Here is a 57671-nt window from a genome sequence, read left to right as displayed (position 1 = left end):
GCGGGCGTAGATTTACGGCTAATGCTGATTATAGGGCTTGGCGGCTTTGCACTGGGATGTCATTTAAATAGCTTTCTAACACCTGATTCTAAATTTGCCGAATTTGTATTACCACAATTTGTCAGAGGGCTTTCTTTAATGTTTTGCTTCATACCAACTAATAATATTGCTCTTGGTAATATGCCAAGGGAAAAAGTAGGAAATGCAAGCGGTCTTTATAACCTCACTCGTAACCTTGGAGGAGCGGTAGGATTAGCAGTCATTAGTACTATACTAACTAATGATACTAAAATTTTTATGCAATATCTATCAGAAAACATCCCCTCCACTTCTATAATGGCAATGGAGCAAATAGATTCATACACCGCATTATTAAGCGGGAAAGTCTTTAATCCAGAAAAAGCCTCATATTTATTATTGGCTAATAAAATAAATACGGATGCATTTGTAATTGCAATAAATAATATATTTAATATGATAGCGTTATTATTTATACTTATAATGCTGCTAATTCCTTTCACTTCAAATATCAAGATATCAGGAAACACCAATGCCCACTAAAATTTCAATTATATTATATTTTCCTTGGTTATTTTGGGAAATATGCAATTCAGCTTTTTCAGTTATTAAAATAATTTGGCAAAGGAATATAGTTATAGAACCAGTTTTTGAATGGGTCGATGCTGAAGGATTAAAAGATATCGGTGAAATAATATATGGTAACTCAATTACTTTAACCCCTGGTACAGTAACATTAGACATAAATAATAATATGTTATTAGTGCATGCACTCGATAAATCATCAATTGATGATTTACACAATGGTAAAATGATTAAAAAAATTAAAAGAATTGTGAGGATATGACATCAAATTTAAAATATAAACGGGTTTTGTTGAAAGTTTCAGGTGAAGCTTTAATGGGTGATAAGCAATTCGGTCATGACTATGACACAATAAAAAAGATTGCTGGGGATATTAAAGAGCCTATTGATTTAGGTGTAGAGGTTGCCATCGTAGTTGGTGGTGGAAATATTTATCGCGGGATTAATGCAGCATTAGTTGGTATGGATCGAGCATCAGCCGATTATATAGGTATGCTCGCAACAGTTATTAATGCTTTAACACTGCAAAATGTTATGGAAAGCCTCAACATCTATACAAGAGTTCTATCGGCTATTCCAATGATGAGCGTATGCGAGCCATATATTCGTCGCAGAGCTAAAAGACATATGGAAAAAGGTCGAGTAGTAATTTTTGCCGGTGGCACTGGTAATCCGTTTTGTACAACCGATAGTGCAGCAGTACTTCGTGCAATAGAAATGAATTGTGATGTTTTGCTAAAAGCAACGCAAGTTGATGGTGTATATGATTCTGATCCGAAAAAAAATCCGAATGCTAAAAAATATTTCACTATTAACTACAAAGATGTTATAACTAACAACCTGCAAGTTATGGATTTAGCAGCTATAGCCGTTGCAAGAGAAAATAAGTTACCTATAAGGGTATTTTCAATAAAAGAACAAGGTAATATTGCTAAAGTGGTTCAAGATCAAGGGGAATATACATTGATAGAGGGGGAGTAGTATATTGTTCCTATGTCATTCCTAGCAGTAACGGGTTGTTTGCATGGCTCGGAAAATGTCTTCTATGTCATTCCCGCCTATGCGGGAATGACAATGGTGGAGCAATACTGCCACTTTTATACACCAAAATAATAACACATGGATGAAAAATTATGGATAAAGCAACTCTTAAGAAAAATTTACAAGAAAAAATGGATAAGGCTTTAAAAGTTTTAGATCATGAACTTAAAGGGCTTCGTACCGGCAGAGCTTCAGTTAATTTACTTGATAGCGTAACTGTAGAAGCTTATGGTGATAGAATGCCACTCTCACAAGTTGCGTCTCTAACAACTCCAGATGCACGCACAATTAATGTGCAAGTCTGGGATAAATCTATGGTATCATCAGTAGAAAAAGTAATTACAGTAGCAAATCTTGGTTTAACTCCATCATCAGATGGGCAGTTAATTAGGCTACCTATACCAGCTTTAACGGAAGAAAGACGTAAAGAGCTTGCAAAACTTGCTCATAAATATGGCGAAGATACTAAAATTTCATTACGTAATATTAGAAGAGACGGAAATGAAGAACTCAAAAAAATGGAAAAAGATAATATTATAGCAAAAGATGAACATCATAGTTTAGCAGAACAGGTACAAAAACTAACTGATGAATATAGTAGCAAAGTTGATTCGGCGATAAAGCAGAAAGAGCAAGAAATAATGACGGTGTGATAATTCAATTGTCATTACGAGCGACTGCAAGGAGCGTGGCAATCTCGTAAAGCAAACTCCTGAGATTGCCGCGTCGATTCTGCGAATCTCCTCGCAATGACGATTTGGTATCCACGAAACAACGGAATAAAGAAAACAAAATAAATTATGATTACAAAAGAAGAAGTAGAAAAAATAGCAAAGCTTGCAAGGCTTAAATTTGAGGAAGATAAGGTAGAGGAATTCTCTAGCAGGCTTAGCTCTATAATGGATATGATCGATATTCTAAATGAAATAGATTGCACCGATGTTAAGCCTTTAACTTCTGTTTGTGACATGCAAGCAAGAATACGACCTGATGAAGTTACAAGCAAAGACCATTCAAATGAATTATTTGATAATGTTCAGGGGGCTAGCCAGCAGCTTGCTAAAGAAGTGAAATATTTTATTACTCCAAAGGTTGTTGAATAATATGACGGAATTAAATAAGTTAAGTGTAGCAGATAGCTTAAAAGGCTTAAAGAATAAGGAATTTACCAGTAAAGAATTAGTTAATGCACATATTAAGCAAATAGAAAAACATAAAAACCTAAATGCTTATGTTACTGAGACTTTTGATTTAGCTTTAAAACAAGCAGAAGCGGCTGATCAAAATTATGCCAAAAATCAGTCAAGAACTCTTGAGGGGATACCTTTTGCTGCTAAAGATCTTTTTTGTACACAAGGCATTAGAACAACTGCTTGTTCTAATATATTAAGAGAGTTTATTCCTAATTACGAGTCAGGTGTTACGCAGAATATTTTTAATAAAGGCGGCGTGATGCTTGGCAAAACTAATATGGACGAGTTTGCTATGGGATCGGCAACTATTACTAGCTGTTTCGGTAATGTAATTAGCCCATGGAAAGCTTTAGATGATGGTGCTGATCTAGTGCCTGGCGGTTCATCAGGTGGTTCAGCTGCGGCAGTAAGCGGCTTTATGGCTACCGCTGCCCTTGGTAGTGATACAGGCGGTTCGGTGCGTCAGCCGGCAAGCTTTACCGGTTTAGTTGGGTTCAAGCCTACATATGGACGCTGCTCAAGATATGGTATGGTATCGTTTGCAAGCTCTCTTGATCAAGCTGGTATATTTACTAGAAGCGTTTTAGACAGTAGCATTATGCTTGAGGCAATGATGGGTTTTGATGAAAGAGATTCTACTTCTATTAAAATGGAAGTACCGCAATTACAACCTGCTATCGGAAGTTCTATAAAAGGCATGAAAATAGGCGTACCTCTAAGTCTTGGAGAGGGCGGGATTATCGAGCCTGATATTATGAAGATGTGGCACTCTACCATAGAGCTACTTAAAGATGCCGGTGCTGAAATAATCGATATTTCTCTGCCGCATGCTAAATATGGCGTTGCTGTTTATTATGTTATAGCACCTGCTGAAGCCTCTTCAAACTTATCTAGATATGACGGCGTAAGATACGGGCTTAGAGTAGAGAAAGAAAATATGAGCCTAGATGAGATGTATGAAATAACAAGATCTTCCGGTTTTGGTGATGAAGTAAAACGCCGTATTATGATCGGGACATATGTACTTTCTTCTAGTTTTATGGATGCATATTATTTAAAAGCACAAAAAGTGCGTAGGCTTGTTGCTGATGATTTTAATAATGCTTTTATAAAAGTAGATGCTATTTTATTACCATCTGCTCCAACAGAAGCATTTAGAATCGGTGAAAAACAAAATGATCCAACTATTATGTATTTAAACGATTTATTTACCATTCCTGCAAGTTTAGCAGGGCTGCCTTGTGTTTCAGTGCCGGCAGGCTTGTCAAACAGAGGGCTACCGCTTGGTATGCAAGTTATAGGTAAGCAATTAGACGAATATAATGTTTTAAGAGTAGCATCTGCCATAGAGTCAGGTGTTAAACATATTAAATTTGAGCCGAAAGGATTTTAATTATGGCATATATTGAAGGTAGTAGAGGAAAATGGGAATATGTAATTGGGCTTGAAATCCACGCTCAAATTTCCTCAAAATCTAAGCTTTTTTCAGGCAGCGGTACAACATTTGCAGCAAGCCCAAATTCACAAGTATCCTATGTTGATGCAGCGATGCCAGGTATGCTACCAGTACTTAATGAGTATTGTGTTCATCAAGCAATTAAAACAGGTCTTGGGCTTAAGGCAAAGGTAAATAAATATTCGGTATTTGACCGTAAGAATTATTTTTACGCTGATCTACCACAAGGTTACCAAATCTCTCAGTTTTATTATCCGATAGTGCAGGATGGTACTATGGAAATACCAACAAATACTGGTGAGCTGAAAACTATCCGTATTAATCGCCTGCATTTAGAGCAGGATGCTGGCAAGTCTATGCATGATCAATCACCGCATTATAGTTTTATCGATTTAAACCGTGCAGGTATTGGACTTATGGAAATCGTAACCGAGCCTGATATATCCTCTCCGGACGAGGCAGCAGAATTTGTTAAGAAGCTCAGAAGCTTGCTTCGTTATGTTGGTAGTTGCGATGGATATATGGAAAAAGGTTCTATGCGTTGTGATGCTAATGTGTCAGTAAGGCGTGCAGGTGAACCACTTGGGACAAGATGCGAAATTAAGAATATTAACTCAATTCGTAATATTGTCAGAGCTATAGAGTTTGAAGCTAAAAGGCAAGTAGATTTGATTGAAAATGGTGAATCTGTAATTCAGGAAACACGTTTATTTAATGCTGATAGCGGTGAGACAAGAACTATGCGTTCGAAAGAAGAAGTGGCTGATTACCGCTATTTCCCTGACCCTGATTTATTGCCGATTATTCTTTCTGATGAATTAATAAATGAATTAAAAGAAAGTTTACCTGAGCTACCGGATGAGAAGATAGAGAAATATATAACCAAATTCGGTTTAAGCAAATATGATGCTGAAGTAATCGTAGCTGATGAGTCGGCTGCTAAATATTTTGAAGAAGCAGCAAATGAATGTGATCCTAAATTACTCGCTAATTGGTTAATTAATGAATTATTTGGACAGCTTAATAAAGCTTCGACCGAAATAAGCGGGTGTAAAATTACGCCTAACGATTTTGCAAAATTAATCAAATTGATAGAAGATAATACCATATCCGGTAAAATTGCTAAGACTGTTTTCGAAATTATGTTTGAAACCGGTAAAGCAGCTGATAAAATTGTAGAAGAGCAAGGCTTAGTACAAGTTTCAGACTCTAATGTGCTAAATACTGTAATTGATGAAGTAATCAGAGAAAACCCTGATTCAGTTGAAGGATATAGAGGCGGTAAGGATAAATTATTCGGCTTTTTTGTTGGTCAAGTGATGAAAAAAACAGGCGGTAAGGCAAACCCTGGGCTTGTGAATCAGCTTTTAAAGGATAAGCTTGGTTAGCGTCATTGCGAGCGACTAAAAGGAGCGCGGCAATCTCATGAGACTTTCTGAGATTGCTTCGTCGCTACGCTCCTCGCAATGACAGGATACACGATAAAAAACTATTCAAATTTAAAATATTACTTTTTATGAATTTCCTTAAAGTACTTTTATTATCTTTATTATTAATTTCTTGTGAAAAAAAAGAGCAAGAAGCAACTTTAATCGTTGGAACTTCAGCAGACAATCCACCCTATGAATTTATTCAAAATGGTGAAATTGTTGGGATTGATATAGATATTATCAACGCAATAGGCGAGCGTTTAAATAAAAGAGTCATCATAAAAAACTTTGACTTTAATGGCTTACTTGCAGCTTTGGTAAGCGAAAATATCGATATTGCAGTTGCAGAACTTTCAGTAACACCAGAACGTGCGGAATATATCAGCTTTTCCGATAATTATGCTGCAGCAAAATTTGCTGTATTATACAGGTTAGAGGACAATGTACAAAGTATTGGTGATTTAGATAACAAAATAATCGGTGTGCAATTAGGTAGTGTATTAGAAAAAAAAGCTGAAGAGCTTTCTAAAACAATGAATATTAAAGTTCATTCCTTAGCAAATAGTTTAATGTTAGTTGAAGAATTAAAAGCTAAAGTCGTAGATGTTATTATTTCTGAAGAGTTGCAAAATAAAAAGTTACAAGAAGCAAATCCAAATTTAGCAAGTTATACTTTAGAGGAATTTTCTTCGGAATTTGCTTTAGGCTTGTCTAAAAATTCAGGATTAATTAAAGAAATTAATGAAGCAATAGATTCATTGAAAAAAGATGGTACTATCAATAAAATTATGAAGAAATGGCTGGGACAGTAACAGAAAATCAATTTAAAGATGCTATGAGATGTTTTCCTGCAGGAGTGACAATCATAACTACTAATTTAAATAATAAGTTTTTTGGCTTTACTGCTAGTTCTTTTACTTCTGTATCTTTAAAACCTCCATTAATATTATTTTGTCTCAATAAAAATTCTTTTAGCATAAAAGGTTTTGCAAACAGTAGTAAATTTGCTATTAGTATTTTAGCAGACAATCAAGTTGATATTTCAGAACATTTTGCAAAATCACATACTGATAAATTTGCAGAAATTTCCTATGAGTTAGGTAGTAAAACTAGTTGTCCTTTAATAAATGGAGCTATTTGTCATATAGAATGCTTAAAACATGCCACCTATGATGGTGGTGATCATGTTATATTTATTGGTAAAGTAATAAATACTGCTATTAAAAACGACTCAAAACCTTTAATATATCATCATAAATCTTACATAAAATTAATATGATTATAAATATAGGTCTTAGCGGTGCTACCGGTAAAATGGGTAGAGCTATTTTAGAGAGAATAGATAACTTTAAAAATTGTAAAATTTCAGCAAAATTTAATAGCACCCATGATTTACATGAACTAAATGATTTATGTAAAAATTCTGACATAGTTATTGATTTCTCTACTCCTGAAATATTAGAAAAATTGGTTGATAGTGCTTTAAAATATGATACCAAATTAGTAATTGGAACTACCGGTCTTACTTCCTCACAATTTAAACTTTTAGAAAAAGCAGCAAAAACCTTACCTATTTTATATTCTGCCAATATGAGTATAGGTGCTAATTTACTCGGTTATTTAGCAAAAGAAGCAACAAAAATATTGGATGATTACGATATTGAGATTTTAGAAGCTCATCATCGGGCTAAAAAAGATGCTCCTTCAGGCACTGCTATTATGCTTGCTGAAATGATTACAGCTGAAAAAGAACTAGATATAACATTTAACCGAGGTAATAAAATAAGAAGAAATAATGAAATTGGTATTTCTTCGCTTCGTGGTGGTAATGTACACGGCACTCATGAAATATTTTTTCTAGGCGATGACGAAACCGTTACTTTAAAGCATGAAGCTCTTAATAAGAATTCTTTTGCCGATGGGGCAATAAGGGCGGCAATCTGGCTACAAGATAAACAAGCTGGTTTATATTCTATGCTCGATTTTTATAAAAATTTAATTAATTATCACTTGAAAAAGCCCATTTAAAGGACTATATTTATACTATATAAACATAATCTTAGGGTTTCTTATGATCGATTATACAAAAACTTTGACAGCTTCATCATCTAAAAACAAAACTTGTGATGAAGGTCTAAGAAAATATATGCTTAAAGTATATAATTATATGGCTTTAGCATTATTACTAACCGGCATAGCTGCGGTAACAACCATATCAGTTGAGCCTTTATATAATTTAATGTTTCAAACAGGTTTTGGAACGCTTATAATGTTTGCTCCTCTTGGCATCGCTTTATATTTCTTTATGGGATTTGGGCGTATGAACTTGCAAACAGCACAGATATTATTTTGGGTTTATGCCGCTTTAACAGGTATGTCTCTTGCATATTTAGCTCTTGTCTATACTGGTGAATCAATAGCTCGTACTTTCTTTATTTGTGCTTCTGTTTTTGGAGCAATGAGCCTATATGGTTATAGCACAAATAGAGATTTAACATCTATGGGTTCATTTTGTGCAATGGGTCTTATAGGTCTTATAATTGCTTCATTAGTTAATATGTTCCTAAAAAGTTCAGGTCTTTCTTTTGCTACTTCTCTCATAGGAATAGTTGTATTTATGGGTTTAATTGCTTGGGATACTCAAAAAATTAAATCTATGTATTACATGGCAGGAAATGATGAAACAGGACAAAAGCTTTCTATTATGGCAGCTTTTACATTATATCTAGACTTCATAAATCTTTTCTTATATCTAATGAGATTTTTAGGCAACAGAAGAGACTAATATTTCCAGTCATTGTGAGGATATGCGTGATCGAAAGGTGTCATCCCGTGGCTTGGGAACTAGATCCAGTAAAAAATACAAATACAAAAAACGCGATTGATCATCTCGCTTTATGCTGGATTCCCGTTTTTGCGAGAAGGCTTTGTTGCGTGGGAACTATAGCTTAATCCATTAAGATACTGACACTAAATTTGTGGGATGCCTTATTATATGACATAATGATGCTCCTCGCAGCAGAGCTACGAGGTATCTATCCAAAAAGCTTTAACTGTTTTTGTTGAAATGCTTTATACCTGAAGTTTTGACAAAAATTCTAATTTTTCTGACTAAAGTAAAAATTTATATTTAAAGTTAAATATTTAGTGCTTTTATCAGCTTAAAAGCGATATTTCTACAATTTAAAGTAAATTATTTGATATATAATACAAATTATAGATTAATACACTCGCCACTTTTTTTAATCTCTCAGGGTTTAATTCCCCGAAGCTCTGCTTCGTGATATCATAAGAAACAACTAAAACTTTTTTAGATACCTCGTAGCTCTGCTGCGAGGAGCATCATTTAATAAAAACCCTACAAGAAAGCCTGAAATAAGCTATTCTGAGCTGTTAACCATAGTGCTTTTATACCATCAATCACCTTGTAAAAACTTTAAATATTTTTATATGTCCTATCTACAATTATATAAATCAGACTTTGTAACTCTTCCATCATATACTCGTTTTATAGCTCTAAAACCAAGAGTTCTGAGTTATTTAGTTTTATTACTTGAATGGTATATGCAGGCAGCTCAATCTACGGGAGTTTCTTATATTGACGCCACATCTTTAGAGGTTTGTCATCGAAAAAGAATCTCTCGTAATAAAGTCTTTGCCGGTATTGCTGCTTTGGGTAAAACAACAAAAAGTTGGTTTTTTGGTCTAAAATTACATTTGGTTATTAACGAAAAAGGTGAGATTCAAGGTCTAAAACTAACGCCTGGTAATGTAGATGATAGAGCGCCGGTTTCGATAATCACCAAACATATCACGGGATTATTGTTTGGCGATAAGGGTTATATCAAACAGGAGCTCTTTGATGATCTATACAGCAAAGGAATCAAGTTAGTAACTGGCATAAAGAAGAAAATGAAGAATAAACTTATGCCATTATTTGAAAAAATATTATTACGCAAACGCTCAATTATCGAAACAGTATTTAGTGTGCTGAAGGGTGCTTTCGAGCTCGAACATACAAGACATAGATCAATTTGGAATGCCTTTGTACATATCTTATCCGCCCTAATTGCATACTGTATGAAACCTAACAAACCTGCTATATCTCAAAATTAGCTAATCCAGAATTCAGGTTTATAAGGTTTTTTAAAATATATATTTTTTAGCATAAAACTAATATGTTGTAAAAGTCATGAATATTATTGTTGCTAAAATGCAAAGAGAGAAATATATTAGACAAAGACTTTATTTAATTATTTATCTTTATGTTTAATTATCTTTATGTTTAAAACTTTAACGCAAAATTTAACGAAGATTTTTGATCGGCTAGTAAGCTCAGGGCTTTTAACTGAAGAGCAAATAGATGCTGCTTTAAGAGATATAAGAGTTGCTCTTTTAGAGTCGGATGTTGCTCTGCCTGTAATAAAAAATTTCGTAGCAGAAGTTAAACAAAAAGCCTTAGGACAGGAAGTTATCAAATCCATTTCACCCGGGCAGATGATAATTAAAATTATTCATGAAGAGATGATAAATATTTTATCCTCTAGTGAAGATGAGATAAAACTAAATTTAAATGCAAAACCGCCAGTAAATCTTTTAATGGTAGGGTTGCAAGGTAGCGGTAAAACTACAGCAAGTGGCAAACTGGCATTGCGTCTTAAAAACCAGAATAAAAAAGTCTTATTAGTTTCTCTTGATACTTATAGACCGGCAGCACAAGAGCAGCTAGAAATACTTGCAAATTCGGTAAAAATTAATTCACTGCCAATTGTTAAAGGTGAGAAACCTCTTGATATAGTTAAAAGAGCAATGGCTGAGGCTAAATTATCGGCATATGATTTGGTGATTTATGATACTGCTGGAAGAACGCAAATTGATCAAGAAATGATGAATGAGGCAATCGCAATAAAAAAGATAGTTGAGCCAACTGAAACGTTGTTAGTAATCGACAGTATGACAGGGCAAGATGCGGTAGTAACAGCTAGTAGTTTCAATGAGCAGCTAGAAATTTCAGGGTTAATTTTGTCAAGGATTGATGGTGACTCTAAGGGTGGTGCGGCATTAAGTGTAAAATATATTACACAAAGACCAATTAAGTTTCTAAGTAGTGGTGAGAAACTAACCGATTTAGAAGAGTTTGATGCTAAACGTATAGCGTCTAGAATACTTGATATGGGGGATATTATTTCCTTTGTTGAAAAAGCAGCAAGTATAGTAGATAGAGAACAAGCAAAAAAAACAGCAGCTAAATTAAAAAAAGGTAAGTTTGATTTAAATGATTATCTGCAACAAATGAAAAGTATAAAAAAGATGGGTGGTTTTGGTAGTATACTTAGTGTGCTTCCTGGTAGCGGTAAGATTATGGATCAGATAGATCAATCGAAGTTAAATAGTAAAATAATCGAGCATCAAGAAGCAATCATTTTATCTATGACTCCGAAAGAAAGAAGAAATCCTGATATTATTAATGCTTCTCGCAGAAAACGTATAGCTTTAGGAGCTGGAACTACAGTGCAGAAAGTAAATATTCTGTTAAAACAATTCAAGCAAATAAGTGACATGATGAAAAAAGCAAGCAACATGAATCCTAAAAACTTGCTTCGCAGTGGACTTGGAAAGTTGTTTTCCTAAAAGGAATCACCACTTTTAATCCCTGTTGGGTTAAATTCCCCATGGCTTGCCACGATTATTTGAATCAAAGCAGGACGGTCCGCAGGAAAATTTGCCGTAAATACCCCGTAGGCTTGCCTCGGGGATAGGCAAATTTAGTTCTGCGAATTTATTACGTAAATACTTACGTGCCGTTTTTACACTCATACCTGCTTTTGCAGCAGAAATTATCTGATTATATTTTTTGATCTTTTGCATTAAAATACCTACTTGGTTATTTGTACATGTCATCAGTAATTCTCGAATAATATTTAAATATTTAAAAATAAATTTTTATTCGATTTTACTGTCCATAGTTACTTCTTTTTTATAGGTAATTTTAATGTTCGTTGAGGGTAATTCTAATATTCGTTAGTCAGAAAACATACTACTCATTTTTTTGTCTTGATTTTTCATGTATGGACCTCCTGTAGAATGCAAGAAAAAAATAACATCAATAATAAAAACAAACAAATGCAGTCATGTATCCGGCTTATAGCTGATAAATCAACCTAATTTATTCTACAGCCCTGATGGAATTCGCTGGCTTACAAACTATATACTTATCAGTCCATCGGCTTCTAAAAGAGCCACTGAAAAACGCAGTTTTTTTGTAAGCTAAGGTTTGTCTTATTTACCATCAATATTAATTATCTCAAGCATATTTCGGGTTGGAATCTCTTACATATTGTTTTGCTTTTACCTATTCATTATATAAATCACCATTTATTTTACTTATAAGTGCTATGCTACACACTCTTTAGCTACAAACTTTACTCTCTACATAATCATCTCCTGATCTTAGTACAGCAAACACCACTCTTGCCAACTTATTAGCTATGGCAACTGTCGTTTTATTATGGCTACTTCGCTCAGATAAATTAAACATCCATTTCGTAAATTGGCTAAAATCTTTTTTAGATTTCTGTTCTTCCGATGTAAATCTTATCTTGGCATTTAGTACAGCTCTAGCCCCTTGAATTAATAAAGTGCGTAAGTATACATCACCTCGCTTGCTAATTCCCAGCAGCTTATCCTTCCCACCACTTGAATGTTGTCTTGGCACTAATCCTAGCCATGCCGATAATTGCCTGCCATTCTCAAAACTTGTAGCATTACCTATTGATGCTATTAAAGCAGTAGCAGTAATTAAACCAAGACCAGGTATAGCTCTTAATCGTTGATATTGAGTTAGGTTACTTGCTATCATTGTTAATCGTTTTTCTATCTCTTTTATTTTTCTGTTATTATCTAAGAATTCTTCTTTTAGTTCACTAAATGTTTGATAACTTAACTGGCTTAATTTCCCTGCATCTAAAATCTCAATTAATTTTGTGATAACCTTATTAATGCCTTGAGGAACAATAAAACCAAACTCATGTAGTAGCCCCCTAATTTCATTAGCAAGTGCTGTACGATTTTTTACCAATCTCTCTCTTACCCTATGTATTGATAAAATTTCTTGTTGCTCTATAGTTTTAATTGCAACAAATCTCATATTAGGTCTTGTCACGGCTTCACATATCGCTTCAGCATCTGCTTGATCATTTTTATTAGTTTTAACATATGGTTTGACAAATTGCGGTGCCATTAGTTTTACTTCATGCCCTAATTTAGTTATTTCTCTTGCCCAATAACTAGAACCACCACAAGCTTCCATCCCTACTAAACATTGTGGTAAATTAGCCATAAATGTCAAAACCTGATCTCTCATCAATTTTTTCTTTAATACTGTCTTGCCATTTTTATCTACACCATGAATTTGAAAAATTCTTTTTGCAATATCTATACCAATTGTACAGGAGTTTCGCACTTAGCAAATAATATGCTAATCTAGAGAAAAATAGTTTTAGATAAAAATGACAAGATCAAAATGTAGCAAAGATTTATATAAATCATTCTTACAAGCAAGTAGTGTAAGATATACTAGCAAAGCATTATCTGAAGTAAGTCCATTAGATCTATCGCACGATAGTGCAAGTCGATGGTTAAAGAGTAAGGATTTTCGCCCTAGCGAAATCTATAGCAAAGTGTCAAAATATATTGATCTGGAAGATCCTTGTTTATTAGTGGGAGATGACACCTTATTGTCAAAGCAATACAGTAAGAGGATCGAGCTTGTAAATTATCAATATTCTGGGGCTGTACATGATGTTATACCTGGTATAGGAATGGTAAACTTACTGCATTACAATACTCAAATTGATCAATCTACTCCTGTAGATTATAGAATATATGATAAAGAAACTGATGGTAAAACAAAGAACGAGCATTTTTGTGATATGCTTACTTTAGCTAAAGAAAGAGGTATCAAGCCTGATGCTATAGTTATGGATGCTTGGTATAGTGGTTTGGATAATTTAAAACATATACGTAATTTAGGTTGGATATGGGTTACCAACCTAAGAAAAAATAGAAAAGTTAATCGTAATGTTAGCTTGGAAACTTTAGAGATTCCCGATGAAGGGCTAAAAATTCACCTACGTGGATACGGTTGGGTTACGGTATTTAAGTTTGTGGCAAAAAATGGTCGCATTGATTACATAACAACTAATTTAGAGAATCCTACACGTGAGCAAATAGAGAAAATTGTTAAGGCGCGTTGGTCTATAGAAGTTTATCATCGAGAATTGAAACAAACTTGTGGTATTGAATGCTGTCAGGCACGCACGGGTCGAGCTCAAAGAAATCATATTTGCCTTGCTGTATTGGCCTGGCTTGATATGAACAAAAGGAGGATAAATGAAAACATTACTTTATATCAACAAACTTGGGAAGTTATAAAAACATCAATTCAGAACAACATTAAATGGCTTCTAACTAATACACAATTTTGCTAAGTGCGAAACTCCTGTTGTAGTAACCTCCATATGGACCTCCTTAATTGTTGTTTTAATATGTTAAATATTAACCCTAGAAGATTAGCAACTGCTTTTCATTCTCTATATCAGGAGGTCCATACCATTAGTCCACTATCCAGATCAGGAATAGCCTCAAATATGTATCATATAAAGATAGAAAGCAATTAGCAGCGGATTTGAAACTAATCTATACTTCTGCTACTGAAAAAGAAGCAGAATTAGCTCTTGAGTCATTTGATCAAAAATGGAGTAAGCAATATCCGCATATAGCTAAATCTTGGTATAATAATTGGGATAATTTGATAATTTTCTTGCAATATCCAAAGGAGATTCGTAAGATTATTTACACTACAAATGCGATAGAATCGCTGAATAGCCAATTGAGAAAAGTTACTAAGAATAAACGCATCTTTCCAAATGATGACGCAGTATTTAAGGTTTTATATCTGACAATTGATTATATTACCAAAAAATGGTCTGTGCCTATCCCCAATTGGAATGAAGCTATGGCTCATTTTATGATCAAATTTGATGGTAGGATTTAATGGCTCACGAAATTTACACAATTGATGAAACAGAGCCCTTGAATTATCAAAGGTATATATTACATAAACGTTTATTATCATCTAATAGTTCTAGATTTACTTCAACTAAGGGCGTAGGTAGGAGGTGCTTAATAATTTCAGACCATTCTATTAAAGTTAAGTTACCGCTTAATGCCTCTTCAAGCCCTAATTCATATATTTCTTCAGGTGATGTTAAGCGATAAAGATCATAATGATAGATAGTAAAATGAGGTGTTTTATATGTTTGTAATAAGTTAAAGGTTGGGCTTATAATTGAGGTATTATCACCACAGAAATATTTAATAATTTCACGACAAAAAAATGTTTTACCTACTCCAAGATCACCATTTAATAACACAATATTATTAGGTTTTAAGGTTGCAGCAAAAGCCTTAGCAAAGTTTTTTGTTTCTTCTTCACTATTTAATATGGGCTCTGTTTCATCAATTGTGTAAATTTCGTGAGCCATTAAATCCTACCATCAAATTTGATCATAAAATGAGCCATAGCTTCATTCCAATTGGGGATAGGCATAGACCATTTTTTGGTAATATAATCAATTGTCAGATATAAAACCTTAAATACTGCGTCATCATTTGGAAAGATGCGTTTATTCTTAGTAACTTTTCTCAATTGGCTATTCAGCGATTCTATCGCATTTGTAGTGTAAATAATCTTACGAATCTCCTTTGGATATTGCAAGAAAATTATCAAATTATCCCAATTATTATACCAAGATTTAGCTATATGCGGATATTGCTTACTCCATTTTTGATCAAATGACTCAAGAGCTAATTCTGCTTCTTTTTCAGTAGCAGAAGTATAGATTAGTTTCAAATCCGCTGCTAATTGCTTTCTATCTTTATATGATACATATTTGAGGCTATTCCTGATCTGATGGACAATACAAATTTGATGTTCAGTTTTCGGGTATACTGATGCAATAGCATCAGACATACCAGTTAGATTATCACTACAAGCAATGGTAAATTCCAGTATTAATTAAGCCAGATTTATATTTTCTTCCCATACCTCATTGGGTGTTTTATAACCGAGCACTTTTCTTGGTAAATTATTTAAAAAATCCTCAATTTCTTGTAATTGCTTTATTGTTAATTTTTTTATATCTAAAGATTTAGAGTATACTCTGTGCACCATTGAGTTAATCTTCTCTATCAAGTCTATCCGCCAAAAACACTTCAAATCCTGATCATTTGTAATGGGATAGAGTTTTGACAACAAATTGCTAAGATTTTCAATAAAAATTAATAAGTTATGTTAATTTTTACTGATACATTTCTGTGTTGGTCTAATTTTGATATGGAGCTATTGTTAACGATTTTTTATCGTTCATCTAGTTTTTGCATGATGATATTTTTGATTTATGTGGAGTTAGACACGATTTGTAAATGATTTGCAATGCATCGTAAATTCAAACCAATAGCAGAGATTATTGGATTGATAATATCTCCTATCATACCTTTCAAGAAGTTTCTACCCATCCGACCATATTGCTTTAAGTGACCTATTATTGGTTCTATGGCACTGCGTCTCTTGATCATAGACTTGTCCTCTTGTAACAACTTCTTCCGCGTTTTTGGGGTATATACCTTACTCTTCTCCTTTACATTGCTACCACTATACCCAAGATCAACAAATGATTTCTTTATCTTGATTCCAGTGACACTCTCTACTGCTTCAAAGCTCTGATGCAATGTATGACCATCATAAGGATTATTATGAAACGATTTTGCGGATAAAACAAAATTTCTACGACCACTTACTACTACCGCTACTTTATTGCCAAACTCATATGGCTTGTTGCGTTTTCCCTTTCCTATACACTCTACTTCAGGGGCATGAAAACTATATAATACTTTGTTATCTTCTTTATATTGCTTTTTAGCTTCTCTTTTTAAAACAGATTGGTTATGTATTTGTTTTATTTTTTGCAATACTTCTTGATTTTTGAGAGACAAGTTTAATTGCTTATTTTTGATCTCACGCTCACATACTCTAATCAAACGACCCAGTAATATTTTTAAATGCTTCATTATTTTCCAACGCTTCTTGGCTTTACTATGTTCTTTATATTTCCATAGCTTTACTATATCGCGTTTATAGGTTCTAGCGTATGTTTCATTCAAATGTATACCCAAACTGTTGCAAAGCTTTACTATGCTAAGCCTAGCTTTATCCATTAAATAAACATCGTGTGGGTGTTTGATATTCTTAATTTGTACAGTCGTATCAGCGATGATTAATTCCAAATCTTTTTTTTTAATTGTGTTATAGCTAACGCGAAAAGGTTTTTACCATAGTTTTTGTATTTACTCACATATTCACCAGATCTAAATCCTATTAAACATTGCTGGACTAACTTTAAAAACTGTTTACATAAAATTATTGATCAATGCCTAAGTTTTTCCTAATATGTGGTAGAAACATTTCCGTGTTAGCTATAGTTTTTATCCCAACCCTGATCAACTCCGATAATATCTCATTATATCCAGCTTCACCTAATACACTACGAAACCGTCGTATACTAGTTTCCGAGATAGCTATGTCTTTTTCTATATATTCCCACCCGCAGAAATACTGCCAATACATATTCTCTTTTAGCTCTTCCTCTGATAATGAATCTGAAAAATTATACATTGCTTGTAGCATCGTTATGCCAAGCATCACTCTATGACATTTTCTATTTCTACCAAATTTCTTAATACAAACATTTTTTGATAACCACTCTTCGAGCCTAGACCAATTTATTAATTCTCTTAATTTATATAGCTTATTATTTGGGTTTAATTCTTCCAGGAGTTTCGCACTTAGCAAAATTGTGTATTAGTTAGAAGCCATTTAATGTTGTTCTGAATTGATGTTTTTATAACTTCCCAAGTTTGTTGATATAAAGTAATGTTTTCATTTATCCTCCTTTTGTTCATATCAAGCCAGGCCAATACAGCAAGGCAAATATGATTTCTTTGAGCTCGACCCGTGCGTGCCTGACAGCATTCAATACCACAAGTTTGTTTCAATTCTCGATGATAAACTTCTATAGACCAACGCGCCTTAACAATTTTCTCTATTTGCTCACGTGTAGGATTCTCTAAATTAGTTGTTATGTAATCAATGCGACCATTTTTTGCCACAAACTTAAATACCGTAACCCAACCGTATCCACGTAGGTGAATTTTTAGCCCTTCATCGGGAATCTCTAAAGTTTCCAAGCTAACATTACGATTAACTTTTCTATTTTTTCTTAGGTTGGTAACCCATATCCAACCTAAATTACGTATATGTTTTAAATTATCCAAACCACTATACCAAGCATCCATAACTATAGCATCAGGCTTGATACCTCTTTCTTTAGCTAAAGTAAGCATATCACAAAAATGCTCGTTCTTTGTTTTACCATCAGTTTCTTTATCATATATTCTATAATCTACAGGAGTAGATTGATCAATTTGAGTATTGTAATGCAGTAAGTTTACCATTCCTATACCAGGTATAACATCATGTACAGCCCCAGAATATTGATAATTTACAAGCTCGATCCTCTTACTGTATTGCTTTGACAATAAGGTGTCATCTCCCACTAATAAACAAGGATCTTCCAGATCAATATATTTTGACACTTTGCTATAGATTTCGCTAGGGCGAAAATCCTTACTCTTTAACCATCGACTTGCACTATCGTGCGATAGATCTAATGGACTTACTTCAGATAATGCTTTGCTAGTATATCTTACACTACTTGCTTGTAAGAATGATTTATATAAATCTTTGCTACATTTTGATCTTGTCATTTTTATCTAAAACTATTTTTCTCTAGATTAGCATATTATTTGCTAAGTGCGAAACTCCTGTCTTCTTTTAATTTATAACCAAACAGTTTCCCTTGTTCTTGCGATTTGATAATGTTGTCTATTGGCATTGACTGAAATCCATAAGGTTTATGACCATATTTTATCATTTTCTTACGGATTGTTGTATTACTTCTTGTCTTAAAACCATATTATCTATAAGGCTTGTAGAGTTTTGGCGGACGGACTATCAATGGTTTTTGCCATGGAGAATAAGGATTGCAAAAATATACTTTTCGTTCAGATTTTGGCAATAGTTGTTCATGATTGGTAAATTCTTTGCCATTATCTAACGTTATGCTTTTGATTATATGCGACAATTGTTTAAGTTTTTTATTCATGTTACCAATCACATCTTGTGTTCTTTTTGAACGGTTTAAAGTGAGAAACACTTTTTGTGTTCTGATATCCACAAGAGCGCCTATATTACGACTTTGATTACCTTTGTTAAAAGTTAAATCACCTTCTAAATGACCTATTGCTGCTATCTTTCTATTTATCTCTGGTCTTTCAGTAATGGAAACTCGATTTGGTATTGTAATTCTTTTGTTTCTGATTCTTGTACCATGATGCAACCTATTTTTCCTTTTTCTTGCTAAAGATAAATATAATTTTTGCCTTTGTGCTATAGGAGATGTATAAATAAACTGGTATATACTCTCTGTAGAAATATTGACAGTATCTCGTGATAGTTTACGTCTACCTGAAATTATATCTGGTGAAATACCCTGTGTTAACTGCTTTATTATTTCTGCTCGTAAATTATTATCAATATCTAATTTTCTTTTTCTCTTACCTTGCCTTAAACTGCAAGCAAGTGTGTTAGCCCTATCTGGTCTATAATTATGCCTCATTCTCTTGAGTTCATAACATATAGTGCTTTTATCACGGCCAATCTTTGTCCCTATATATCGCGAGCTATAACCACTCTTATTCATTTCGTATATTTTAAATCTTTCATCTATCGTTAAATGAGCCATGATATATCTATATTTAAATGATGCTCCTCGCAGCAGAGCTACGAGGTATCTAAAAAAGTTTTAGTTGTTTCTTATGATATCACGAAGCAGAGCTTCGGGGAATTAAACCCTGAGAGATTAAAAATTGATTATATCTGGCTTAATTAATTATAGAACTTTCCGTATTCATATACTTCTTTACCACTGATTTTATCTTTTTGTTGACCAGAAACACATAACCATAAAGCTCTGTTATATTTCTTATTTCCTGATGCATCAACACCTTAACCTGAATAAAATTTAGCGGTTTATCAGACATGATATGCTGTTTCTTACCCTTGATTAGATAATTCTTAAATAGTGAAATACTAATTGATATGTTACCATTTTTTGTAGCTTTTACTACAGTTTCTTCTGTATCTGGAATCAGTAAATTATCAGAACTACTACAAGAAATCTTAGCTCCATAAAATCTTTTACGCCCTCTTGTTTTTTTGCTCCTCTGTATATATTTTGTAAATACTGCGATTAATTCTTTGGCGGGTTATTTCACCGTATTTGCTTCATTGTGCAGCGGGTGAATGAAAGATAGAGCGCTATAACCTGCATCACCTACTGTTATATTGAGAGCCTTTGTGGTATTTGCTTAACAATTTTTATTATTTGGTCCGTCCGCCAAAACTCTACAAGCCTTATAGATAATATGGTTTTAAGACAAGAAGTAATACAACAATCCGTAAGAAAATGATAAAATATGGTCATAAACCTTATGGATTTCAGTCAATGCCAATAGACAACATTATCAAATCGCAAGAACAAGGGAAACTGTTTGGTTATAAATTAAAAGAAGAATTAAACCCAAATAATAAGCTATATAAATTAAGAGAATTAATAAATTGGTCTAGGCTCGAAGAGTGGTTATCAAAAAATGTTTGTATTAAGAAATTTGGTAGAAATAGAAAATGTCATAGAGTGATGCTTGGCATAACGATGCTACAAGCAATGTATAATTTTTCAGATTCATTATCAGAGGAAGAGCTAAAAGAGAATATGTATTGGCAGTATTTCTGCGGGTGGGAATATATAGAAAAAGACATAGCTATCTCGGAAACTAGTATACGACGGTTTCGTAGTGTATTAGGTGAAGCTGGATATAATGAGATATTATCGGAGTTGATCAGGGTTGGGATAAAAACTAACACAATTAAAAAAAAAGATTTGGAATTAATCATCGCTGATACGACTGTACAAATTAAGAATATCAAACACCCACACGATGTTTATTTAATGGATAAAGCTAGGCTTAGCATAGTAAAGCTTTGCAACAGTTTGGGTATACATTTGAATGAAACATACGCTAGAACCTATAAACGCGATATAGTAAAGCTATGGAAATATAAAGAACATAGTAAAGCCAAGAAGCGTTGGAAAATAATGAAGCATTTAAAAATATTACTGGGTCGTTTGATTAGAGTATGTGAGCGTGAGATCAAAAATAAGCAATTAAACTTGTCTCTCAAAAATCAAGAAGTATTGCAAAAAATAAAACAAATACATAACCAATCTGTTTTAAAAAGAGAAGCTAAAAAGCAATATAAAGAAGATAACAAAGTATTATATAGTTTTCATGCCCCTGAAGTAGAGTGTATAGGAAAGGGAAAACGCAACAAGCCATATGAGTTTGGCAATAAAGTAGCGGTAGTAGTAAGTGGTCGTAGAAATTTTGTTTTATCCGCAAAATCGTTTCATAATAATCCTTATGATGGTCATACATTGCATCAGAGCTTTGAAGCAGTAGAGAGTGTCACTGGAATCAAGATAAAGAAATCATTTGTTGATCTTGGGTATAGTGGTAGCAATGTAAAGGAGAAGAGTAAGGTATATACCCCAAAAACGCGGAAGAAGTTGTTACAAGAGGACAAGTCTATGATCAAGAGACGCAGTGCCATAGAACCAATAATAGGTCACTTAAAGCAATATGGTCGGATGGGTAGAAACTTCTTGAAAGGTATGATAGGAGATATTATCAATCCAATAATCTCTGCTATTGGTTTGAATTTACGATGCATTGCAAATCATTTACAAATCGTGTCTAACTCCACATAAATCAAAAATATCATCATGCAAAAACTAGATGAACGATAAAAAATCGTTAACAATAGCTCCATATCAAAATTAGACCAACACAGAAATGTATCAGTAAAAATTAACATAACTTATTAATTTTTATTGAAAATCTTAGCAATTTGTTGTCAAAACTCTATCCCATTACAAATGATCAGGATTTGAAGTGTTTTTGGCGGATAGACTATTTGTTTGCTACCTTTGCTATACTTATTCTCATCTGATTTTACTCTATTTATAGATATTGGTACAGCCCATTTAGGCTGAGCACCGATGCAAACTACACTATATTCATAACCCGCAACTGGTCGGTTATTAGCATTCTGTCTAATATATGTACGATCAATTGCTTTTTTGGCATCTTTCTTGCTACTCACTGTAGTATCTATTTGTAGTAAGTTTTTACTCTCATTAATCTCTCAGGGTTTAATTCCCCGAAGCTCTGCTTCGTGATATCATAAGAAACAACTAAAACTTTTTTAGATACCTCGCAGCAGAGCTACGAGGTATCTATCCAAAAAGCTTTAACTGTTTTTGTTGAAATGCTTTATAAGAAGGTTTGCCTGAACCTTGATTCTGTACATAATTACGTAATTTCTGCTCATCACCATGTTTACCTACTGTGCTCATAAAATATCCTTTACTCCAAAACTCACTTCCCCATAATTTGTCTTTAAGATTTGGATATTTCTCAAACATTTTCTTAGAAGTAATACTTTTTATGATTTGAGTTATTTTTGTTGGGCTATACATTGGTATTGACTGTAATAAAAAATGTACGTGATCTTTATCTACTCCTATTTCTAAAAATCTCATTTCATAACGATCTTCTATGTGCTCACAAATTTTACACAAATAATCATCTAGTTCTTGATTGAATATTACTCTTCTATATTTTGCCGGCGTTACTAAATGATATATTAGTACTGTGACATTATGACTCTTATGTATATAACTGCTTTCTTCCATTCAAGTAGTATATCACGAAGCAGAGCTTCGGGGCATTAAACCCTGAGAGATTAAACTATAAGGCTTTTGTAGAAGAAGACAATATTTAAATTGAAATGCCGCCGCTTTTTTTAAAACCGGCACGAGCTTTTTCAAGCTTTTTAATAAGTTTAGGGGAATATGATTTGATATCTCTTGGCTTTCCACCCTCATATTTTTGGGCTAATTTCATTCCACCTCTAATAAAATTATAGGCAAAATTCATTAATTTTGTCTCACCGGCTATCCTTTTTGGATTCATAAACATATAAATCTGATAAACAGCAAAACTTTTGATCAAACGCTTTAGGTCTATCCTTGCCTGCTTGGTTAAGCCTTGTAATTTATCTTTCGGGTTTGCAAGGTTTTTATTAGCATCTCTAACAATTTTGGAATGTTGATGCATTAAATAGTTACTGACTTCGGAAATATTTTTACTGATAAGTTTTTCATCCATCTTCAGCATTTTAAGCTTTAGATTTTTAGTTTTACCTAAATATTTGCGGATCAATAAAATAATTTGTGATTGGAGTTGAGTTAAATCCATAGTTTGTTCATTTAAGATAGCAAGTATCTGCTCTATCTCATATTCAAAATCTTCATTTTTGCTCAACTCCTCAAAAAGCTCTTCTACTTCTGTGCTTTCAAGTACAAGCGAGTCGCTAATACCCATTAAAGCATCTTTTATTTGCTCAGCAATTTTTTTTGTATCATCAGCTGGATAATCTTGAGTCATATCTAACAAAACTTACGCTATGTGGTGTTCTAAATATCGTAAAGATGGAGAACGTAGCTGCTGTTGCATATAGTCATCTAAAAGCCCTGACTTTATTTGGTAAACCGTTTTACCTATTGTATTTGCAGTCCTTTTGAGAAAGGCCCAAACTAAAAATGCACAACTAATATGGTTACGCTGAATACGTTGTTTTCTACATTGGCAACGTTCGATACCGGTCAGTTGCTTAATTTCTCTATGCATGCTCTCAATTACCCATCGAAAGCCACACTCATCTTGTGCAGCTTTGGAAGATTTTTGAGTTTTGTGATTGGTAACAACATAATCAACTCTGTTGGTAGAAACAGTAAATTTAAACAAATTAACATGCTTGTTCTTAGCAAAACCTTTTATATGAATCTCTACTCCATGATTAATTTCTTCATCTGAAAACGTTAACTTGCTCACAGCTTTATAAGGCTCAGAATCGCACGTTTTACTAACATTTCTATTGGCTTTAACAGGGGCATAATAATATTTGCCTAGGGAATCAACATGTTGCATAATTTTGTGTGTAGAATACCATGTATCAAAAAGTACAGTTTGAAAAGGAATCTTTTTGCTATAAACAGCATTATTTAACATATTTAATAGGTGATCTAGTTTTGTCGCTCCATCATGATTAGGCGAAAAAATTCGATAATCTATTACCCAAAACTTATCAATATCAGGGTTATAATATACTAGACTCACTACTCCTATACCGGTAGTAACTCCACCTGTAGCTCCACTGTACTGAGTTCTTGCCACCTCTATTTTCTTCGTATTCCTTTTATTTAACACCGTATCATCAAATATTGTATATCCATTAGATGCAAAAACAACATCATTCTTAATGTGTTCCCATAATAAAGAAGGGGTATATTTTTCATCTTCTAAAAATCTATTAACCTCTCAGGGTTTAATTCCCCGAAGCTCTGCTTCGTGATATCATAAGAAACAACTAAAACTTTTTTAGATACCTCGTAGCTCTGCTGCGAGGAGCATCATTAACATCATGGCTACATTTCTGCGCATGTTCAGCGTAGTAGGTTAAACTATAATTCTTTTGGCTAACTGTTAAAAATTGACAATAATCTGTCCTATGAATTGGTATTGCTTGCAATCTTATCCTCTTTGACGTGTTTGATTATGTTTACAATAATTTATCACTTTTTTACTCATAGCGTAAGTTTTGCTAATTTGTAATTAAATATATTTATTTTATACTATCACCTCATTTTTACTTGTCTATAAAAATTATATTAAGATATTTTAATTACCTGAGTCTGAGTAATAATCAGAATCGTCACCACTTAGTAAAACGTCCTTAGGATCGTAAATAGGGCGTGATGAATCTACAGATGTATCTTGTTCTATTTTTTGAGGAATACCAAATTTTTCTGCTAATTCCTTATATCCTGTAGCTTGCACAAAATATTCTGTTTTATTATTATTACTCGGTAAAACTATTTTTGCTAGATTTGTATATATCTTAGATAATTTTAAATAATCCTTAGGTTCAACTATTTCTTCCAGCTTACCTATAGCAATAAGATAAGCTTTTGTTGCATCGTCTATTCTACCTGAAGTTTTGACAAAAAGATAGCCAAACTTATAAGTTATGATATAAATACGCTCAAATACAAAAGGGGTTTTAGTGTGTATGATTATACAAGAAATGTCGCAAGAAATAAAAAATTTTTCCCTATAATCAAGATGTGGTTTTAGAATTAATACTATCACTAGTAACTAATGATAGCGTTAAAGCAAGATCTGTTGTTGAATTAACAACTAATAAATATTTTCAGCGTAGTTGGTCAAGTGTATGGTAAATTCCAGTATTAATTAAGCCAGATTTATATTTTCTTCCCATACCTCATTGGGTGTTTTATAACCGAGCACTTTTCTTGGTAAATTATTTAAAAAATCCTCAATTTCTTGTAATTGCTTTATTGTTAATTTTTTTATATCTAAAGATTTAGAGTATACTCTGTGCACCATTGAGTTAATCTTCTCTATCAATGGTTTTTGCCATGGAGAATAAGGATTGCAAAAATATACTTTTCGTTCAGATTTTGGCAATAGTTGTTCATGATTGGTAAATTCTTTGCCATTATCTAACGTTATGCTTTTGATTATATGTGACAATTGTTTAAGTTTTTTATTCATGTTACCAATCACATCTTGTGTTCTTTTTGAACGGTTTAAAGTGAGAAACACTTTTTGTGTTCTGATATCCACAAGAGCGCCTATATTACGACTTTGATTACCTTTGTTAAAAGTTAAATCACCTTCTAAATGACCTATTGCTGCTATCTTTCTATTTATCTCTGGTCTTTCAGTAATGGAAACTCGATTTGGTATTGTAATTCTTTTGTTTCTGATTCTTGTACCATGATGCAACCTATTTTTCCTTTTTCTTGCTAAAGATAAATATAATTTTTGCCTTTGTGCTATAGGAGATGTATAAATAAACTGGTATATACTCTCTGTAGAAATATTGACAGTATCTCGTGATAGTTTACGTCTACCTGAAATTATATCTGGTGAAATACCCTGTGTTAACTGCTTTATTATTTCTGCTCGTAAATTATTATCAATATCTAATTTTCTTTTTCTCTTACCTTGCCTTAAACTGCAAGCAAGTGTGTTAGCCCTATCTGGTCTATAATTATGCCTCTCATTCTCTTGAGTTCATAACATATAGTGCTTTTATCACGGCCAATCTTTGTCCCTATATATCGCGAGCTATAACCACTCTTATTCATTTCGTATATTTTAAATCTTTCATCTATCGTTAAATGAGCCATGATATATCTATATTTAAATGATGCTCCTCGCAGCAGAGCTACGAGGTATCTAAAAAAGTTTTAGTTGTTTCTTATGATATCACGAAGCAGAGCTTCGGGGAATTAAACCCTGAGAGATTAAAAATTGATTATATCTGGCTTAATTAATTATAGAACTTTCCGTTCTAATGTAAGTAATGTCACCACTCCAAACCTCATTCACATTAGGCACATACACTTGCTTTGTTGAGCCAGATTTAGTCCAATATTGATCAAGTAAGTAGCTATAGATCTTATGCTCACTATCGTTTCGAGAAGTAGATTTTTTCTTATGTGGGTAAATAGCTTCTATACCCATCATCCTCATATATTTCAGTACTCGATCTTTACCGACAATAAAACCATCTTCTAGTAACTGTTGATGAATATAGCGATAACCAAATTCAGGATTATCTGTATATATTTCATCTATTCTATTTAAAATACTTAATTTATTTATACTCATCTCCTTGGATTTATAGTAGGCTGTAGATCGACTAATCTTTAATAGTTCACACTGTCTTGATTTTGAGAGTTGATTTAGCTTGGAGTGTACAAGACTCTTTTTATTTGATAAATCCAAGCTTTTGAGCTTTCCCACGGCCCAGTCCCTCTCAACTGTGATTCTACCAAGAGCTTTAGCAAGTTCATCATTTTGCTCTTGTAAATGATTTATTTGTTCTTGATATTCACTCAAAACTTTAGCTGGTTCAAAAGCTAATGCCGCATTACCTAAAAACTGTTTTTTCCAATTTTGAATTGTTTTAACACTTATTGCATATTTTGAAGCTAACTGACCAAGTGTCGACTCCTCTTTTATTAATTCTAATACTATCCCCGTTTTTTCTGAAGCACTGAAAATTTTTACTTTATTTTTCTTCATCTTTCCTCTTAAGTTTATTGCTATTTATTCTAACTTATTGCGGAAACACACTCCTTCATTTTTTTGTCCAATTTTTTCATGTATGGACCTCCTGTAGAATGCAAGAAAAAAATAACATCAATAATAAAAACAAACAAATGCAGTCATGTATCCGGCTTATAGCTGATAAATCAACCTAATTTATTCTACAGCCCTGATGGAATTCGCTGGCTTACAAACTATATACTTATCAGTCCATCGGCTTCTAAAAGAGCCACTGAAAAACGCAGTTTTTTTGTAAGCTAAGGTTTGTCTTATTTACCATCAATATTAATTATCTCAAGCATATTTCGGGTTGGAATCTCTTACATATTGTTTTGCTTTTACCTATTCATTATATAAATCACCATTTATTTTACTTATAAGTGCTATGCTACACACTCTTTAGCTACAAACTTTACTCTCTACATAATCATCTCCTGATCTTAGTACAGCAAACACCACTCTTGCCAACTTATTAGCTATGGCAACTGTCGTTTTATTATGGCTACTTCGCTCAGATAAATTAAACATCCATTTCGTAAATTGGCTAAAATCTTTTTTAGATTTCTGTTCTTCCGATGTAAATCTTATCTTGGCATTTAGTACAGCTCTAGCCCCTTGAATTAATAAAGTGCGTAAGTATACATCACCTCGCTTGCTAATTCCCAGCAGCTTATCCTTCCCACCACTTGAATGTTGTCTTGGCACTAATCCTAGCCATGCCGATAATTGCCTGCCATTCTCAAAACTTGTAGCATTACCTATTGATGCTATTAAAGCAGTAGCAGTAATTAAACCAAGACCAGGTATAGCTCTTAATCGTTGATATTGAGTTAGGTTACTTGCTATCATTGTTAATCGTTTTTCTATCTCTTTTATTTTTCTGTTATTATCTAAGAATTCTTCTTTTAGTTCACTAAATGTTTGATAACTTAACTGGCTTAATTTCCCTGCATCTAAAATCTCAATTAATTTTGTGATAACCTTATTAATGCCTTGAGGAACAATAAAACCAAACTCATGTAGTAGCCCCCTAATTTCATTAGCAAGTGCTGTACGATTTTTTACCAATCTCTCTCTTACCCTATGTATTGATAAAATTTCTTGTTGCTCTATAGTTTTAATTGCAACAAATCTCATATTAGGTCTTGTCACGGCTTCACATATCGCTTCAGCATCTGCTTGATCATTTTTATTAGTTTTAACATATGGTTTGACAAATTGCGGTGCCATTAGTTTTACTTCATGCCCTAATTTAGTTATTTCTCTTGCCCAATAACTAGAACCACCACAAGCTTCCATCCCTACTAAACATTGTGGTAAATTAGCCATAAATGTCAAAACCTGATCTCTCATCAATTTTTTCTTTAATACTGTCTTGCCATTTTTATCTACACCATGAATTTGAAAAATTCTTTTTGCAATATCTATACCAATTGTAGTAACCTCCATATGGACCTCCTTAATTGTTGTTTTAATATGTTAAATATTAACCCTAGAAGATTAGCAACTGCTTTTCATTCTCTATATCAGGAGGTCCATACCATTAGTCCATTATAGTCTTATTACCCCCGTTTTCCATCACCCGCCTCGTCAAACGTAACGTACAGATTTCCCGTATTACGCTTTCCTGATAACTTCTTATCATTGCCTATGGCCTATCCGCTGTTATTGCTTTCAAAGGTCTGTAATATCGAATTTGGTAATCGTTATACAATCCCATCTTCTCATACAAGTCTCTCCTACTCCACCTTTCCCAGCCGAAGCCTTTCAATCCACGTGATTTCATTAAATGGCGTCTTACTTTCTTCTCTACCCAGTCTCGTACATATCCAAAACAACGGCTAGAGTTACCAATCCTAAAGTAATTTATCCAGCCTCGCAATATCGGGTTGATAAGGTATGTTACTCTATCAACTGGTTGCGATATAAACTTGCGGAATATCTCTTTTAGTTTTTCTAGCAGGGCAGTTCGCGCTCTCATTCTAGGCGTCTTCTGGATTCCAATTTTACCTTGCGTAGTTTTTACTCGTCTAAAATCAAAACCCAAAAAGCTAAATGTCTCACCATTCTTTAGATCGACTGTCTTTGTCTTCTCTTCGTTTAGTTCAACCTTTATTTTCAACAATTCTTGTCTTAGCCTTATATTGATTGCTTTCTCTATCCACTGCCATTTTCTATAGCCGTCAATCAGTATGATCAGATCGTCAGCCCATCTAACGTACTCTATGTGGTCATAGCCATCTTTTAGTTTGCTCACACACTTTGCTCTTTCTAGCATTTTATCTACTTCATTTAGGTAAATATTGCTTAAAAGAGGTGATAGTGGCCCGCCTTGAGCTATGCCTCTTTTTCCACCAGCTTTAACTATCAGTTTTAGTAGTTTCATAACATCTTTGTCATTTACACGCTCTGCTATCTTTGTAAATAGCTGGACGTGAGCAATCGTGTCAAAGTAAGAGCGTAAATCTACATCTATTACTCTTGTCTTTTCCTTAATTGCTGCTACTGTAACTATTTCGATAGCTGCAGCTGCAGTCCGTTTAGGGCGATATCCATATGATCCCGGTTGGAAGTCAGCTTCAAATATTGGTTCTAAAATCAGTCTTAGCGCTCCTTCCACTACCCTATCTTTGATAGTTGGTATGGATAACTTCCTCATTTTATTCCCATTATCTTTAGGAATTGCCTTTACCCTTTTCCTGTCAGGATAATAGGTTCTGGATTGTAATTCTGTTTGTATGTTTTCCAGAAATTGTTCAACTCCAGCTAACTCTATCATTTCAAAGGTAACACCATCTATTCCAGGTGCTCCCTTATTATGCTTAGCTAGCGTGTAGGCTTCTCTTAGTGTTTCTATCTTACATACATGAACATATAATCCCCAAAATCGCCATTGCTTTTCAGCTTTAGCTTTGATATATATCTTCCTTCTCAGGTCTTGTAATTCTATAGACGTTTTTATCATTCGTCTTTACCTCCCTTGTTGTTGGAATAATGTTATCAGTAGGGTGCCTTCGCTCCACAGACATTACCCTGCTTCATTGCTAATACACACCCATCCGCCATCCTCTCATCTTCAATTCATTTCCTAGTGTTTCTAGTTATAGAAGGTAAATTCCAGTATTAATTAAGCCAGATTTATATTTTCTTCCCATACCTCATTGGGTGTTTTATAACCGAGCACTTTTCTTGGTAAATTATTTAAAAAATCCTCAATTTCTTGTAATTGCTTTATTGTTAATTTTTTTATATCTAAAGATTTAGAGTATACTCTGTGCACCATTGAGTTAATCTTCTCTATCAATGGTTTTTGCCATGGAGAATAAGGATTGCAAAAATATACTTTTCGTTCAGATTTTGGCAATAGTTGTTCATGATTGGTAAATTCTTTGCCATTATCTAACGTTATGCTTTTGATTATATGCGACAATTGTTTAAGTTTTTTATTCATGTTACCAATCACATCTTGTGTTCTTTTTGAACGGTTTAAAGTGAGAAACACTTTTTGTGTTCTGATATCCACAAGAGCGCCTATATTACGACTTTGATTACCTTTGTTAAAAGTTAAATCACCTTCTAAATGACCTATTGCTGCTATCTTTCTATTTATCTCTGGTCTTTCAGTAATGGAAACTCGATTTGGTATTGTAATTCTTTTGTTTCTGATTCTTGTACCATGATGCAACCTATTTTTCCTTGGAAAGTTCTATAATTAATTAAGCCAGATATAATCAATTTTTAATCTCTCAGGGTTTAATTCCCCGAAGCTCTGCTTCGTGATATCATAAGAAACAACTAAAACTTTTTTAGATACCTCGTAGCTCTGCTGCGAGGAGCATCATTTAAATATAGATATATCATGGCTCATTTAACGATAGATGAAAGATTTAAAATATACGAAATGAATAAGAGTGGTTATAGCTCGCGATATATAGGGACAAAGATTGGCCGTGATAAAAGCACTATATGTTATGAACTCAAGAGAATGAGGCATAATTATAGACCAGATAGGGCTAACACACTTGCTTGCAGTTTAAGGCAAGGTAAGAGAAAAAGAAAATTAGATATTGATAATAATTTACGAGCAGAAATAATAAAGCAGTTAACACAGGGTATTTCACCAGATATAATTTCAGGTAGACGTAAACTATCACGAGATACTGTCAATATTTCTACAGAGAGTATATACCAGTTTATTTATACATCTCCTATAGCACAAAGGCAAAAATTATATTTATCTTTAGCAAGAAAAAGGAAAAATAGGTTGCATCATGGTACAAGAATCAGAAACAAAAGAATTACAATACCAAATCGAGTTTCCATTACTGAAAGACCAGAGATAAATAGAAAGATAGCAGCAATAGGTCATTTAGAAGGTGATTTAACTTTTAACAAAGGTAATCAAAGTCGTAATATAGGCGCTCTTGTGGATATCAGAACACAAAAAGTGTTTCTCACTTTAAACCGTTCAAAAAGAACACAAGATGTGATTGGTAACATGAATAAAAAACTTAAACAATTGTCGCATATAATCAAAAGCATAACGTTAGATAATGGCAAAGAATTTACCAATCATGAACAACTATTGCCAAAATCTGAACGAAAAGTATATTTTTGCAATCCTTATTCTCCATGGCAAAAACCATTGATAGAGAAGATTAACTCAATGGTGCACAGAGTATACTCTAAATCTTTAGATATAAAAAAATTAACAATAAAGCAATTACAAGAAATTGAGGATTTTTTAAATAATTTACCAAGAAAAGTGCTCGGTTATAAAACACCCAATGAGGTATGGGAAGAAAATATAAATCTGGCTTAATTAATACTGGAATTTACCCTTTTTCTTGCTAAAGATAAATATAATTTTTGCCTTTGTGCTATAGGAGATGTATAAATAAACTGGTATATACTCTCTGTAGAAATATTGACAGTATCTCGTGATAGTTTACGTCTACCTGAAATTATATCTGGTGAAATACCCTGTGTTAACTGCTTTATTATTTCTGCTCGTAAATTATTATCAATATCTAATTTTCTTTTTCTCTTACCTTGCCTTAAACTGCAAGCAAGTGTGTTAGCCCTATCTGGTCTATAATTATGCCTCATTCTCTTGAGTTCATAACATATAGTGCTTTTATCACGGCCAATCTTTGTCCCTATATATCGCGAGCTATAACCACTCTTATTCATTTCGTATATTTTAAATCTTTCATCTATCGTTAAATGAGCCATGATATATCTATATTTAAATGATGCTCCTCGCAGCAGAGCTACGAGGTATCTAAAAAAGTTTTAGTTGTTTCTTATGATATCACGAAGCAGAGCTTTGGGGAATTAAACCCTGAGAGATTAAAAATTGATTATATCTGGCTTAATTAATTATAGAACTTTCCTATACAGAGCTATAGAGAATTTTTACTGTGCTCGTGATGAATCATTAAATATAAGAGATAAGCAACGTTTTAAGACTCGAGAAGATATAGAAAAATACTTAATAAGTAAACTGATGAATGAGAGTAAAAACTTACTACAAATAGATACTACAGTGAGTAGCAAGAAAGATTCCAAGAAAGCAATTGATCGTACATATATTAGACAGAATGCTAATAACCGATCAGTTGCGGGTTATGAATATAGTGTAGTTTGCATCGGTGCTCAGCCTAAATGGGCTGTACCAATATCTATAAACCTGAATTCTGGATTAGCTAATTTTGAGATATAGCAGGTTTGTTAGGTTTCATACAGTATGCAATTAGGGCGGATAAGATATGTACAAAGGCATTCCAAATTGATCTATGTCTTGTATGTTCGATCTCGAAAGCACCCTTCAGCACACTAAATACTGTTTCGATAATTGAGCGTTTGCGTAATAATATTTTTTCAAATAATGGCATAAGTTTATTCTTCATTTTCTTCTTTATGCCAGTTACTAACTTGATTCCTTTGCTGTATAGATCATCAAAGAGCTCCTGTTTGATATAACCCTTATCGCCAAACAATAATCCCGTGATATGTTTGGTGATTATCGAAACCGGCGCTCTATCATCTACATTACCAGGCGTTAGTTTTAGACCTTGAATCTCACCTTTTTCGTTAATAACCAAATGTAATTTTAGACCAAAAAACCAACTTTTTGTTGTTTTACCCAAAGCAGCAATACCGGCAAAGACTTTATTACGAGAGATTCTTTTTCGATGACAAACCTCTAAAGATGTGGCGTCAATATAAGAAACTCCCGTAGATTGAGCTGCCTGCATATACCATTCAAGTAATAAAACTAAATAACTCAGAACTCTTGGTTTTAGAGCTATAAAACGAGTATATGATGGAAGAGTTTTTTGGAGTAAAGGATATTTTATGAGCACAGTAGGTAAACATGGTGATGAGCAGAAATTACGTAATTATGTACAGAATCAAGGTTCAGGCAAACCTTCTTATAAAGCATTTCAACAAAAACAGTTAAAGCTTTTTGGATAGATACCTCGTAGCTCTGCTGCGAGGAGCATCATTTTTCCTATTTAGAGCAACTAGGTAAATTTCTGTTGATTCTTTGCGGCTGGATGATGGTTTGAAATGTTTGACAGTAGAGAATTCACGTTTCACTTTGTTTAAAAGCTCATTTTCAGCCCCACCACGAAAGATTTTAGCAATAAAGTGACCGGAAGGGTTTAAGACTTTGAAAGCAAACTCAAAAGCTTGCTCGCATAAAAGCAGAGTTCTTATATGATCGGTAGCTTTGTGACCTATAGTATTTGATGCCATATCACTAAGCACTATATCAGCTTTGCCGTTTAAAGCTTGAATAATTAATTCTTCAGTATCTTTTTCAAAGAAATCTTTTTGAAAAGATTCAACTCCAGGAATTGGTTCGATTTCAAGCAAATCAACTGAAATTATTTTATTTTTTAAATTACCATCAGTGGCTTTAATAAGTTTAGAAGCTACTTGACTCCATCCCCCTGGGGCTGCTCCTAAATCAACTACTTTCATATTTGGGGTGAAAATTTTAAATTTTTCATGAATCTCAAGGAGTTTATATGCAGCCCTTGATCTAAAGCCTTCAATGCGTGCTTTTGCAACATAAGGATCATTTAACTGACGCCTTAGCCAGTTGCTAGAAGAAACAGTGCGTTTTTTAGAAGTCTTAACTCTAACAAACTTATTTCTATAACCACTTAAATTATTTGTCATAAAATCTTTTATTTTCGTGTGCTATTTTATCTAATATAGAATTAACAAAGCCTATTTCGTGGTCATTTAGCATATCATGTGCTATATCTGTATATTCATTAATTATTACTTTAGTAGGTATATCTGGAAAAAATAATAATTCACATATACCACTGCGTAATAAAGCTTGTAGCAAAATAGGTATATGATTTTGGTTTTTATCATTTACCAGATGATTAATTATAATTTCATCTATTTTATCAATATTTTCAAATACCAACTTTACCAACATTTTAAAATGACTTATAGTTAGTGATATTTTTATGGGTGAATCAGTCATAGAAGTATCGTTGCGATAAAAAGAAAGTACATTTTCTATTATATCATCTATATTGTCATTGTTCCGTAACATATGTTGATATATAGCTTGTATTGCTGCAATACGTGCAATCGACTTCTTATTGATTTTATTTGAACTCATAAAAAGAAATAAAGTGTTAAATTTAGCATACTATACTTTAAAACTACTTATTTGTATACTCGTTTAATTTGGAAAATTGGCTACGTCATTCTATAAGTGTGCAGGTAGCAACGTATTAAGTCACTACTGCCGCTCCTAATTTTATGAGCCGATTACTCTTTTCCAAATTCAACTTCGTCTACCTACATATTAATAATAAAAAATTTATGTTATCTATAGTCGGATTTATTATAACAATTAGCATCTTGGTGTTTATCCACGAGCTAGGGCATTATGCAGTTGCAAGATTCTTTAATGTAAAAATCGAAGAATGTTCGATAGGTTTCGGCAAAGAATTAATCGGTATTACAGACTCAAAAGGGGTTAGGTGGAAAATTTGTTTATTGCCCCTCGGGGGATATGTTAAGATTTATGGTTATGATCGAAACATTATGGATAAAACGCAAGAAATAAATGAAAAAGTAGCGTTTTATGCTAAGTCTTGTTTTGAGCGTTTTTTAATAGTTGCAGCAGGACCTTTAATTAATTATTTCCTTGCTATAATAATATTTGCCGGATTTTATTTTTGCCTTGGTAAAGTAGAAATTCAGCCTGTAATAGGAGAGGTAATAGCTGAATCACCAGCAGAAAAAGCTAATTTGCGAGAGGGTGATAGAATTGTTAAAGTTAATAATAAATTAGTTAAAGATTTTAGTGATGTACAAAAAGAAATACTAATTAATGGTTTAAATTCCTCTACTTTATTAATAGAGCGCAAAGGTGAAGAATTTACTGTTAATATAATGCCTGAAGAAGTAGTTGTAGAAAAAGCTAGGAAAATACTGCGTATTGGTATTATGGCTAACAATGAACCTGTTCACACTAAAATAGGGATATTATCAAGCTTATCAGAAGCAATATGTGATACTATAGATATATCGGCTGTAACTTTAAAAGCAGCATCACAAATGATTGTAGGAAAGCGATCAGTAAGTGAAATAGGTGGACCAGTAGCTATTGCAAAAGAATCAGGAAGAACTTTAGAACAGAGTATAGAGATGTATTTACTATTTATAGCAATGCTTTCGGTAAATTTAGGGCTACTTAACCTGTTACCTATACCAGTACTTGATGGCGGTCATTTATTATTCATATTATATGAGGCAGTTACGGGTAAATTACCGAATATTAAAGCTAGAAATATTTTATTACAAATAGGGATAATGATAATAATTTTCCTCACTGTAATTTCTTTTTCTAACGATATAAAAAATTTATTCTCTTAAGTGGGTAGATTTACTTGCTATAGTTAATATTATTTACTATAGTGTACGTTTAACTGAAGTTTTGACAAAAAATTTTTATTAAAAAAAGTGGCGGGTGTATCAATCTATAATTTGTATTATATATCAAATAATTTACTTTAAATTGTAGAAATATCGCTTTTAAGCTGATAAAAGCACTAAATATTTAACTTTAAATATAAATTTTTACTTTAGTCAGAAAAATTAGAATTTTTGTCAAAACTTCAGGTTTAACGCAAAAATTTTAAATAAATCTTATAAGAAGGTTTTAGGTGATAATCAGGTCAATTATTAAATTAGCAATTTTAACAGTAACAATTTTTTATTATAACATTTCCCTAGCAGATTCAGTTATTCGTAAAATAACTATAGAAGGTAATCATAGAATTGAACGCTCTACTATTGAGAGCTATTTAAAGCTAAAACCTGGTGAAAGCTATAATAGTTTAAAAGAAGACGAAGCAATAAAACGCTTATATGCTACTTCACTTTTTAGAAACATCAAAATGGATATGTCAAGCGATGGTAATTTAATTGTTAGCGTTACTGAAACTCCATTTATAAGTAGCGTAGTGTTTAGAGGTAACTCTAAAATAAAAGCTAATATGCTATCTAAAGAGATTTATACGATGGCAGGTGAGTCTTTAAGCCAAGCTAAAATTGAATTAGATGTAAAAAAAATATCAGAAATTTATAAACGTAGCGGACGTTTTGCTACTATAGTAACACCTAAAATTGAAGATTTAGAAAATAACAGAGTTAAGGTTATTTTTGATATCGCAGAAGGACCAAAAACTGGTATTAAATATATTTATTTTAGTGGTAATGAAAGTTATAGCGATTCAGAGCTTAAATCTATCGTTTTAACTAAAGAATCTCGTTGGTTTCGTTTCTTAGATAGTAATGATACTTATGAACCTGATCGTATTGAATATGATAAAGAATTATTAAAAGAATTCTATCAATCAGTTGGTTTTGCAGATTTTAGAGTAATTTCGGTATCAGCTGAGTTAAATAATACCAAAGAATATTTCGTTCTTACATATTCTCTTGAAGAGGGTGAAAAATATAATTTCGGTAATGTTACAATAGAAAACAAATTAACCAATATCGATATAACTCCTATTAATAAAATTGTTAATATTAAGCAAGGTAGTGTTTTCAATATGAAAACAGTTGAAAATATTGCTGATAAAATTGGAGAATATTTTACAGCAGTAGGCTATCCAGTAGTGAATGTTTATCCTGATATTGTAAAAAATCCTGATCATACAATTAATATTAAATTTATTATAGAGAAAGCCGATAAGGTTTATATCAATAAAATTAATATTATTAATAATCTTAAAACTGAAGATCATGTTATAAGAAGAGAGTTTAAATCTGAAGAAGATGATATACTAAACCGTTCTTATATTGAAAAAGGAGAACGTAATCTTAGAAACTTAGATTATTTTGAGAAGATAGGAATTACTTTTGCTCAAGCAAAAACCAAGGATAAATATGACTTAAATGTTGAGGTTGATGAAAAATCTACTTCTGCTGTCGGTTTTGATTTAGGGTATAACTCCACAGGTGGGGTATTTGGACGCTTCTCTTTCTTAGAGCGTAACTTAGTAGGTACGGGTAAAATACTTAATGCTGGTGTGCAGGTAAGTAAAAATACTACTAGCTATTATGGTGGTATTACTGACCCACATTTCTTAGATCGTGATTTATCCCTAGGTGTAAGCGGATTTATCAATAAAAGCGGTCGTGGTCAGAGTGTACTTTCCAACACAGATCAAAATTATAGACAGCATTCTGTAGGTGGTAAAACTTCCTTAGGTTATGAAATTAAAGAAGATTTAAGCCACGAAATAGATTATTTAATTAAACGTGATACCTTGAGTGCTCCATCTCCATCAAGTTCAATATTTTTACAGGAGCAAATGGGTAAGTTTATTACTTCTGCTATTGGTCACACTATTGCTTATGATCAAAGAGATAGTAAAATTATTGCGAAGAATGGTTATTTAGTAAGTGTTAGTCAAGAATATGCGGGTATTGGAGGTGATAATAAATATCTGAAACATGAAGTTGATGGTAAATATTATAAATCTTTCATACAAAATAAGCTTACTGTCAAACTATCTGCTTCTGGAGGTGATATTGCAGCACTCGGCGGACGAGTTATTAGAATTTCAGATCGCTTTAATTTAGGTGATTATAGCTTAAGAGGTTTTGCTAGCGGTGGTGTTGGACCACGTAAAAAAGTTACTAATGAAGGTTTAGGCGGTAAAAGATATTATACATTTTCTACTGAACTTAACTTCCCAACTCCAGTACCTGAAGAATTTAACCTTACTGGTGCGGTATTTATGGATTTAGGAAGCTTATGGGGAGTAGGCTTAAATAAAGCAAAATATCAAAGTCCAAATGGTATTTATAATGATAAGTCACTTAGAGCATCAGTCGGTTTCGGGTTTATTTGGGTAACACGCTTTGCACCAATTAGAATGGACTGGGGTTTTGCGGTTAAAAAGAAGAAATACGACGATACGCAGCATTTCCACTTAAGGTTTTCTACGCATCTTTAGTGGTATTGTAATCTAGTTTGCTTCAGGCTTTATCGCATAGCTTGAAAAAGTGTGCAATGTCATCCTAACGTGGTCGTTGTGCTTGCGTGAAGTAGTTTTTTCTTGTCATCCCGTGGCGGCGTTATTGCGTAGATCGGAAAACGCCCTCGGTGTCATGCCGTGGCTTGACCACGGCATCCAGTTAAAAATATCAATATTATTGATATTTTTAGTTATTTTTCTGGATCTAGTTCCCAAGCAACTAGATGATTACCTTAGGGCGTTTTTCGATCCACGCAAGCAATCCCCCTCATGCAGGAATGACACCAAAGCCATACAAAAATGCCGCCACGGTATAACACAGATGTGAAACCGAACCATACAACAACGCCATGCGAAAACTATATTAAGGACGCATTGTTAGTTTCGTGAAAAAAATTGGTATTACTAACTAAGTATAGATATCATCATTGCGAGGAAAAACTATAAGTTTTGACGAAGCAGTCTAGTAAAATGCATAGCATTTGTATTGTCCCAAATTTGGGAGAAAAACCTCGCACTTGCAGTGCGTCGTTTTAACATATAGAATGAAGAGATGCAGTATTACAAGAAGCGAAGCCACACAGTTTACGATTGCACTTATCATATAGTATGGGTGACTAAATATCGCTATAATGTAAGAATAATGGTGTAGAGATATTAAGAGGGAAGATAGCTTCAAATCACGTACATATCTATGTATCTGTGCCACCTTATCAAAGTATTAGTAAGGTGGTACAGTATCTCAAAGGAAAGAGTTCAAGGAAGATTCAGCAGGAATTTCCAGAATTACGGCAACAGTATTGGGGTAAACACTTATGGGCTGTTGGATATTTTGTCAGAACCACAGGCAATGTGACTGACAAAATGATTAAGGATTATATTGATAAACTGTATTAGTTGACATTTGATCTTACATTTAATCTCTCAGGGTTTAATTCCCCGAAGCTCTGCTTCGTGATATCATAAGAAACAACTAAAACTTTTTTAGATACCTCGTAGCTCTGCTGCGAGGAGCATCATTTTTCCTTTACAGAGCCTAGTACTTCCACAATAATACTTCCAAAATAATTTTCTTATTTTAAATTCTTGCCGATGTAGCTCAGCTGGTAGAGCGGCGCATTCGTAATGCGTAGGTCTGGGGTTCAAATCCCCACATTGGCACCGTAAACCTGAAGTTTTGACAAAATCCTTTCCATAAGGAGAAATGTATTCCAATTTTTTTATACTTTTTTAACGCCAATTTAGGATAAGAGAAGTTGTTCTGGAGCTATAGCTTAATGCGATAAGGTAGTGACTTATAGTATGAGTTGGATTATACTAAATGAAAAACTTATGGCAAAGGCATATTCATACGATTTAAGAATACGAGTAATAAAAAGTTTAACAGATGGTAAAACAATAAAAGAGACTGCAGAGATATACTCTATTAGTAGGAAGACTATAATAGAGTGGAAAAAATTAAAGAAACAAACTGGCGATGTCAAAGCAAAAAGTGGTTATCATACAGGACATCGTAGAATAATAAGAGACATAGAGGGATTTAAAAAATTTATAGAACTTAATTTTGATAAAACCACCATGGAGCTAGCTAAGAACTGGAGTCAAAAAGTATCTGCAAGTACTATATCAAGATTGCTTAATAAATTAGGTTATAGTTATAAAAAAAACTTTTCTTCATCCCAAAAGGGATATTGGTCTAAGGAATGAGTTTATATTGAAACTAAAAACTATAGATAAACAAGATTTAGTATTTATAACCTGAATTCTGGATTAGCTAATTTTGAGATATAGCAGGTTTGTTAGGTTTCATACAGTATGCAATTAGGGCGGATAAGATATGTACAAAGGCATTCCAAATTGATCTATGTCTTGTATGTTCGATCTCGAAAGCACCCTTCAGCACACTAAATACTGTTTCAATAATTGAGCGTTTGCGTAATAATATTTGTTCAAATAATGGCATAAGTTTATTCCAGGAGTTTCGCACTTAGCAAAGTTGCGAATCAGTTAAAAGCCATCTGATATTGTTTTGAATTGATGTTTTTATAACTTCCCAAGTTTGTTGATATAAAGTAATGTTTTCATTTATCCTCCTTTTATTCATATCAAGCCAGGCAAATACTGCAAGGCAAATATGATTTCTTTGAGCTCGGCCCGTGCGTGCCTGACAGCGTTCAATACCACAAGTTTGTTTTAATTCTCGATGATAAACCTCTATAGACCAACGTGCCTTAACAATTTTCTCTATTTGCTCACGTGTGGGATTTTCCAAGTTCGTTGTTATGTAATCAATGCGACCATTCTTTGCCACAAACTTAAATACCGTAACCCAACCGTATCCACGTAGGTGAATTTTTAGCCCCTCATCGGGTATCTCTAAACTTTCCAAGCTAACATTATGATTAACTTTTCTATTTTTCCTTAGGGTGGTAACCCATAGCCAGCCTAAATTACGTATATGTTTTAAATTCTCCAACCCGCTATACCAAGCATCCATGACTATGGCATCAGGATTGAGACCTCTTTCTTTAGCTAAAGTAAGCATATCACAAAAATGCTCATTCTTTGTTTTACCATCAGTGTCTTTATCATATATTCTATAATCTACGGGAGTAGATTGAGCAATTTTAGTATTGTAATGTAGTAAGTTTACCATTCCTATACCAGGTATAACATCATGTACAGCTCCAGAATATTGATAACGTACAAGCTCAATCTTCTGACTGTATTGCTTTGATAATAAGGTGTCATCCCCCACTAATAAACACGGTGCTTCCCAATCTATATATTTTGACACTTCCTTATAGATTTCGCTAGGACGAAAATCCTTACTCTTTAACCATCGACTTGCACTATCGTGAGATAGATCTACTGGACTCACTTCAGATAATGCCTTGCTAGTATATCTGACACTACTTGCTTGTAAAAATGATTTATATAAGTCCTTGCTACATTTTGTTCTTGTCATTTTTATCTAAAACTATTTTTCTCTAGATTAACATACTTTTTGCTAAGTGCGAAACTCCTGTATTCTTCATTTTCTTCTTTATGCCAGTTACTAACTTGATTCCTTTGCTGTATAGATCATCAAAGAGCGCCTGTTTGATATAACCCTTATCGCCAAACAATAATCCCGTGATATGTTTGGTGATTATCGAAACCGGCGCTCTATCATCTACATTACCAGGCGTTAGTTTTAGACCTTGAATCTCACCTTTTTCGTTAATAACCAAATGTAATTTTAGACCAAAAAACCAACTTTTTGTTGTTTTACCCAAAGCAGCAATACCGGCAAAGACTTTATTACGAGAGATTCTTTTTCGATGACAAACCTCTAAAGATGTGGCGTCAATATAAGAAACTCCCGTAGATTGAGCTGCCTGCATATACCATTCAAGTAATAAAACTAAATAACTCAGAACTCTTGGTTTTAGAGCTATAAAACGAGTATATGATGGAAGAGTTACAAAGTCTGATTTATATAATTTATAATGGACTAATGGTATGGACCTCCTGATATAGAGAATGAAAAGCAGTTGCTAATCTTCTAGGGTTAATATTTAACATATTAAAACAACAATTAAGGAGGTCCATATGGAGGTTACTACAATTGGTATAGATATTGCAAAAAGAATTTTTCAAATTCATGGTGTAGATAAAAATGGCAAGACAGTATTAAAGAAAAAATTGATGAGAGATCAGGTTTTGACATTTATGGCTAATTTACCACAATGTTTAGTAGGGATGGAAGCTTGTGGTGGTTCTAGTTATTGGGCAAGAGAAATAACTAAATTAGGGCATGAAGTAAAACTAATGGCACCGCAATTTGTCAAACCATATGTTAAAACTAATAAAAATGATCAAGCAGATGCTGAAGCGATATGTGAAGCCGTGACAAGACCTAATATGAGATTTGTTGCAATTAAAACTATAGAGCAACAAGAAATTTTATCAATACATAGGGTAAGAGAGAGATTGGTAAAAAATCGTACAGCACTTGCTAATGAAATTAGGGGGCTACTACATGAGTTTGGTTTTATTGTTCCTCAAGGCATTAATAAGGTTATCACAAAATTAATTGAGATTTTAGATGCAGGGAAATTAAGCCAGTTAAGTTATCAAACATTTAGTGAACTAAAAGAAGAATTCTTAGATAATAACAGAAAAATAAAAGAGATAGAAAAACGATTAACAATGATAGCAAGTAACCTAACTCAATATCAACGATTAAGAGCTATACCTGGTCTTGGTTTAATTACTGCTACTGCTTTAATAGCATCAATAGGTAATGCTACAAGTTTTGAGAATGGCAGGCAATTATCGGCATGGCTAGGATTAGTGCCAAGACAACATTCAAGTGGTGGGAAGGATAAGCTGCTGGGAATTAGCAAGCGAGGTGATGTATACTTACGCACTTTATTAATTCAAGGGGCTAGAGCTGTACTAAATGCCAAGATAAGATTTACATCGGAAGAACAGAAATCTAAAAAAGATTTTAGCCAATTTACGAAATGGATGTTTAATTTATCTGAGCGAAGTAGCCATAATAAAACGACAGTTGCCATAGCTAATAAGTTGGCAAGAGTGGTGTTTGCTGTACTAAGATCAGGAGATGATTATGTAGAGAGTAAAGTTTGTAGCTAAAGAGTGTGTAGCATAGCACTTATAAGTAAAATAAATGGTGATTTATATAATGAATAGGTAAAAGCAAAACAATATGTAAGAGATTCCAACCCAAAATATGCTTGAGATAATTAATATTGATGGTAAATAAGACAAACCTTAGCTTACAAAAAAACTGCGTTTTTCAGTGGCTCTTTTAGAAGCCGATGGACTGATAAGTATATAGTTTGTAAGCCAGCGAATTCCATCAGGGCTGTAGAATAAATTAGGTTGATTTATCAGCTATAAGCCGGATACATGACTGCATTTGTTTGTTTTTATTATTGATGTTATTTTTTTCTTGCATTCTACAGGAGGTCCATACATGAAAAAATTGGACAAAAAAATGAAGGAGTGTGTTTCCGCAATAAGTTAGAATAAATAGTCCGTCCGCCAAAACTCTAAAAGCCTTATAGGCAATAGGGTTTTAAGGCAAAAATGCATAGTAAAATCCATAAGAAAATGAAAGGTTTTATATCAAAAGCTTATGGAAATACAAAAAAATGACAATAAAAAAATGAATGCATTTTGGGAAATAGTGTGGTTTTTAATACAAAAATTTAAAATCAGCCCTCAAAATTAGAGTAATTTGCTCTAAAATCGCACTATTTTTGGAAATTAGTGACACAAGTGATATTTTTTAGAGTTTTGGCGGAGGGACTAAATAGCAATAAACTTAAGAGGAAAGATGAAGAAAAATAAAGTAAAAATTTTCAGTGCTTCAGAAAAAACGGGGATAGTATTAGAATTAATAAAAGAGGAGTCGACACTTGGTCAGTTAGCTTCAAAATATGCAATAAGTGTTAAAACAATTCAAAATTGGAAAAAACAGTTTTTAGGTAATGCGGCATTAGCTTTTGAACCAGCTAAAGTTTTGAGTGAATATCAAGCAGGAGTTTCGCACTTAGCAAAATTGTGTATTAGTTAGAAGCCATTTAATGTTGTTCTGAATTGATGTTTTTATAACTTCCCAAGTTTGTTGATATAAAGTAATGTTTTCATTTATCCTCCTTTTGTTCATATCAAGCCAGGCCAATACAGCAAGGCAAATATGATTTCTTTGAGCTCGACCCGTGCGTGCCTGACAGCATTCAATACCACAAGTTTGTTTCAATTCTCGATGATAAACTTCTATAGACCAACGCGCCTTAACAATTTTCTCTATTTGCTCACGTGTAGGATTCTCTAAATTAGTTGTTATGTAATCAATGCGACCATTTTTTGCCACAAACTTAAATACCGTAACCCAACCGTATCCACGTAGGTGAATTTTTAGCCCTTCATCGGGAATCTCTAAAGTTTCCAAGCTAACATTACGATTAACTTTTCTATTTTTTCTTAGGTTGGTAACCCATATCCAACCTAAATTACGTATATGTTTTAAATTATCCAAACCACTATACCAAGCATCCATAACTATAGCATCAGGCTTGATACCTCTTTCTTTAGCTAAAGTAAGCATATCACAAAAATGCTCGTTCTTTGTTTTACCATCAGTTTCTTTATCATATATTCTATAATCTACAGGAGTAGATTGATCAATTTGAGTATTGTAATGCAGTAAGTTTACCATTCCTATACCAGGTATAACATCATGTACAGCCCCAGAATATTGATAATTTACAAGCTCGATCCTCTTACTGTATTGCTTTGACAATAAGGTGTCATCTCCCACTAATAAACAAGGATCTTCCAGATCAATATATTTTGACACTTTGCTATAGATTTCGCTAGGGCGAAAATCCTTACTCTTTAACCATCGACTTGCACTATCGTGCGATAGATCTAATGGACTTACTTCAGATAATGCTTTGCTAGTATATCTTACACTACTTGCTTGTAAGAATGATTTATATAAATCTTTGCTACATTTTGATCTTGTCATTTTTATCTAAAACTATTTTTCTCTAGATTAGCATATTATTTGCTAAGTGCGAAACTCCTGTCAAGAACAAATAAATCATTTACAAGAGCAAAATGATGAACTTGCTAAAGCTCTTGGTAGAATCACAGTTGAGAGGGACTGGGCCGTGGGAAAGCTCAAAAGCTTGGATTTATCAAATAAAAAGAGTCTTGTACACTCCAAGCTAAATCAACTCTCAAAATCAAGACAGTGTGAACTATTAAAGATTAGTCGATCTACAGCCTACTATAAATCCAAGGAGATGAGTATAAATAAATTAAGTATTTTAAATAGAATAGATGAAATATATACAGATAATCCTGAATTTGGTTATCGCTATATTCATCAACAGTTACTAGAAGATGGTTTTATTGTCGGTAAAGATCGAGTACTGAAATATATAGCTAACGCGGAAAGGTTTTTACCATAGTTTTTGTATTTACTCACATATTCACCAGATCTAAATCCTATTAAACATTGCTGGACTAACTTTAAAAACTGTTTACGTAAAATTATTGATCAATGCCTAAGTTTTTCCTAATCTGTGGTAGAAACATTTCCGTGTTAGCTATATGAGGATGATGGGTATAGAAGCTATTTAGTCCGTCCGCCAAAACTCTACAAGCCTTATAGATAATATGGTTTTAAGACAAGAAGTAATACAACAATCCGTAAGAAAATGATAAAATATGGTCATAAACCTTATGGATTTCAGTCAATGCCAATAGACAACATTATCAAATCGCAAGAACAAGGGAAACTGTTTGGTTATAAATTAAAAGAAGAATTAAACCCAAATAATAAGCTATATAAATTAAGAGAATTAATAAATTGGTCTAGGCTCGAAGAGTGGTTATCAAAAAATGTTTGTATTAAGAAATTTGGTAGAAATAGAAAATGTCATAGAGTGATGCTTGGCATAACGATGCTACAAGCAATGTATAATTTTTCAGATTCATTATCAGAGGAAGAGCTAAAAGAGAATATGTATTGGCAGTATTTCTGCGGGTGGGAATATATAGAAAAAGACATAGCTATCTCGGAAACTAGTATACGACGGTTTCGTAGTGTATTAGGTGAAGCTGGATATAATGAGATATTATCGGAGTTGATCAGGGTTGGGATAAAAACTAACACAATTAAAAAAAAAGATTTGGAATTAATCATCGCTGATACGACTGTACAAATTAAGAATATCAAACACCCACACGATGTTTATTTAATGGATAAAGCTAGGCTTAGCATAGTAAAGCTTTGCAACAGTTTGGGTATACATTTGAATGAAACATACGCTAGAACCTATAAACGCGATATAGTAAAGCTATGGAAATATAAAGAACATAGTAAAGCCAAGAAGCGTTGGAAAATAATGAAGCATTTAAAAATATTACTGGGTCGTTTGATTAGAGTATGTGAGCGTGAGATCAAAAATAAGCAATTAAACTTGTCTCTCAAAAATCAAGAAGTATTGCAAAAAATAAAACAAATACATAACCAATCTGTTTTAAAAAGAGAAGCTAAAAAGCAATATAAAGAAGATAACAAAGTATTATATAGTTTTCATGCCCCTGAAGTAGAGTGTATAGGAAAGGGAAAACGCAACAAGCCATATGAGTTTGGCAATAAAGTAGCGGTAGTAGTAAGTGGTCGTAGAAATTTTGTTTTATCCGCAAAATCGTTTCATAATAATCCTTATGATGGTCATACATTGCATCAGAGCTTTGAAGCAGTAGAGAGTGTCACTGGAATCAAGATAAAGAAATCATTTGTTGATCTTGGGTATAGTGGTAGCAATGTAAAGGAGAAGAGTAAGGTATATACCCCAAAAACGCGGAAGAAGTTGTTACAAGAGGACAAGTCTATGATCAAGAGACGCAGTGCCATAGAACCAATAATAGGTCACTTAAAGCAATATGGTCGGATGGGTAGAAACTTCTTGAAAGGTATGATAGGAGATATTATCAATCCAATAATCTCTGCTATTGGTTTGAATTTACGATGCATTGCAAATCATTTACAAATCGTGTCTAACTCCACATAAATCAAAAATATCATCATGCAAAAACTAGATGAACGATAAAAAATCGTTAACAATAGCTCCATATCAAAATTAGACCAACACAGAAATGTATCAGTAAAAATTAACATAACTTATTAATTTTTATTGAAAATCTTAGCAATTTGTTGTCAAAACTCTATCCCATTACAAATGATCAGGATTTGAAGTGTTTTTGGCGGATAGACTATTTACCCACATAAGAAAAAATCTACTTCTCGAAACGATAGTGAGCATAAGATCTATAGCTACTTACTTGATCAATATTGGACTAAATCTGGCTCAACAAAGCAAGTGTATGTGCCTAATGTGAATGAGGTTTGGAGTGGTGACATTACTTACATTAGAACTAATGGTGGCTTTATGTATATGGCAGCTATTATAGATTGGCATAGCAAGGCCATATTGAGCTATAAACTGTCAAATTCTATGGATGCATCTCTTGTAACTGATGTCTTGAAACAAGCTCTCAGTAAGTATAACGCTCCACAGATATTTAATAGTGATCAAGGTAGCCAATATACCAGTTATGACCACATAAATATTCTCAAGGAGCATGATATCCAAATTTCAATGAATGGCAAAGGTAGAAGTATTGATAATATAGTAATAGAAAGGTTTTTTAGAACTTTAAAATATAATTGTATCTTTAGGTAAATTCCAGTATTAATTAAGCCAGATTTATATTTTCTTCCCATACCTCATTGGGTGTTTTATAACCGAGCACTTTTCTTGGTAAATTATTTAAAAAATCCTCAATTTCTTGTAATTGCTTTATTGTTAATTTTTTTATATCTAAAGATTTAGAGTATACTCTGTGCACCATTGAGTTAATCTTCTCTATCAATGGTTTTTGCCATGGAGAATAAGGATTGCAAAAATATACTTTTCGTTCAGATTTTGGCAATAGTTGTTCATGATTGGTAAATTCTTTGCCATTATCTAACGTTATGCTTTTGATTATATGCGACAATTGTTTAAGTTTTTTATTCATGTTACCAATCACATCTTGTGTTCTTTTTGAACGGTTTAAAGTGAGAAACACTTTTTGTGTTCTGATATCCACAAGAGCGCCTATATTACGACTTTGATTACCTTTGTTAAAAGTTAAATCACCTTCTAAATGACCTATTGCTGCTATCTTTCTATTTATCTCTGGTCTTTCAGTAATGGAAACTCGATTTGGTATTGTAATTCTTTTGTTTCTGATTCTTGTACCATGATGCAACCTATTTTTCCTTTTTCTTGCTAAAGATAAATATAATTTTTGCCTTTGTGCTATAGGAGATGTATAAATAAACTGGTATATACTCTCTGTAGAAATATTGACAGTATCTCGTGATAGTTTACGTCTACCTGAAATTATATCTGGTGAAATACCCTGTGTTAACTGCTTTATTATTTCTGCTCGTAAATTATTATCAATATCTAATTTTCTTTTTCTCTTACCTTGCCTTAAACTGCAAGCAAGTGTGTTAGCCCTATCTGGTCTATAATTATGCCTCATTCTCTTGAGTTCATAACATATAGTGCTTTTATCACGGCCAATCTTTGTCCCTATATATCGCGAGCTATAACCACTCTTATTCATTTCGTATATTTTAAATCTTTCATCTATCGTTAAATGAGCCATGATATATCTATATTTAATGATGCTCCTCGCAGCAGAGCTACGAGGTATCTAAAAAAGTTTTAGTTGTTTCTTATGATATCACGAAGCAGAGCTTCGGGGAATTAAACCCTGAGAGATTAAAAATGGATTATATCTGGCTTAATTAATTATAGAACTTTCCAACAGCGTAATTGCTTCCCATTATAACTCCCATGATACTTTTCTGTCAAATATGCTAATATGGTAGTTGCTTGCAACTCCGGTGCTGATTCTAGCATTGATTCTATTTCATCCCAGTGCTTCACAAATGGATCCTTACGTGTCCTATATTTACGTATTGTGCGTAATTCGCTTGGATACTTATTAATACGTAAATACTTACGTGCCGTTTTTACACTCATACCTGCTTTTGCAGCAGAAATTATCTGATTATATTTTTTGATCTTTTGCATTAAAATACCTACTTGGTTATTTGTACATGTCATCAGTAATTCTCGAATAATATTTAAATATTTAAAAATAAATTTTTATTCGATTTTACTGTCCATAGTTACTTCTTTTTTATAGGTAATTTTAATGTTCGTTGAGGGTAATTCTAATATTCGTTAGTCACTAATGGTGGCTTTATGTATATGGCAGCTATTATAGATTGGCATAGCAAGGCCATATTGAGCTATAAACTGTCAAATTCTATGGATGCATCTCTTGTAACTGATGTCTTGAAACAAGCTCTCAGTAAGTATAACGCTCCACAGATATTTAATAGTGATCAAGGTAGCCAATATACCAGTTATGACCACATAAATATTCTCAAGGAGCATGATATCCAAATTTCAATGAATGGCAAAGGTAGAAGTATTGATAATATAGTAATAGAAAGGTTTTTTAGAACTTTAAAATATAATTGTATCTTTATTAATGATTTTAACAATGTTAAAGAGTTAAAAGAGGGGATTGATCATTATCTGAATAAATATAATTATCACAGATTTCATTCAAGTATTGGTTATAAAAAGCCTATGAATGTATATCTGAATTATATGCAAAATTATCAGCAAATTGCTGCCTGAGAATCGAAAAATTAGGAAAACATACTACTCATTTTTTTGTCTTGATTTTTCATGTATGGACCTCCTGTAGAATGCAAGAAAAAAATAACATCAATAATAAAAACAAACAAATGCAGTCATGTATCCGGCTTATAGCTGATAAATCAACCTAATTTATTCTACAGCCCTGATGGAATTCGCTGGCTTACAAACTATATACTTATCAGTCCATCGGCTTCTAAAAGAGCCACTGAAAAACGCAGTTTTTTTGTAAGCTAAGGTTTGTCTTATTTACCATCAATATTAATTATCTCAAGCATATTTCGGGTTGGAATCTCTTACATATTGTTTTGCTTTTACCTATTCATTATATAAATCACCATTTATTTTACTTATAAGTGCTATGCTACACACTCTTTAGCTACAAACTTTACTCTCTACATAATCATCTCCTGATCTTAGTACAGCAAACACCACTCTTGCCAACTTATTAGCTATGGCAACTGTCGTTTTATTATGGCTACTTCGCTCAGATAAATTAAACATCCATTTCGTAAATTGGCTAAAATCTTTTTTAGATTTCTGTTCTTCCGATGTAAATCTTATCTTGGCATTTAGTACAGCTCTAGCCCCTTGAATTAATAAAGTGCGTAAGTATACATCACCTCGCTTGCTAATTCCCAGCAGCTTATCCTTCCCACCACTTGAATGTTGTCTTGGCACTAATCCTAGCCATGCCGATAATTGCCTGCCATTCTCAAAACTTGTAGCATTACCTATTGATGCTATTAAAGCAGTAGCAGTAATTAAACCAAGACCAGGTATAGCTCTTAATCGTTGATATTGAGTTAGGTTACTTGCTATCATTGTTAATCGTTTTTCTATCTCTTTTATTTTTCTGTTATTATCTAAGAATTCTTCTTTTAGTTCACTAAATGTTTGATAACTTAACTGGCTTAATTTCCCTGCATCTAAAATCTCAATTAATTTTGTGATAACCTTATTAATGCCTTGAGGAACAATAAAACCAAACTCATGTAGTAGCCCCCTAATTTCATTAGCAAGTGCTGTACGATTTTTTACCAATCTCTCTCTTACCCTATGTATTGATAAAATTTCTTGTTGCTCTATAGTTTTAATTGCAACAAATCTCATATTAGGTCTTGTCACGGCTTCACATATCGCTTCAGCATCTGCTTGATCATTTTTATTAGTTTTAACATATGGTTTGACAAATTGCGGTGCCATTAGTTTTACTTCATGCCCTAATTTAGTTATTTCTCTTGCCCAATAACTAGAACCACCACAAGCTTCCATCCCTACTAAACATTGTGGTAAATTAGCCATAAATGTCAAAACCTGATCTCTCATCAATTTTTTCTTTAATACTGTCTTGCCATTTTTATCTACACCATGAATTTGAAAAATTCTTTTTGCAATATCTATACCAATTGTAGTAACCTCCATATGGACCTCCTTAATTGTTGTTTTAATCTCTCAGGGTTTAATTCCCCGAAGCTCTGCTTCGTGATATCATAAGAAACAACTAAAACTTTTTTAGATACCTCGTAGCTCTGCTGCGAGGAGCATCATTATGTTAAATATTAACCCTAGAAGATTAGCAACTGCTTTTCATTCTCTATATCAGGAGGTCCATACCATTAGTCCACTATCGTAGTATAAATAATAGTTTTTAAAGTCCTTGCAAGGCGATAGATAAAAATATATGACTATTGTCATCAATTCTGCAAGACTTAATTTTCCTATTCTATGCCTTTGCTGATTTGTTGATAATAGACGGTGTTCTATCCATTCTTCATATATTTTACAAAAATTATCTACTAAATAATATACAGTTATGATACATCTTTTCATGTTGAGTTACTGATCTTTTATTAAAAAAATCTATCATAACTCAACATTAATCTCCTTTAAACCCTTTATCTATAAGCTTTCTATCTATCCCTTATCCTAAATTAGCGTTATTAAGCAATCTTGATATAGTACTTGCAGATACTTTTTGACTCCAGTTCTTAGCTACTGAAGTTTTGACAAAAATTCTAATTTTTCTGACTAAAGTAAAAATTTATATTGAAAGTTAAATATTTAGTGCTTTTATCAGCTTAAAAGCGATATTTCTACAATTTAAAGTAAATTATTTGATATATAATACAAATTATAGATTGATACACTCGCCACTTTTTTTAATCTCTCAGGGTTTAATTCCCCGAAGCTCTGCTTCGTGATATCATAAGAAACAACTAAAACTTTTTTAGATACCTCGTAGCTCTGCTGCGAGGAGCATCATTTAAGTACTATTTTTTATATTTTTTGGGTGATATTTTTTAGTAAAATTTGCTTTTAAATAAATAATAATTTATATTTACATGTGTAATCAGAAATAAAAAAATAAAAATGAATAACTCTCATACTAATACCAAATCTCATTTATTTCATATAGTTGATCCAAGCCCTTGGCCTATCTTAACTTCATTCGCTTTGCTTATTTTAGTTGTTGGTGGCGTTTCATTTATGCATAGTTATAAATTTAACCATTACATATTAGCTTTTGGAGTTATTGCAGTGGCTTATTGCTTATATTCCTGGTGGAGAGATGTAATAAAAGAGGGAATAATAGATCATAGTCATACCGAGTCTGTTAGACATGGTCTAAGAGTTGGGATGGCTTTATTTATTTTAACTGAAATAATGTTTTTTGGAGTATTTTTTGCATCTTTCTTTAAATCAAGTTTATCGCCTGTTGGTCTTTTAGATGGTGTATGGGTAATAAAACAAGGCGTATGGCCGCCACCTAACATTAAAGTTTTTGATCCATTTGATATTCCGTTTATTAATACTTTAATATTGCTTTTATCTGGTACTACTGTTACTTGGGCTCATTATGCCTTAGAAGAACGTAATCAAAAAGATTGTGTAACGGCTCTTGGTCTTACTATAATTCTTGGAATATTCTTCACTTGTATGCAAGCATATGAATATTACCATGCTGCTTTTAAATTTACTGATGGTATATATCCGTCTAATTTTTATTTAGCAACTGGCTTTCATGGTGCACATGTAATTATAGGTACTATATTTTTAATAGTATGCTATTTCAGGGCGAGAAGAGGTGACTTTGCTATTAAAAATAATGGGCATTTAGGATTTGAATTTGCAGCATGGTACTGGCATTTTGTTGATGTAGTATGGTTATTTTTATTTACTTTTGTGTATATATTTGGTAGTTAGTCATAGACTATAGACCATAATATGTGATTATAATGTTACTTAAAACAAGTATTTTTGCAATATTTTGGTATATTAATTTAAATTACATATATTTATAGGTTGATTTATATGTAAATAGAATATACATTAATCTTTAAAATAACTAATCATAATTGAGGTAAAAAATATGAATTTGCGTAAATTAAATGAAGAATTAATTGATTACAACATGTCGCTACGTCTATTATTTATGGTACTTGGTTTAGCTATTATAACAATGTCCATGGATAGTTTAGCTAAAGATAGCGTTGGTGATCCAGTAGGTGCGGCATTATGTAATGTAATTTTAATATTTAGAGGTAATACAGCAAGAGGTATTGCCGTTGTTGGTATAATCGTGCTAGGTATTCAAACACTTAGAGGAAAACTACAATGGGAAGTAGCTTTAGTTATAGTTGCGGCAATTATAATATTATTTAAAGCTCCAGACATAGTATCTGTGGTATCAGGTAGTAGTGGTAATGCTAATTGTGGTACCACCAGCGTTACTTCGTAATTGTTAACATTTAAGTTCTAAAGATAAAGTACTCATAAGATTTGCTCTTATGGGTACTTTTTCTTTTTTTAAGCTTTAAAAGCTCAAACATTATAAATTCTAGTTTCTATTAAAATAATAAAAACCCTTATCAAAAACACACAAAACCTAGCAAAAATATATAAGTTTACAAAATTTTAGAAATTGAATTCTTGAAACTGAAGTTTTGACAAAAAATTTTTAAATTAATAAGTATCCAAGCGAATTACGCACAATACGTAAATATAGGACACGTAAGGATCCATTTGTGAAGCACTGGGATGAAATAGAATCAATGCTAGAATCAGCACCGGAGTTGCAAGCAACTACCATATTAGCATATTTGACAGCAAAGTATCATGGGAATTATAATGGGAAGCAATTACGCTGTTTGCAGAAAAGGTTGAAACAATGGAGAGCTGCACATGGTAAGGATAAGACAGTAATCTTTTTACAAAATATTCTTCCTGGCAAACAGAGTCAGTCTGATTGGACCAATATGAATCAATTGGGTATTTGTATTGGTGGGCAACCATATCCTCACTTACTATTTCATTTTATGTTGCCTTATTCATGTTGGGAAACTTTTAGCATATGCCATAGTGAAAGTTTTGATACATTAGCATCAGGGTTTGAAAAAGCTGTATGGGAGTTAGGTGGAGTTTTACCAGAGCATCGTACAGATAATTTAAGTGCAGCTACCAAGCAATGTGGTAATAGTGACAATTTACAGAAAGATGGCAAGAATTGCTTGGTTATTACAATGTTGCACCATCGCGAAATAATCCAGGCGTCAGTCATGAAAATGGTTCTGTTGAAAAAAGTCATGATACATTTAAGCAAGCAGTGAATCAACATCTGCTATTACGTGGATCACGTAATTTTGTTGATTTAAAAGCTTATGAATTATTCCTTACACAAATTAAAGAAAAGCGAAATAGCTGTAGAAAAGAAAAATTAGCTGAAGCATTAGTTCATTTAAAAGAGTTACCAATCAGGAAATGGAATGCACCTACAATATTATCAGTACGTGTTAATCTCTCAGGGTTTAATTCCCCGAAGCTCTGCTTCGTGATATCATAAGAAACAACTAAAACTTTTTTAGATACCTCGTAGCTCTGCTGCGAGGAGCATCATTTACTAGCAATTTAGTTTTTGCAAAATGGAATACTATTTTTAAAGATGAAATGACTACGTCAGCAGTTATTGACAGATTGGTTCACCATGCTTCAATTCTTGAACTCAATACTGAAAGTTATAGAATCGCTACAGCTAAAGGCAAAAAATTAACTAGTCTATCCGCCAAAAACACTTCAAATCCTGATCATTTGTAATGGGATAGAGTTTTGACAACAAATTGCTAAGATTTTCAATAAAAATTAATAAGTTATGTTAATTTTTACTGATACATTTCTGTGTTGGTCTAATTTTGATATGGAGCTATTGTTAACGATTTTTTATCGTTCATCTAGTTTTTGCATGATGATATTTTTGATTTATGTGGAGTTAGACACGATTTGTAAATGATTTGCAATGCATCGTAAATTCAAACCAATAGCAGAGATTATTGGATTGATAATATCTCCTATCATACCTTTCAAGAAGTTTCTACCCATCCGACCATATTGCTTTAAGTGACCTATTATTGGTTCTATGGCACTGCGTCTCTTGATCATAGACTTGTCCTCTTGTAACAACTTCTTCCGCGTTTTTGGGGTATATACCTTACTCTTCTCCTTTACATTGCTACCACTATACCCAAGATCAACAAATGATTTCTTTATCTTGATTCCAGTGACACTCTCTACTGCTTCAAAGCTCTGATGCAATGTATGACCATCATAAGGATTATTATGAAACGATTTTGCGGATAAAACAAAATTTCTACGACCACTTACTACTACCGCTACTTTATTGCCAAACTCATATGGCTTGTTGCGTTTTCCCTTTCCTATACACTCTACTTCAGGGGCATGAAAACTATATAATACTTTGTTATCTTCTTTATATTGCTTTTTAGCTTCTCTTTTTAAAACAGATTGGTTATGTATTTGTTTTATTTTTTGCAATACTTCTTGATTTTTGAGAGACAAGTTTAATTGCTTATTTTTGATCTCACGCTCACATACTCTAATCAAACGACCCAGTAATATTTTTAAATGCTTCATTATTTTCCAACGCTTCTTGGCTTTACTATGTTCTTTATATTTCCATAGCTTTACTATATCGCGTTTATAGGTTCTAGCGTATGTTTCATTCAAATGTATACCCAAACTGTTGCAAAGCTTTACTATGCTAAGCCTAGCTTTATCCATTAAATAAACATCGTGTGGGTGTTTGATATTCTTAATTTGTACAGTCGTATCAGCGATGATTAATTCCAAATCTTTTTTTTTAATTGTGTTAGTTTTTATCCCAACCCTGATCAACTCCGATAATATCTCATTATATCCAGCTTCACCTAATACACTACGAAACCGTCGTATACTAGTTTCCGAGATAGCTATGTCTTTTTCTATATATTCCCACCCGCAGAAATACTGCCAATACATATTCTCTTTTAGCTCTTCCTCTGATAATGAATCTGAAAAATTATACATTGCTTGTAGCATCGTTATGCCAAGCATCACTCTATGACATTTTCTATTTCTACCAAATTTCTTAATACAAACATTTTTTGATAACCACTCTTCGAGCCTAGACCAATTTATTAATTCTCTTAATTTATATAGCTTATTATTTGGGTTTAATTCTTCTTTTAATTTATAACAAAACAGTTTCCCTTGTTCTTGCGATTTGATAATGTTGTCTATTGGCATTGACTGAAATCCATAAGGTTTATGACCATATTTTATCATTTTCTTACGGATTGTTGTATTACTTCTTGTCTTAAAACCATATTATCTATAAGGCTTGTAGAGTTTTGGCGGACGGACTGTCTAAAGTGTTACATTATTATCCTCCGATTTTATAGTTAGTCTCTCCGCCAAAACTCTAAAAGCCTTATAGGCAATAGGGTTTTAAGGCAAAAATGCATAGTAAAATCCATAAGAAAATGAAAGGTTTTATATGAAAAGCTTATAGAAATACGAAAAAATGGCAATGAGAACATTGAGTACATTTTGAGAAATAGTGTGTTTTTTCATAGAAAAATTTAAAATTAGCCCTCAAAATTAGAGTAATTTGCTCTAAAATCGCACTATTTTTGGAAATTAGTGACACAAGTGATATTTTTTAGAGTTTTGGCGGACGGACTAAAAAATCGAATGAACCTAGAGCATACAAGGCATAGATCTCCTGTTAATTTCTTGGTGCATATTCTAGCTTGTGTTACTTCTTATGCTATCACTAAATCTCGTATAAAACTTGATGCTTTAGCTCCAGAACAACTTCTCTTATCCTAAATTGGCGTTGATAAGGTGGCACAGATACATAGATATGTACGTGATTTGAAGCTATCTTCCCTCTTAATATCTCTACACCATTATTCTTACATATCTCTTGGATTAGGTCCTTGACTCTCCTACCAATATATTATAGCGATATTTAGTCACCCATACTATATGATAAGTGCAATCGTAAACTGTGTGGCTTAGCTTCTTGTAATACTGCATCTCTTCATTCTATATGTTAAAACGACGCACTGCAAGTGCGGGGTTTTTCTCCCAAATTTGGGACAATAAAATTTAAAGAAAGAATCTAGTCCTTTGGAAAAATTTACACACTTAATTGTGAAGACTCTTTTACATTTCATACACACGGATCCAATTATCTAAATCACATACTCCCATTACATCAGATAATTGCATATTATTTGTTATAT

General features: G+C 33.0%; 51 protein-coding genes, 1 tRNA gene and 18 pseudogenes (2 of these 70 cut by a window edge). 35 read left to right on the top strand and 35 right to left on the bottom strand.

Annotated features, from left to right (window positions below; genetic code table 11):
• From AAHI98_RS07400 to ffh, 13 genes and pseudogenes are all read left to right on the top strand, one after another.
• Nucleotides 1–561, top strand: partial view of a DHA2 family efflux MFS transporter permease subunit gene (locus AAHI98_RS07400; RefSeq protein ID WP_342225519.1) — the 3' end only. The gene continues 1002 nt to the left of window position 1, outside the view; the window shows 561 of its 1563 coding nt (coding positions 1003–1563); its start codon lies beyond the left edge, outside the window; its stop codon occupies nt 559–561.
• Entirely contained in the window at nt 551–865 is a 315-nt protein-coding gene (locus AAHI98_RS07395) for a monovalent cation/H+ antiporter subunit E (RefSeq protein WP_342225518.1), read from the top strand. Before AAHI98_RS07400 ends, AAHI98_RS07395 begins: the two co-directional genes overlap by 11 nt.
• Nucleotides 862–1584 carry a UMP kinase gene (gene pyrH, locus AAHI98_RS07390; protein ID WP_342225517.1) on the top strand — a complete coding sequence of 241 codons (723 nt, stop codon included), beginning with the start codon at nt 862–864 and terminating at the stop codon, nt 1582–1584. The genes AAHI98_RS07395 and pyrH overlap by 4 nt, the downstream gene beginning before the upstream one ends.
• A 152-nt stretch (nt 1585–1736) precedes the next feature.
• Nucleotides 1737–2297 carry a ribosome recycling factor gene (gene frr, locus AAHI98_RS07385; protein WP_342225516.1) on the top strand — a complete coding sequence of 187 codons (561 nt, stop codon included), beginning with the start codon at nt 1737–1739 and terminating at the stop codon, nt 2295–2297.
• A 147-nt stretch (nt 2298–2444) separates the two neighbouring features.
• On the top strand, nt 2445–2747 hold the full coding sequence (gene gatC, locus AAHI98_RS07380; protein WP_342225515.1) for an Asp-tRNA(Asn)/Glu-tRNA(Gln) amidotransferase subunit GatC: 303 nt from the start codon (nt 2445–2447) through the stop codon (nt 2745–2747).
• Between the two features lies 1 nt (nt 2748).
• Nucleotides 2749–4230 (top strand): Asp-tRNA(Asn)/Glu-tRNA(Gln) amidotransferase subunit GatA, encoded by a 1482-nt coding sequence (gene gatA / locus AAHI98_RS07375; RefSeq protein ID WP_342225514.1) that lies wholly within the window; start codon nt 2749–2751, stop codon nt 4228–4230.
• A gap of 2 nt (nt 4231–4232) precedes the next feature.
• Complete coding sequence (gene gatB / locus AAHI98_RS07370) at nt 4233–5681, top strand: Asp-tRNA(Asn)/Glu-tRNA(Gln) amidotransferase subunit GatB (RefSeq protein ID WP_342225513.1); 1449 nt, start codon at nt 4233–4235, stop codon at nt 5679–5681.
• Nucleotides 5682–5809: 128 nt separating this feature from the next.
• A complete protein-coding gene (locus AAHI98_RS07365) occupies nt 5810–6535 on the top strand; it encodes an ABC transporter substrate-binding protein (RefSeq protein WP_342225512.1) in 726 nt (241 codons plus the stop codon).
• Nucleotides 6520–7002, top strand: a complete 483-nt coding sequence (locus tag AAHI98_RS07360) for a flavin reductase family protein (RefSeq protein WP_342225511.1) — start codon at nt 6520–6522, stop codon at nt 7000–7002. The genes AAHI98_RS07365 and AAHI98_RS07360 overlap by 16 nt, the downstream gene beginning before the upstream one ends.
• Entirely contained in the window at nt 7002–7751 is a 750-nt protein-coding gene (gene dapB, locus AAHI98_RS07355) for a 4-hydroxy-tetrahydrodipicolinate reductase (protein ID WP_342225536.1), read from the top strand. Before AAHI98_RS07360 ends, dapB begins: the two co-directional genes overlap by 1 nt.
• 43 nt (nt 7752–7794) lie before the next feature.
• A complete protein-coding gene (locus AAHI98_RS07350; RefSeq protein ID WP_342225510.1) occupies nt 7795–8508 on the top strand; it encodes a Bax inhibitor-1/YccA family protein in 714 nt (237 codons plus the stop codon).
• A gap of 557 nt (nt 8509–9065) precedes the next feature.
• Nucleotides 9066–9839, top strand: a pseudogene (locus AAHI98_RS07345) (IS982 family transposase); the annotation flags it as partial.
• Nucleotides 9840–10004: 165 nt separating this feature from the next.
• A complete protein-coding gene (gene ffh, locus AAHI98_RS07340) occupies nt 10005–11354 on the top strand; it encodes a signal recognition particle protein (RefSeq protein WP_342225509.1) in 1350 nt (449 codons plus the stop codon).
• Between the two features lie 30 nt (nt 11355–11384).
• Here ffh and AAHI98_RS07335 read toward each other — a convergent pair whose 3' ends face one another.
• Both AAHI98_RS07335 and AAHI98_RS07330 read right to left on the bottom strand, forming a co-directional pair.
• A complete protein-coding gene (locus tag AAHI98_RS07335; protein WP_342225508.1) occupies nt 11385–11624 on the bottom strand; it encodes a hypothetical protein in 240 nt (79 codons plus the stop codon).
• A gap of 508 nt (nt 11625–12132) precedes the next feature.
• Nucleotides 12133–13185 (bottom strand): IS110 family RNA-guided transposase, encoded by a 1053-nt coding sequence (locus tag AAHI98_RS07330; RefSeq protein ID WP_342225507.1) that lies wholly within the window; start codon nt 13183–13185, stop codon nt 12133–12135.
• Between the two features lie 46 nt (nt 13186–13231).
• Between AAHI98_RS07330 and AAHI98_RS07325 the strand changes: the two genes are divergently transcribed.
• Nucleotides 13232–14212 (top strand): IS701 family transposase, encoded by a 981-nt coding sequence (locus AAHI98_RS07325; protein ID WP_342224656.1) that lies wholly within the window; start codon nt 13232–13234, stop codon nt 14210–14212.
• Between the two features lie 137 nt (nt 14213–14349).
• A pseudogene (locus AAHI98_RS07320) lies at nt 14350–14778 on the top strand (transposase); the annotation flags it as partial.
• A 46-nt stretch (nt 14779–14824) separates the two neighbouring features.
• Here the strand turns inward: AAHI98_RS07320 and tsaE are convergent.
• The 8 genes and pseudogenes from tsaE to AAHI98_RS07280 all read right to left on the bottom strand — a co-directional run.
• Nucleotides 14825–15268 (bottom strand): tRNA (adenosine(37)-N6)-threonylcarbamoyltransferase complex ATPase subunit type 1 TsaE, encoded by a 444-nt coding sequence (tsaE, locus tag AAHI98_RS07315; protein WP_342225506.1) that lies wholly within the window; start codon nt 15266–15268, stop codon nt 14825–14827.
• Nucleotides 15268–15783: pseudogene (locus AAHI98_RS07310) on the bottom strand (IS256 family transposase); the annotation flags it as partial. The pseudogene AAHI98_RS07310 and the gene tsaE, both read right to left, overlap by 1 nt.
• Nucleotides 15784–15801: 18 nt before the next feature.
• Nucleotides 15802–15990: pseudogene (locus tag AAHI98_RS07305) on the bottom strand (IS30 family transposase); the annotation flags it as partial.
• A gap of 191 nt (nt 15991–16181) precedes the next feature.
• Nucleotides 16182–17069 (bottom strand): hypothetical protein, encoded by an 888-nt coding sequence (locus AAHI98_RS07300; protein WP_342225504.1) that lies wholly within the window; start codon nt 17067–17069, stop codon nt 16182–16184.
• Between the two features lie 133 nt (nt 17070–17202).
• Nucleotides 17203–17634: a transposase gene (locus tag AAHI98_RS07295; RefSeq protein ID WP_342225503.1), complete on the bottom strand. Its 432-nt coding sequence runs from the start codon at nt 17632–17634 to the stop codon at nt 17203–17205.
• A complete protein-coding gene (locus AAHI98_RS07290; protein ID WP_342224656.1) occupies nt 17628–18608 on the bottom strand; it encodes an IS701 family transposase in 981 nt (326 codons plus the stop codon). Before AAHI98_RS07290 ends, AAHI98_RS07295 begins: the two co-directional genes overlap by 7 nt.
• 35 nt (nt 18609–18643) lie before the next feature.
• Nucleotides 18644–18775, bottom strand: a complete 132-nt coding sequence (locus tag AAHI98_RS07285; RefSeq protein ID WP_342225502.1) for a hypothetical protein — start codon at nt 18773–18775, stop codon at nt 18644–18646.
• Between the two features lie 78 nt (nt 18776–18853).
• A pseudogene (locus AAHI98_RS07280) lies at nt 18854–19645 on the bottom strand (IS30 family transposase); the annotation flags it as partial.
• 723 nt (nt 19646–20368) lie between these two features.
• On the opposite strand from AAHI98_RS07280, the gene AAHI98_RS07275 reads away from it, so the two are divergent.
• Entirely contained in the window at nt 20369–21730 is a 1362-nt protein-coding gene (locus tag AAHI98_RS07275) for an IS5 family transposase (RefSeq protein ID WP_342224717.1), read from the top strand.
• A 146-nt stretch (nt 21731–21876) separates the two neighbouring features.
• Here AAHI98_RS07275 and AAHI98_RS07270 read toward each other — a convergent pair whose 3' ends face one another.
• The 10 genes and pseudogenes from AAHI98_RS07270 to AAHI98_RS07220 all read right to left on the bottom strand — a co-directional run.
• Nucleotides 21877–22125 (bottom strand): hypothetical protein, encoded by a 249-nt coding sequence (locus AAHI98_RS07270; protein ID WP_342225500.1) that lies wholly within the window; start codon nt 22123–22125, stop codon nt 21877–21879.
• A gap of 133 nt (nt 22126–22258) precedes the next feature.
• Nucleotides 22259–22717 carry an IS200/IS605 family transposase gene (tnpA, locus tag AAHI98_RS07265; protein ID WP_342225499.1) on the bottom strand — a complete coding sequence of 153 codons (459 nt, stop codon included), beginning with the start codon at nt 22715–22717 and terminating at the stop codon, nt 22259–22261.
• A gap of 85 nt (nt 22718–22802) precedes the next feature.
• Nucleotides 22803–23471, bottom strand: coding sequence for a DUF5394 family protein (locus tag AAHI98_RS07260; RefSeq protein WP_342225498.1), 669 nt, complete (start codon nt 23469–23471; stop codon nt 22803–22805).
• 12 nt (nt 23472–23483) lie between these two features.
• Nucleotides 23484–24615, bottom strand: a pseudogene (locus AAHI98_RS07255) (IS701 family transposase).
• Nucleotides 24616–24764: 149 nt separating this feature from the next.
• Nucleotides 24765–25235 (bottom strand): hypothetical protein, encoded by a 471-nt coding sequence (locus AAHI98_RS07250; RefSeq protein WP_342225496.1) that lies wholly within the window; start codon nt 25233–25235, stop codon nt 24765–24767.
• A 102-nt stretch (nt 25236–25337) separates the two neighbouring features.
• A pseudogene (locus AAHI98_RS07245) lies at nt 25338–26302 on the bottom strand (IS30 family transposase).
• A 139-nt stretch (nt 26303–26441) separates the two neighbouring features.
• Nucleotides 26442–27203 (bottom strand): IS3 family transposase, encoded by a 762-nt coding sequence (locus tag AAHI98_RS07235; RefSeq protein ID WP_342225494.1) that lies wholly within the window; start codon nt 27201–27203, stop codon nt 26442–26444.
• Nucleotides 27204–27626: 423 nt separating this feature from the next.
• A complete protein-coding gene (locus AAHI98_RS07230; protein ID WP_342224642.1) occupies nt 27627–28676 on the bottom strand; it encodes an IS110 family RNA-guided transposase in 1050 nt (349 codons plus the stop codon).
• Nucleotides 28677–28875: 199 nt separating this feature from the next.
• Entirely contained in the window at nt 28876–30192 is a 1317-nt protein-coding gene (gene ltrA / locus AAHI98_RS07225; RefSeq protein ID WP_342225493.1) for a group II intron reverse transcriptase/maturase, read from the bottom strand.
• 162 nt (nt 30193–30354) lie between these two features.
• Nucleotides 30355–30924: pseudogene (locus AAHI98_RS07220) on the bottom strand (IS30 family transposase); the annotation flags it as partial.
• 162 nt (nt 30925–31086) lie between these two features.
• Here AAHI98_RS07220 and AAHI98_RS07215 point away from each other — a divergent pair.
• The gene (locus AAHI98_RS07215; protein ID WP_342224646.1) at nt 31087–32049 is read left to right on the top strand and encodes an IS30 family transposase; all 963 of its coding nucleotides are present in this window, start codon (nt 31087–31089) and stop codon (nt 32047–32049) included.
• A gap of 11 nt (nt 32050–32060) precedes the next feature.
• Here AAHI98_RS07215 and AAHI98_RS07210 read toward each other — a convergent pair.
• Nucleotides 32061–32462: pseudogene (locus AAHI98_RS07210) on the bottom strand (transposase); the annotation flags it as partial.
• A gap of 124 nt (nt 32463–32586) precedes the next feature.
• Between AAHI98_RS07210 and AAHI98_RS07205 the strand changes: the two are divergent.
• On the top strand, nt 32587–32952 hold the full coding sequence (locus tag AAHI98_RS07205) for a hypothetical protein (protein ID WP_342225490.1): 366 nt from the start codon (nt 32587–32589) through the stop codon (nt 32950–32952).
• Here the strand turns inward: AAHI98_RS07205 and AAHI98_RS07200 are convergent.
• A pseudogene (locus AAHI98_RS07200) lies at nt 32936–33562 on the bottom strand (IS982 family transposase); the annotation flags it as partial. The gene AAHI98_RS07205 and the pseudogene AAHI98_RS07200 sit on opposite strands and share 17 nt — an antisense overlap.
• Between AAHI98_RS07200 and AAHI98_RS07195 the strand changes: the two are divergent.
• Complete coding sequence (locus AAHI98_RS07195) at nt 33540–33707, top strand: transposase (RefSeq protein WP_410526221.1); 168 nt, start codon at nt 33540–33542, stop codon at nt 33705–33707. The pseudogene AAHI98_RS07200 and the gene AAHI98_RS07195 overlap by 23 nt on opposite strands.
• Here AAHI98_RS07195 and AAHI98_RS07190 read toward each other — a convergent pair.
• Entirely contained in the window at nt 33690–34421 is a 732-nt protein-coding gene (locus AAHI98_RS07190) for an RlmE family RNA methyltransferase (RefSeq protein WP_342225488.1), read from the bottom strand. The genes AAHI98_RS07195 and AAHI98_RS07190 overlap by 18 nt on opposite strands.
• The gene (nusB, locus tag AAHI98_RS07185) at nt 34411–34881 is read right to left on the bottom strand and encodes a transcription antitermination factor NusB (RefSeq protein ID WP_342225487.1); all 471 of its coding nucleotides are present in this window, start codon (nt 34879–34881) and stop codon (nt 34411–34413) included. The genes AAHI98_RS07190 and nusB overlap by 11 nt, the downstream gene beginning before the upstream one ends.
• 206 nt (nt 34882–35087) lie before the next feature.
• On the opposite strand from nusB, the gene rseP reads away from it, so the two are divergent.
• The 5 genes and pseudogenes from rseP (at nt 35088) to AAHI98_RS07160 (ending at nt 40471) form a co-directional block, all read left to right on the top strand.
• Nucleotides 35088–36146: an RIP metalloprotease RseP gene (gene rseP, locus AAHI98_RS07180; protein ID WP_342225486.1), complete on the top strand. Its 1059-nt coding sequence runs from the start codon at nt 35088–35090 to the stop codon at nt 36144–36146.
• Between the two features lie 290 nt (nt 36147–36436).
• Nucleotides 36437–38743: an outer membrane protein assembly factor BamA gene (gene bamA, locus AAHI98_RS07175; RefSeq protein WP_342225485.1), complete on the top strand. Its 2307-nt coding sequence runs from the start codon at nt 36437–36439 to the stop codon at nt 38741–38743.
• A 574-nt stretch (nt 38744–39317) separates the two neighbouring features.
• Nucleotides 39318–39661, top strand: a pseudogene (tnpA, locus tag AAHI98_RS07170) (IS200/IS605 family transposase).
• A gap of 191 nt (nt 39662–39852) precedes the next feature.
• A tRNA-Thr gene (locus tag AAHI98_RS07165) sits at nt 39853–39925 on the top strand.
• A gap of 141 nt (nt 39926–40066) precedes the next feature.
• Nucleotides 40067–40471: a helix-turn-helix domain-containing protein gene (locus AAHI98_RS07160; protein ID WP_342225484.1), complete on the top strand. Its 405-nt coding sequence runs from the start codon at nt 40067–40069 to the stop codon at nt 40469–40471.
• A gap of 67 nt (nt 40472–40538) precedes the next feature.
• On the opposite strand, the pseudogene AAHI98_RS07155 reads toward AAHI98_RS07160, so the two are convergent.
• The 3 genes and pseudogenes from AAHI98_RS07155 to AAHI98_RS07145 form a co-directional block, all read right to left on the bottom strand.
• Nucleotides 40539–40736: pseudogene (locus AAHI98_RS07155) on the bottom strand (transposase); the annotation flags it as partial.
• A 15-nt stretch (nt 40737–40751) separates the two neighbouring features.
• Nucleotides 40752–41732, bottom strand: coding sequence for an IS701 family transposase (locus AAHI98_RS07150; RefSeq protein WP_342224659.1), 981 nt, complete (start codon nt 41730–41732; stop codon nt 40752–40754).
• Between the two features lie 28 nt (nt 41733–41760).
• Nucleotides 41761–42261 (bottom strand): annotated as a pseudogene (locus AAHI98_RS07145) (IS982 family transposase); the annotation flags it as partial.
• Nucleotides 42262–42358: 97 nt separating this feature from the next.
• Here AAHI98_RS07145 and AAHI98_RS07140 point away from each other — a divergent pair.
• A complete protein-coding gene (locus AAHI98_RS07140) occupies nt 42359–43408 on the top strand; it encodes an IS110 family RNA-guided transposase (protein ID WP_342224642.1) in 1050 nt (349 codons plus the stop codon).
• 706 nt (nt 43409–44114) lie between these two features.
• Nucleotides 44115–44354, top strand: coding sequence for a helix-turn-helix domain-containing protein (locus AAHI98_RS07135; RefSeq protein WP_342225483.1), 240 nt, complete (start codon nt 44115–44117; stop codon nt 44352–44354).
• Here AAHI98_RS07135 and AAHI98_RS07130 read toward each other — a convergent pair.
• Nucleotides 44331–45311: an IS701 family transposase gene (locus AAHI98_RS07130; protein ID WP_342224656.1), complete on the bottom strand. Its 981-nt coding sequence runs from the start codon at nt 45309–45311 to the stop codon at nt 44331–44333. The genes AAHI98_RS07135 and AAHI98_RS07130 overlap by 24 nt on opposite strands.
• Nucleotides 45312–45357: 46 nt before the next feature.
• Between AAHI98_RS07130 and AAHI98_RS07125 the strand changes: the two genes are divergently transcribed.
• The 3 genes and pseudogenes from AAHI98_RS07125 to AAHI98_RS07115 all read left to right on the top strand — a co-directional run.
• A complete protein-coding gene (locus AAHI98_RS07125) occupies nt 45358–45759 on the top strand; it encodes an IS3 family transposase (RefSeq protein ID WP_342225482.1) in 402 nt (133 codons plus the stop codon).
• A 249-nt stretch (nt 45760–46008) separates the two neighbouring features.
• Nucleotides 46009–47370 (top strand): IS5 family transposase, encoded by a 1362-nt coding sequence (locus AAHI98_RS07120; RefSeq protein WP_342224717.1) that lies wholly within the window; start codon nt 46009–46011, stop codon nt 47368–47370.
• A gap of 204 nt (nt 47371–47574) precedes the next feature.
• Nucleotides 47575–48036 (top strand): annotated as a pseudogene (locus AAHI98_RS07115) (transposase); the annotation flags it as partial.
• A gap of 19 nt (nt 48037–48055) precedes the next feature.
• Here AAHI98_RS07115 and AAHI98_RS07110 read toward each other — a convergent pair.
• Entirely contained in the window at nt 48056–49018 is a 963-nt protein-coding gene (locus AAHI98_RS07110) for an IS30 family transposase (protein ID WP_342224646.1), read from the bottom strand.
• A gap of 146 nt (nt 49019–49164) precedes the next feature.
• Complete coding sequence (locus tag AAHI98_RS07105; RefSeq protein ID WP_342225481.1) at nt 49165–49482, bottom strand: hypothetical protein; 318 nt, start codon at nt 49480–49482, stop codon at nt 49165–49167.
• 132 nt (nt 49483–49614) lie between these two features.
• On the opposite strand from AAHI98_RS07105, the pseudogene AAHI98_RS07100 reads away from it, so the two are divergent.
• A pseudogene (locus AAHI98_RS07100) lies at nt 49615–50067 on the top strand (transposase); the annotation flags it as partial.
• 396 nt (nt 50068–50463) lie between these two features.
• On the opposite strand, the gene AAHI98_RS07095 reads toward AAHI98_RS07100, so the two are convergent.
• Both AAHI98_RS07095 and AAHI98_RS07090 read right to left on the bottom strand, forming a co-directional pair.
• On the bottom strand, nt 50464–51513 hold the full coding sequence (locus AAHI98_RS07095) for an IS110 family RNA-guided transposase (protein ID WP_342224642.1): 1050 nt from the start codon (nt 51511–51513) through the stop codon (nt 50464–50466).
• Between the two features lie 207 nt (nt 51514–51720).
• Nucleotides 51721–51921: pseudogene (locus tag AAHI98_RS07090) on the bottom strand (IS982 family transposase); the annotation flags it as partial.
• Between the two features lie 540 nt (nt 51922–52461).
• On the opposite strand from AAHI98_RS07090, the gene AAHI98_RS07085 reads away from it, so the two are divergent.
• The 4 genes from AAHI98_RS07085 to AAHI98_RS07070 all read left to right on the top strand — a co-directional run bounded on the left by AAHI98_RS07085 (nt 52462) and on the right by AAHI98_RS07070 (nt 55182).
• Nucleotides 52462–53295, top strand: a complete 834-nt coding sequence (locus AAHI98_RS07085; protein ID WP_342225480.1) for a cytochrome c oxidase subunit 3 — start codon at nt 52462–52464, stop codon at nt 53293–53295.
• Nucleotides 53296–53461: 166 nt separating this feature from the next.
• Nucleotides 53462–53830 (top strand): TrbC/VirB2 family type IV secretion system protein, encoded by a 369-nt coding sequence (locus AAHI98_RS07080; RefSeq protein ID WP_342225479.1) that lies wholly within the window; start codon nt 53462–53464, stop codon nt 53828–53830.
• Nucleotides 53831–54143: 313 nt separating this feature from the next.
• Nucleotides 54144–54698 (top strand): hypothetical protein, encoded by a 555-nt coding sequence (locus tag AAHI98_RS07075; protein ID WP_342225478.1) that lies wholly within the window; start codon nt 54144–54146, stop codon nt 54696–54698.
• Between the two features lie 268 nt (nt 54699–54966).
• On the top strand, nt 54967–55182 hold the full coding sequence (locus tag AAHI98_RS07070) for an ATP-binding protein (protein WP_342225534.1): 216 nt from the start codon (nt 54967–54969) through the stop codon (nt 55180–55182).
• Between the two features lie 162 nt (nt 55183–55344).
• On the opposite strand, the gene AAHI98_RS07065 is transcribed toward AAHI98_RS07070, so the two are convergent.
• Nucleotides 55345–56706, bottom strand: a complete 1362-nt coding sequence (locus AAHI98_RS07065) for an IS5 family transposase (RefSeq protein ID WP_342224851.1) — start codon at nt 56704–56706, stop codon at nt 55345–55347.
• Nucleotides 56707–57096: 390 nt separating this feature from the next.
• On the opposite strand from AAHI98_RS07065, the pseudogene AAHI98_RS07060 reads away from it, so the two are divergent.
• Nucleotides 57097–57252, top strand: a pseudogene (locus tag AAHI98_RS07060) (IS982 family transposase); the annotation flags it as partial.
• 10 nt (nt 57253–57262) lie between these two features.
• On the opposite strand, the pseudogene tnpA (AAHI98_RS07055) reads toward AAHI98_RS07060, so the two are convergent.
• Together tnpA (AAHI98_RS07055) and AAHI98_RS07050 are read right to left on the bottom strand one after the other, a co-directional pair.
• Nucleotides 57263–57462: pseudogene (gene tnpA / locus AAHI98_RS07055) on the bottom strand (IS200/IS605 family transposase); the annotation flags it as partial.
• 129 nt (nt 57463–57591) lie between these two features.
• Nucleotides 57592–57671, bottom strand: the 3' end of a protein-coding gene (locus AAHI98_RS07050; protein ID WP_342225477.1) for a hypothetical protein. Its footprint extends 2668 nt past the window's final position; only the last 80 of its 2748 coding nucleotides appear in the window; its start codon lies beyond the right edge, outside the window; the stop codon is at nt 57592–57594.

It is taken from the genome of Rickettsia endosymbiont of Urophora cardui (genome assembly GCF_964030725.1).
Lineage (GTDB): Bacteria > Pseudomonadota > Alphaproteobacteria > Rickettsiales > Rickettsiaceae > Rickettsia.
The sequence above is the reverse complement of the archived record's forward strand: the minus strand, read 5'-3'. Positions and strand labels throughout refer to the sequence as shown.

Bases quoted from the DNA above. Each gene is read 5' to 3' on its own strand.
- ffh (WP_342225509.1), top strand. From the start codon at position 10,005: ATGTTTAAAACTTTAACGCAAAATTTAACGAAGATTTTTGATCGGCTA.
- AAHI98_RS07360 (WP_342225511.1), top strand. From the start codon at position 6,520: ATGGCTGGGACAGTAACAGAAAATCAATTTAAAGATGCTATGAGATGT.
- AAHI98_RS07350 (WP_342225510.1), top strand. From the start codon at position 7,795: ATGATCGATTATACAAAAACTTTGACAGCTTCATCATCTAAAAACAAA.
- AAHI98_RS07065 (WP_342224851.1), bottom strand. From the start codon at position 56,706: ATGATAAAATATGGTCATAAACCTTATGGATTTCAGTCAATGCCAATA.
- AAHI98_RS07395 (WP_342225518.1), top strand. From the start codon at position 551: ATGCCCACTAAAATTTCAATTATATTATATTTTCCTTGGTTATTTTGG.
- AAHI98_RS07190 (WP_342225488.1), bottom strand. From the start codon at position 34,421: ATGACAAATAATTTAAGTGGTTATAGAAATAAGTTTGTTAGAGTTAAG.
- AAHI98_RS07285 (WP_342225502.1), bottom strand. From the start codon at position 18,775: ATGATAAAATATGGTCATAAACCTTATGGATTTCAGTCAATGCCAATA.
- tsaE (WP_342225506.1), bottom strand. From the start codon at position 15,268: ATGGCTCACGAAATTTACACAATTGATGAAACAGAGCCCATATTAAAT.
- gatB (WP_342225513.1), top strand. From the start codon at position 4,233: ATGGCATATATTGAAGGTAGTAGAGGAAAATGGGAATATGTAATTGGG.
- gatA (WP_342225514.1), top strand. From the start codon at position 2,749: ATGACGGAATTAAATAAGTTAAGTGTAGCAGATAGCTTAAAAGGCTTA.
- AAHI98_RS07075 (WP_342225478.1), top strand. From the start codon at position 54,144: ATGCTAGAATCAGCACCGGAGTTGCAAGCAACTACCATATTAGCATAT.
- AAHI98_RS07080 (WP_342225479.1), top strand. From the start codon at position 53,462: ATGAATTTGCGTAAATTAAATGAAGAATTAATTGATTACAACATGTCG.
- AAHI98_RS07160 (WP_342225484.1), top strand. From the start codon at position 40,067: ATGAGTTGGATTATACTAAATGAAAAACTTATGGCAAAGGCATATTCA.
- AAHI98_RS07230 (WP_342224642.1), bottom strand. From the start codon at position 28,676: ATGGAGGTTACTACAATTGGTATAGATATTGCAAAAAGAATTTTTCAA.
- AAHI98_RS07095 (WP_342224642.1), bottom strand. From the start codon at position 51,513: ATGGAGGTTACTACAATTGGTATAGATATTGCAAAAAGAATTTTTCAA.
- AAHI98_RS07150 (WP_342224659.1), bottom strand. From the start codon at position 41,732: ATGACAAGAACAAAATGTAGCAAGGACTTATATAAATCATTTTTACAA.
- ltrA (WP_342225493.1), bottom strand. From the start codon at position 30,192: ATGATAAAAACGTCTATAGAATTACAAGACCTGAGAAGGAAGATATAT.
- AAHI98_RS07325 (WP_342224656.1), top strand. From the start codon at position 13,232: ATGACAAGATCAAAATGTAGCAAAGATTTATATAAATCATTCTTACAA.
- AAHI98_RS07290 (WP_342224656.1), bottom strand. From the start codon at position 18,608: ATGACAAGATCAAAATGTAGCAAAGATTTATATAAATCATTCTTACAA.
- AAHI98_RS07235 (WP_342225494.1), bottom strand. From the start codon at position 27,203: ATGAAGAAAAATAAAGTAAAAATTTTCAGTGCTTCAGAAAAAACGGGG.
- AAHI98_RS07120 (WP_342224717.1), top strand. From the start codon at position 46,009: ATGATAAAATATGGTCATAAACCTTATGGATTTCAGTCAATGCCAATA.
- rseP (WP_342225486.1), top strand. From the start codon at position 35,088: ATGTTATCTATAGTCGGATTTATTATAACAATTAGCATCTTGGTGTTT.
- AAHI98_RS07215 (WP_342224646.1), top strand. From the start codon at position 31,087: ATGGCTCATTTAACGATAGATGAAAGATTTAAAATATACGAAATGAAT.
- AAHI98_RS07275 (WP_342224717.1), top strand. From the start codon at position 20,369: ATGATAAAATATGGTCATAAACCTTATGGATTTCAGTCAATGCCAATA.
- AAHI98_RS07130 (WP_342224656.1), bottom strand. From the start codon at position 45,311: ATGACAAGATCAAAATGTAGCAAAGATTTATATAAATCATTCTTACAA.
- AAHI98_RS07110 (WP_342224646.1), bottom strand. From the start codon at position 49,018: ATGGCTCATTTAACGATAGATGAAAGATTTAAAATATACGAAATGAAT.
- AAHI98_RS07105 (WP_342225481.1), bottom strand. From the start codon at position 49,482: ATGACATGTACAAATAACCAAGTAGGTATTTTAATGCAAAAGATCAAA.
- pyrH (WP_342225517.1), top strand. From the start codon at position 862: ATGACATCAAATTTAAAATATAAACGGGTTTTGTTGAAAGTTTCAGGT.
- nusB (WP_342225487.1), bottom strand. From the start codon at position 34,881: ATGAGTTCAAATAAAATCAATAAGAAGTCGATTGCACGTATTGCAGCA.
- AAHI98_RS07260 (WP_342225498.1), bottom strand. From the start codon at position 23,471: ATGACTCAAGATTATCCAGCTGATGATACAAAAAAAATTGCTGAGCAA.
- AAHI98_RS07085 (WP_342225480.1), top strand. From the start codon at position 52,462: ATGAATAACTCTCATACTAATACCAAATCTCATTTATTTCATATAGTT.
- AAHI98_RS07335 (WP_342225508.1), bottom strand. From the start codon at position 11,624: ATGACATGTACAAATAACCAAGTAGGTATTTTAATGCAAAAGATCAAA.
- AAHI98_RS07365 (WP_342225512.1), top strand. From the start codon at position 5,810: ATGAATTTCCTTAAAGTACTTTTATTATCTTTATTATTAATTTCTTGT.
- gatC (WP_342225515.1), top strand. From the start codon at position 2,445: ATGATTACAAAAGAAGAAGTAGAAAAAATAGCAAAGCTTGCAAGGCTT.
- AAHI98_RS07140 (WP_342224642.1), top strand. From the start codon at position 42,359: ATGGAGGTTACTACAATTGGTATAGATATTGCAAAAAGAATTTTTCAA.
- AAHI98_RS07135 (WP_342225483.1), top strand. From the start codon at position 44,115: ATGAAGAAAAATAAAGTAAAAATTTTCAGTGCTTCAGAAAAAACGGGG.
- tnpA (WP_342225499.1), bottom strand. From the start codon at position 22,717: ATGGAAGAAAGCAGTTATATACATAAGAGTCATAATGTCACAGTACTA.
- frr (WP_342225516.1), top strand. From the start codon at position 1,737: ATGGATAAAGCAACTCTTAAGAAAAATTTACAAGAAAAAATGGATAAG.